The sequence below is a fragment of the Catenulispora rubra genome, assembly GCF_015356825.1.
GTDB lineage: Bacteria > Actinomycetota > Actinomycetes > Streptomycetales > Catenulisporaceae > Catenulispora > Catenulispora rubra.
Genome location: NZ_JAACYW010000029.1, coordinates 1 through 57,671, shown reverse-complemented (window position 1 = coordinate 57,671; position 57,671 = coordinate 1). Strand labels below are relative to the sequence as shown.

General features: G+C 70.3%; 46 protein-coding genes and 1 pseudogene (1 of these 47 running past the window's edge). 13 read left to right on the top strand and 34 right to left on the bottom strand.

Annotated features, from left to right (window positions below; all coding sequences use genetic code 11):
- Window positions 1-796, bottom strand: the 5' portion of a protein-coding gene (locus GWK61_RS11335) for a molybdopterin-dependent oxidoreductase (RefSeq protein WP_228562121.1). It extends 344 nt beyond the left edge of the window; 796 of the gene's 1,140 nt are visible here — the first part of the coding sequence; it begins with the start codon at window positions 794-796; the stop codon falls past the left edge of the window.
- A gap of 248 nt (window positions 797-1,044) precedes the next feature.
- On the opposite strand from GWK61_RS11335, the gene GWK61_RS11330 reads away from it, so the two are divergent.
- The gene (locus tag GWK61_RS11330; protein ID WP_194908178.1) at window positions 1,045-1,464 is read left to right on the top strand and encodes a hypothetical protein; all 420 of its coding nucleotides are present in this window, start codon (window positions 1,045-1,047) and stop codon (window positions 1,462-1,464) included.
- Window positions 1,465-1,660: 196 nt separating this feature from the next.
- Here the strand turns inward: GWK61_RS11330 and GWK61_RS11325 are convergent, their stop codons facing one another.
- Window positions 1,661-2,305 (bottom strand): hypothetical protein, encoded by a 645-nt coding sequence (locus GWK61_RS11325; RefSeq protein WP_194908176.1) that lies wholly within the window; start codon window positions 2,303-2,305, stop codon window positions 1,661-1,663.
- 152 nt (window positions 2,306-2,457) lie between these two features.
- Window positions 2,458-4,122, bottom strand: a complete 1,665-nt coding sequence (locus GWK61_RS11320) for a hypothetical protein (protein ID WP_194908175.1) — start codon at window positions 4,120-4,122, stop codon at window positions 2,458-2,460.
- A 193-nt stretch (window positions 4,123-4,315) separates the two neighbouring features.
- On the opposite strand from GWK61_RS11320, the gene GWK61_RS11315 reads away from it, so the two are divergent.
- Window positions 4,316-4,972, top strand: a complete 657-nt coding sequence (locus GWK61_RS11315; protein ID WP_194908173.1) for a hypothetical protein — start codon at window positions 4,316-4,318, stop codon at window positions 4,970-4,972.
- A 37-nt stretch (window positions 4,973-5,009) separates the two neighbouring features.
- On the opposite strand, the gene GWK61_RS11310 is transcribed toward GWK61_RS11315, so the two are convergent.
- The 3 genes from GWK61_RS11310 to GWK61_RS11300 are packed head-to-tail and all read right to left on the bottom strand — an operon-like array spanning window position 5,010 to window position 11,235.
- Window positions 5,010-6,023, bottom strand: coding sequence for a sugar phosphate isomerase/epimerase family protein (locus GWK61_RS11310; RefSeq protein ID WP_194908170.1), 1,014 nt, complete (start codon window positions 6,021-6,023; stop codon window positions 5,010-5,012).
- On the bottom strand, window positions 6,020-7,216 hold the full coding sequence (locus GWK61_RS11305) for a Gfo/Idh/MocA family protein (protein ID WP_194908202.1): 1,197 nt from the start codon (window positions 7,214-7,216) through the stop codon (window positions 6,020-6,022). The genes GWK61_RS11310 and GWK61_RS11305 overlap by 4 nt, the downstream gene beginning before the upstream one ends.
- Complete coding sequence (locus GWK61_RS11300; protein ID WP_194908169.1) at window positions 7,210-11,235, bottom strand: glycoside hydrolase family 3 C-terminal domain-containing protein; 4,026 nt, start codon at window positions 11,233-11,235, stop codon at window positions 7,210-7,212. Before GWK61_RS11300 ends, GWK61_RS11305 begins: the two co-directional genes overlap by 7 nt.
- Window positions 11,236-11,479: 244 nt before the next feature.
- On the opposite strand from GWK61_RS11300, the gene GWK61_RS11295 reads away from it, so the two are divergent.
- Window positions 11,480-12,214 carry an alpha/beta fold hydrolase gene (locus GWK61_RS11295; RefSeq protein ID WP_194908167.1) on the top strand — a complete coding sequence of 245 codons (735 nt, stop codon included), beginning with the start codon at window positions 11,480-11,482 and terminating at the stop codon, window positions 12,212-12,214.
- On the top strand, window positions 12,214-13,056 hold the full coding sequence (locus tag GWK61_RS11290; protein ID WP_194908165.1) for a M55 family metallopeptidase: 843 nt from the start codon (window positions 12,214-12,216) through the stop codon (window positions 13,054-13,056). The genes GWK61_RS11295 and GWK61_RS11290 overlap by 1 nt, the downstream gene beginning before the upstream one ends.
- Window positions 13,057-13,132: 76 nt before the next feature.
- Here the strand turns inward: GWK61_RS11290 and GWK61_RS11285 are convergent, their stop codons facing one another.
- Entirely contained in the window at window positions 13,133-14,167 is a 1,035-nt protein-coding gene (locus GWK61_RS11285; protein ID WP_194908162.1) for a LacI family DNA-binding transcriptional regulator, read from the bottom strand.
- Window positions 14,168-14,367: 200 nt separating this feature from the next.
- Here GWK61_RS11285 and GWK61_RS11280 point away from each other — a divergent pair, with 200 nt between their 5' ends.
- The 5 genes from GWK61_RS11280 (at window position 14,368) to GWK61_RS11260 (ending at window position 21,992) form a co-directional block, all read left to right on the top strand.
- Entirely contained in the window at window positions 14,368-15,645 is a 1,278-nt protein-coding gene (locus GWK61_RS11280) for an ABC transporter substrate-binding protein (protein ID WP_194908160.1), read from the top strand.
- 43 nt (window positions 15,646-15,688) lie between these two features.
- The gene (locus tag GWK61_RS11275) at window positions 15,689-16,645 is read left to right on the top strand and encodes a carbohydrate ABC transporter permease (RefSeq protein ID WP_194908158.1); all 957 of its coding nucleotides are present in this window, start codon (window positions 15,689-15,691) and stop codon (window positions 16,643-16,645) included.
- Window positions 16,635-17,525, top strand: coding sequence for a carbohydrate ABC transporter permease (locus tag GWK61_RS11270; protein ID WP_194908156.1), 891 nt, complete (start codon window positions 16,635-16,637; stop codon window positions 17,523-17,525). The genes GWK61_RS11275 and GWK61_RS11270 overlap by 11 nt, the downstream gene beginning before the upstream one ends.
- A 14-nt stretch (window positions 17,526-17,539) precedes the next feature.
- Entirely contained in the window at window positions 17,540-19,054 is a 1,515-nt protein-coding gene (arfA, locus tag GWK61_RS11265) for an arabinosylfuranosidase ArfA (RefSeq protein WP_228562119.1), read from the top strand.
- Window positions 19,055-19,280: 226 nt separating this feature from the next.
- Complete coding sequence (locus GWK61_RS11260) at window positions 19,281-21,992, top strand: arabinofuranosidase catalytic domain-containing protein (RefSeq protein ID WP_228562118.1); 2,712 nt, start codon at window positions 19,281-19,283, stop codon at window positions 21,990-21,992.
- Between the two features lie 115 nt (window positions 21,993-22,107).
- On the opposite strand, the gene GWK61_RS11255 is transcribed toward GWK61_RS11260, so the two are convergent.
- Entirely contained in the window at window positions 22,108-22,476 is a 369-nt protein-coding gene (locus tag GWK61_RS11255) for a 4Fe-4S dicluster domain-containing protein (RefSeq protein WP_323747508.1), read from the bottom strand.
- A gap of 165 nt (window positions 22,477-22,641) precedes the next feature.
- On the opposite strand from GWK61_RS11255, the gene GWK61_RS11250 reads away from it, so the two are divergent.
- On the top strand, window positions 22,642-23,313 hold the full coding sequence (locus GWK61_RS11250; protein ID WP_194908150.1) for a TetR/AcrR family transcriptional regulator: 672 nt from the start codon (window positions 22,642-22,644) through the stop codon (window positions 23,311-23,313).
- A gap of 249 nt (window positions 23,314-23,562) precedes the next feature.
- Here the strand turns inward: GWK61_RS11250 and dxs are convergent, their stop codons facing one another.
- From dxs to GWK61_RS11175, 15 genes and pseudogenes are all read right to left on the bottom strand, one after another.
- A complete protein-coding gene (dxs, locus tag GWK61_RS11245; RefSeq protein ID WP_194908148.1) occupies window positions 23,563-25,467 on the bottom strand; it encodes a 1-deoxy-D-xylulose-5-phosphate synthase in 1,905 nt (634 codons plus the stop codon).
- A complete protein-coding gene (locus tag GWK61_RS11240) occupies window positions 25,464-27,623 on the bottom strand; it encodes an MMPL family transporter (RefSeq protein WP_194908145.1) in 2,160 nt (719 codons plus the stop codon). The genes dxs and GWK61_RS11240 overlap by 4 nt, the downstream gene beginning before the upstream one ends.
- A gap of 61 nt (window positions 27,624-27,684) precedes the next feature.
- Window positions 27,685-28,743 (bottom strand): polyprenyl synthetase family protein, encoded by a 1,059-nt coding sequence (locus tag GWK61_RS11235; protein ID WP_194908143.1) that lies wholly within the window; start codon window positions 28,741-28,743, stop codon window positions 27,685-27,687.
- Window positions 28,740-30,149: an alkaline phosphatase family protein gene (locus GWK61_RS11230; RefSeq protein WP_194908142.1), complete on the bottom strand. Its 1,410-nt coding sequence runs from the start codon at window positions 30,147-30,149 to the stop codon at window positions 28,740-28,742. Before GWK61_RS11230 ends, GWK61_RS11235 begins: the two co-directional genes overlap by 4 nt.
- Window positions 30,146-31,312 (bottom strand): metabolite traffic protein EboE, encoded by a 1,167-nt coding sequence (eboE, locus tag GWK61_RS11225; protein ID WP_194908140.1) that lies wholly within the window; start codon window positions 31,310-31,312, stop codon window positions 30,146-30,148. The genes GWK61_RS11230 and eboE overlap by 4 nt, the downstream gene beginning before the upstream one ends.
- Before the next feature lie 5 nt (window positions 31,313-31,317).
- Window positions 31,318-32,178 carry a TatD family hydrolase gene (locus GWK61_RS11220; RefSeq protein WP_194908139.1) on the bottom strand — a complete coding sequence of 287 codons (861 nt, stop codon included), beginning with the start codon at window positions 32,176-32,178 and terminating at the stop codon, window positions 31,318-31,320.
- A gap of 13 nt (window positions 32,179-32,191) precedes the next feature.
- The gene (locus GWK61_RS11215) at window positions 32,192-33,838 is read right to left on the bottom strand and encodes a TIM barrel protein (RefSeq protein ID WP_194908138.1); all 1,647 of its coding nucleotides are present in this window, start codon (window positions 33,836-33,838) and stop codon (window positions 32,192-32,194) included.
- On the bottom strand, window positions 33,835-34,728 hold the full coding sequence (locus tag GWK61_RS11210) for an SCO3242 family prenyltransferase (protein ID WP_323747507.1): 894 nt from the start codon (window positions 34,726-34,728) through the stop codon (window positions 33,835-33,837). The genes GWK61_RS11215 and GWK61_RS11210 overlap by 4 nt, the downstream gene beginning before the upstream one ends.
- Entirely contained in the window at window positions 34,725-35,909 is a 1,185-nt protein-coding gene (locus GWK61_RS11205) for an inositol-3-phosphate synthase (protein WP_194908136.1), read from the bottom strand. The genes GWK61_RS11210 and GWK61_RS11205 overlap by 4 nt, the downstream gene beginning before the upstream one ends.
- A gap of 291 nt (window positions 35,910-36,200) precedes the next feature.
- Window positions 36,201-36,695: a hypothetical protein gene (locus GWK61_RS11200; RefSeq protein ID WP_194908135.1), complete on the bottom strand. Its 495-nt coding sequence runs from the start codon at window positions 36,693-36,695 to the stop codon at window positions 36,201-36,203.
- Between the two features lie 287 nt (window positions 36,696-36,982).
- Window positions 36,983-37,915, bottom strand: a pseudogene (locus tag GWK61_RS11195) (4-hydroxy-3-methylbut-2-enyl diphosphate reductase); the annotation flags it as partial.
- Window positions 37,908-39,071 carry a flavodoxin-dependent (E)-4-hydroxy-3-methylbut-2-enyl-diphosphate synthase gene (ispG, locus tag GWK61_RS11190; RefSeq protein ID WP_228562116.1) on the bottom strand — a complete coding sequence of 388 codons (1,164 nt, stop codon included), beginning with the start codon at window positions 39,069-39,071 and terminating at the stop codon, window positions 37,908-37,910. The gene ispG and the pseudogene GWK61_RS11195, both read right to left, overlap by 8 nt.
- Window positions 39,072-39,077: 6 nt before the next feature.
- Complete coding sequence (locus GWK61_RS11185; RefSeq protein WP_194908134.1) at window positions 39,078-39,503, bottom strand: cupin domain-containing protein; 426 nt, start codon at window positions 39,501-39,503, stop codon at window positions 39,078-39,080.
- Window positions 39,500-39,883 carry a tautomerase family protein gene (locus GWK61_RS11180; protein WP_194908133.1) on the bottom strand — a complete coding sequence of 128 codons (384 nt, stop codon included), beginning with the start codon at window positions 39,881-39,883 and terminating at the stop codon, window positions 39,500-39,502. The genes GWK61_RS11185 and GWK61_RS11180 overlap by 4 nt, the downstream gene beginning before the upstream one ends.
- Before the next feature lie 9 nt (window positions 39,884-39,892).
- Window positions 39,893-40,705 carry an SAM-dependent methyltransferase gene (locus tag GWK61_RS11175; RefSeq protein WP_194908132.1) on the bottom strand — a complete coding sequence of 271 codons (813 nt, stop codon included), beginning with the start codon at window positions 40,703-40,705 and terminating at the stop codon, window positions 39,893-39,895.
- A gap of 123 nt (window positions 40,706-40,828) precedes the next feature.
- Here GWK61_RS11175 and dxr point away from each other — a divergent pair, with 123 nt between their 5' ends.
- Together dxr and GWK61_RS11165 are read left to right on the top strand one after the other, a co-directional pair.
- Window positions 40,829-42,109: a 1-deoxy-D-xylulose-5-phosphate reductoisomerase gene (gene dxr / locus GWK61_RS11170; RefSeq protein WP_194908131.1), complete on the top strand. Its 1,281-nt coding sequence runs from the start codon at window positions 40,829-40,831 to the stop codon at window positions 42,107-42,109.
- Between the two features lie 126 nt (window positions 42,110-42,235).
- Entirely contained in the window at window positions 42,236-43,108 is an 873-nt protein-coding gene (locus GWK61_RS11165; protein ID WP_323747505.1) for an alpha/beta fold hydrolase, read from the top strand.
- Window positions 43,109-43,218: 110 nt separating this feature from the next.
- On the opposite strand, the gene GWK61_RS11160 is transcribed toward GWK61_RS11165, so the two are convergent.
- From GWK61_RS11160 to GWK61_RS11150, 3 genes are all read right to left on the bottom strand, one after another.
- The gene (locus GWK61_RS11160; RefSeq protein WP_194908129.1) at window positions 43,219-45,624 is read right to left on the bottom strand and encodes a ricin-type beta-trefoil lectin domain protein; all 2,406 of its coding nucleotides are present in this window, start codon (window positions 45,622-45,624) and stop codon (window positions 43,219-43,221) included.
- Between the two features lie 14 nt (window positions 45,625-45,638).
- Window positions 45,639-47,009: a cellulose binding domain-containing protein gene (locus GWK61_RS59425; protein ID WP_194908127.1), complete on the bottom strand. Its 1,371-nt coding sequence runs from the start codon at window positions 47,007-47,009 to the stop codon at window positions 45,639-45,641.
- A 1,035-nt stretch (window positions 47,010-48,044) separates the two neighbouring features.
- Window positions 48,045-49,208, bottom strand: coding sequence for an epoxide hydrolase family protein (locus GWK61_RS11150; RefSeq protein WP_194908125.1), 1,164 nt, complete (start codon window positions 49,206-49,208; stop codon window positions 48,045-48,047).
- A gap of 147 nt (window positions 49,209-49,355) precedes the next feature.
- Between GWK61_RS11150 and GWK61_RS11145 the strand changes: the two genes are divergently transcribed.
- Window positions 49,356-49,955, top strand: a complete 600-nt coding sequence (locus GWK61_RS11145; protein ID WP_194908123.1) for a TetR/AcrR family transcriptional regulator — start codon at window positions 49,356-49,358, stop codon at window positions 49,953-49,955.
- Between the two features lie 81 nt (window positions 49,956-50,036).
- On the opposite strand, the gene GWK61_RS11140 is transcribed toward GWK61_RS11145, so the two are convergent.
- From GWK61_RS11140 to GWK61_RS11105, 8 genes are all read right to left on the bottom strand, one after another.
- Window positions 50,037-50,813: an urease accessory protein UreD gene (locus GWK61_RS11140; RefSeq protein ID WP_194908122.1), complete on the bottom strand. Its 777-nt coding sequence runs from the start codon at window positions 50,811-50,813 to the stop codon at window positions 50,037-50,039.
- On the bottom strand, window positions 50,810-51,547 hold the full coding sequence (ureG, locus tag GWK61_RS11135) for an urease accessory protein UreG (protein ID WP_438939762.1): 738 nt from the start codon (window positions 51,545-51,547) through the stop codon (window positions 50,810-50,812). The genes GWK61_RS11140 and ureG overlap by 4 nt, the downstream gene beginning before the upstream one ends.
- Window positions 51,537-52,232 carry an urease accessory protein UreF gene (locus GWK61_RS11130; protein ID WP_323747504.1) on the bottom strand — a complete coding sequence of 232 codons (696 nt, stop codon included), beginning with the start codon at window positions 52,230-52,232 and terminating at the stop codon, window positions 51,537-51,539. The genes ureG and GWK61_RS11130 overlap by 11 nt, the downstream gene beginning before the upstream one ends.
- A 12-nt stretch (window positions 52,233-52,244) precedes the next feature.
- The gene (locus tag GWK61_RS11125; protein ID WP_194908120.1) at window positions 52,245-53,990 is read right to left on the bottom strand and encodes an urease subunit alpha; all 1,746 of its coding nucleotides are present in this window, start codon (window positions 53,988-53,990) and stop codon (window positions 52,245-52,247) included.
- Window positions 53,983-54,348 (bottom strand): urease subunit beta, encoded by a 366-nt coding sequence (locus GWK61_RS11120; RefSeq protein WP_194908119.1) that lies wholly within the window; start codon window positions 54,346-54,348, stop codon window positions 53,983-53,985. Before GWK61_RS11120 ends, GWK61_RS11125 begins: the two co-directional genes overlap by 8 nt.
- Window positions 54,345-54,647 (bottom strand): urease subunit gamma, encoded by a 303-nt coding sequence (locus GWK61_RS11115; protein ID WP_194908115.1) that lies wholly within the window; start codon window positions 54,645-54,647, stop codon window positions 54,345-54,347. The genes GWK61_RS11120 and GWK61_RS11115 overlap by 4 nt, the downstream gene beginning before the upstream one ends.
- Before the next feature lie 22 nt (window positions 54,648-54,669).
- Window positions 54,670-56,433, bottom strand: a complete 1,764-nt coding sequence (locus tag GWK61_RS11110; RefSeq protein ID WP_194908113.1) for a purine-cytosine permease family protein — start codon at window positions 56,431-56,433, stop codon at window positions 54,670-54,672.
- 99 nt (window positions 56,434-56,532) lie between these two features.
- Entirely contained in the window at window positions 56,533-57,594 is a 1,062-nt protein-coding gene (locus GWK61_RS11105; protein WP_228562114.1) for a substrate-binding domain-containing protein, read from the bottom strand.
- Window positions 57,595-57,671 lie beyond the last annotated feature (77 nt).

Sequence of the window (57,671 nt, the reverse complement as noted above, 5' to 3'; positions counted from 1 at the left end):
CGAGGTCGTCGAGGCTGAGCCGGACGCTCCCGGTCGGACCGGTCACCTCCAGCCGCCAGGCGGGATCGGCAGCCGCGGTCCGCACGCCGGCGGCCTGCGCGGAGGCGTTCACCGGCAGCCCCTGCGGCCCGACCCGCGGATCGCGGTCGGCGAGCACCGACACCCCGGCCAGCGGCCGCACCGTCTCCCCCACCGTCGCCACCGTCACCGCCGCCGAGGTCGCGGCGATGGTGCCGAGCAGGCCGCGCCGGGTCAGGCCGGTCGGCGGCTGGCGCAGCGGCCGGATCGGCGCCGACAGCGCGCGCCGGATCACCGGCAGCTTCACGCCGACGTGGACCAGCAGCGCGCCGAGGGCGATCCAGGCGGTCCAGTAGTGCAGGACGGTGAAGAAGAAGCCCATCGCGGCGTACCAGCGTGCGATGTTCAGGACGCCGGAGATCACCTGCACGAGGGCGGCGGCCACCAGCACCAGGACGCTGACCCGCTCGATCAGCTGGGCCCAGTCCTTGACCTGGGTCCACTTCTTGACCGTCGGCAGGTTGAGCAGCCGCGGGAACACCGCCCAGAGCTTGGCGGCCAGCAGCGGGATCGAGGCCAGGCCGGTCGCGACGTGCACGCCCTGGGTCACGCGGTAGAGCCAGACCGGCCGGGCCGGCCACCAGAACCAGGACGCCGGGTGCTGGATCTCGTGGCTGATGAAGCCGGTGACGAAGCAGACCCCGAACATGGCGCCCAGCCACAACCCGAGCTGGCTGGTCAGTCTCGGGCTACGGAGTTTGGAGGGGAACGCCTTCATGACTGTCAGGCTAGGGAGCGGGCCCGGTCCCGGCGCGCCGAAATCGGTCATTCCGGCCTTACGGAAGAGTGACGGCTGGTCGCCCGACACGCAGCCCGACACCCGGCCCGACACGCCGACCGGCTCGGACGGCCGCCTCCGAGGCCGCGCGAACGCTAGCATCGACGCTGCAAGCGAGCCTTTTCCGGGGTGTCCGGCAGTCCGGCAGGCTCCGCGGATCCAGCATGGTCGGCGAGGGGAGTTTCGAGATGTCCGGGGCCCAGATCGTCGGCCTGGTCTTCGCCGTCTTCGTGGTGGTCGGCGCCTGCTTCCTGGCCCTGGTGCTGGTGCGCGTCACCGAGCTGCTGCTCACCATCAAGGGCACGCTGACCACCCTGACCACCACCGCGCTGCCCCTGCTCGAACAGGCGGAGCAGGCCGCCAAGACCGGCAACGCCGGCATGGTGAAGGTCGCGGCCATCACCGAGAACGTCCAGACCGTGACGGACAACGTCGCGGCGGTGAGCGCCGCCGCGGGCGCGGTCGCGGGCGGCCCGCTGGTGAAGACCGCCTCGTTCAGTTACGGCGTCCGCCGGATCATCACCTCGCGCCGCAGCCCAGACCGCGCGAAGCAGGTCAAGAAGGAGCTCGCGGCCGAGCGGCGGGGGCGACGCGGCGAAGCCCGATAGCCTCCGGGTTCTCGATCGTGGAGCGGCTGCCGTCTCTGGCGTTCGTATGGTGCGGCCCGGCGATTCGCCACTCCGACACTGCCACGCATCCGCCCCTGTCCCTTGAGCTGTCACCCTGTCCCAGGCCTGATCATCTCACCAGCGGGTCCGAAGCTGCTTCGCGCTGTCGAGCGTCAGGTTGACGACCAGCAGCCGGTCACAGCCCACGCCGTATGCGCGGCAGCCAGTCCGAGATGGCCATGGGTGCCGCGCCGACCAAGAGCAGGACTGTGCACGCCACAGTCCCCGCCCCCACGGTCTTGAGGACGAATCTCGCCACGCCGGTGTCAGCGAAGTCGCCGGTGGCCGGGTCCAGCGCGACCGTCAGGACGTGACCGTCCGGGTAGACCTCATGGGCATTGTGCTCCTCTTCCCGGGAACGCCCCTGGTACGACCAGTGGTAGACGCAGCTGTCGGTCGGCGTGTAGTCGCCGGAGATCTCGCGGCACCCGTCGACGGACGCGGCGACCGACACGGTCGGTCTGTGGGTGGCCTGCCACTCGTGTATCGCATCCCGGGCGATCAGCAGGCAGGCCGCCAAGGTGAAGACGAACAGCAAGGCGAAGGATGCCGCCTGGCGCCCCTCGTCGCCGTCTCTGCCTCGGAAGGATCCGCGGTCCAGGACGTGGGCCAGGCCCCAGACCGCGCCGACGACAGCGAGATACGCCGACGCCTCCGCCCACCCGATACCGGGTCCTCCCCAAGGCCACAACCGGATGCCGACCGCGCACGCCAGCCCCAGCGGCACCACCACCAAGCCGGCCCATGCCAGAGCCCGGACCTTGACTCCCCCACTGTTCACGATGTCCCCCCCTTTCTTCTCCCGCCGGCATCACATCGATCGCTGACGCCACGGGCTTCAACGATCAGGCGGCGAAGCACGCCGGCTCCGCCTCGGCAGCCGGTCGGCCTCGGTGGCTGGGCTGTCCGCTCGCGCACCGCCTCAGCTTCCTGTCACCGCCGCCGGCCCGGGGTCCGTCGTCGCCGTCCCGCCTCCTCCTCGGTGGGACTGTGCACCTCCCGCCAGGTCATCACCTCATCGGCGATGGCCAGCGCCCCACCGGGAGCAATCTCCTCCAGCTCTTCCAGGACCAGTGCCCAGCCGCCAAGGAACACGGCCCGGGCGGCCAGCCTGCGGGCGCCGGCGGGATCCGACACCCCCACCAATTCGGCAAGCGCGCGGGCCCGCGTCTGGCTCAGGAGGATCGTGTGGGCGAGATTCTCGGCCCTCTCCTGCTCACCCTGCCGGGCCAGGGCGACGACGACGTCGATCAGCGCCTCCCCCCGCCCCCAGCGGTCGGGGATGGCGGGGATGAGGGCTTCGGCCCGGGCCGTGTCGCCCTGCCGGGCCAGCTCGCCGACGACGGCCATCAATGCCCGACTCCGCGCCCAGCGGTCTGCGAAGCCCCGGGCCAGGACCTCGGCCTGGTCCGGGTACCCGGACCAGGCCAGCGCCTCGACGATCTCGGCCTGACGCGCCGCGCGCAGGTACGGCTCGACGATCCAGTCGACCAAGGCCATGGCCCGTTCGACCTGCCCGTGCCGGGTCAGCAGAAAGATCAGCGCCTGCCGCAGCTGGAGACTGTCGAAGGCGGCGTCGGAGCGGAGCAGTTCCTCGCCCCGGTCGGCCAAGGCGAGGGCGACCTTTCGGTCGACGGTCTCGGTGACCGCCTCCAGCAGGTCGGCCACGATCGCCGGGTCGAAGAGCGGGCGGGGGCGGGCCAGGATCCTGAGACACAGCACATCTGGGTCGTCGTCAGCCTCCTGCAACCCCGCCGCCTCAGCCTCGGCTGCCTCGGCTGCCTCAGCCTCAGCTGCCTCAGCTGCGGCGGCACGGGCCAGGCTGCGCAGCACGGCGTCAAACCGCTCCAAGTCCCCGTTTCGGGCCTCGAACTCCAGCACCGCGACGAGAAGCGCGCGCTGTCCGTTGCCGTTCAGGCTCTCGCGCCGGACCAGATCCTCCACACGATCGGCGAACGTGCCGGCCAGAACGTGGTCGCCGGCGGCATGCGCGATCTCCATGGACGTAAGGAGCACCCGCCCCAACCCCGCACCGCCACCGGCGCACTCGGCGGCCCTGGCGGCGTACCCGAGCGCGGCGGGGAAGTCGCCGCAGTCCGCCACCGCCTCCGCCAGCCCGGCCCAGGCCCGCGGCCAGTTGTGCGGGTAGCGCACCGTCTCCGCCAGGGCGGCGGCGCGCTCGCGTGCACCGGCCCGAGCCATCGCCGGGACGAGGCCGACCAGGGCGTTGTCCCGCAACGAGCGGTCGGTCAGCGACTCGGCGAGCGCCTGCGCACCGTCCAGGTCTCCGGCCGCACCGGCCATCTGCACCAGGCGGACGAGGTCCTCTTCCAGCTTGGACCGGCCCGGCTCCGACCCAAGCAGCTCGACCGCCCGGGTGAGATGGCCGGCACGCACGAGCACTGACGCCAGGTCCATGCCGGCGCTCTTGTCCTCCTTGTGGTGCACCGCCAGCCGCAGGACCGTCAGCAGGCAAGGGATGAAGCCGCTGTGCAGCAGGCCGTCGTCCCCGCTGCACAGCGGAGCCAGGCCGACGCGCTGGTCCCGCAGTCTCCTCACATAGAGCCAGTGGCCCATCTGAGCCAGCCCCTTTGGCATACACAACCCCCTCGCCGACGGCCGAGCCCTCGCGCCGCGCGAGGCGACCGCCACGTGAACCGACACGATAGCCCGATGGCCGCCACACAGCTGACCGAAATTCGCGCGAGGCACTCCGTTGATCTTTCAGCCGCCTGCCTTTCGCGCGGCCAGGGTATCTTTGGTGGCCCAAGTGCGAATAAGGAGCCTGATCATGCCGAGTGCGCGTCGGCGGTCGAGGAAGCTGATCGGTGCGGTCGCGGCGTTCGCGGTAGCCGTCCTGGCAACCGCGTGCGGCAATGGCAACAGCCCGAGCCCGGTGTCGACTCCCACGGACGCGACCACGGCACAGGAGCCGTCCGCATCCCCATCGTCGCCGGACACCGCTGCGATCGGTGCGCCACAGGCCACCTTCTACAACCTGCTGGACGCGTGTTCCGGCAAGGCTGTCCCGGGTGCGGCGGCGTATACGGGTTCCGGGCCGCACCCCGTGGCGTTCTACGACCTGCCGATCCGAAGCGACCAGCCCCAGGACGGCACGATCCTCGGCGAACCCGACACATGGAGCGGCGGCCAACCGTACGACGTCCAGTTGGTCGCCTGCGTCGCCGCCGCCTCCGGCCCGGTCGCGAAGACCTGTGATTACGGCTCCGTCGTACCGGAGGCCATGACCATGCACTGGGGCGAATACACGATCACGCTCTACCGTGCGACGACGGCTGCGAAAGTCGCGGTGGTGAAGATTCAGGGCGCCGACGACAGCTGCCCCGCCTCGATCACGGCCCCCACGGGCGACAACGGCCCCGCGCCCGAAACCTCCACCGTCACGGCCGACCAGCTCACCAAAGCTTTGGGCGGCTACATCAACTGATGACGCAGCCGCCCTTTCCAGCACCCCGACCGCTCAGTCAGCCCGCCGACCCCTGACTGAACGCCGCGTCGAACGACGCCCGGGGCGGCTCGATCGCCGCCAGCCCCCGCACGAATGCCAGCGCCTCCGGCGCGCCGACCAGGCGGTCCATCCCGGCGTCCTCCCACTCGACGCTGATCGGGCCGTCGTAACCGATCGAGTTCAGCATCCGGAAGACCTGCTCCCACGGCACGTCGCCGTGCCCGGTGGAGACGAAGTCCCACCCGCGCCGGGGGTCGCCCCACGGCAGGTGCGAGCCGAGCCGTCCGTTGCGGCCGTTGAGCCGGCGCACCGCGTCCTTGCAGTCCACGTGGTAGATCCGGTCCCGGAAGTCGTACAGGAACCCGGCGGCGTCCAGGTCCTGCCAGACGAAGTGGCTCGGGTCGAAGTTGAGCCCGAAGGCCGGCCGGTGGCCGACCGCCTCCAGCGCGCGCACCGTAGACCAGTAGTCGTAGGCGATCTCGCTCGGGTGCACCTCGTGGGCGAAGCGCACCCCGACCGAGTCGAACACGTCCAGGATCGGAGTGAAGCGCTCGGCGAACTCGGCGTATCCGGCCTCGACGACATCGGCGGACACCGGCGGGAACATCGCCAGCAGGTGCCAGATCGGCGAGCCGGTGAAGCCGATGACGGTCCGCACCCCGAGCTCGGCCGCGGCCCGCGCGGTGTCGGCGAGTTCGGCCGCGGCGCGCGTCCGGACGCCCTCGGCCTCGCCGTCGCCCCAGATCCGGGGCGGGAGGATGTCCCGGTGCCGGCCGTCGATGATCGCGTCGCACACCGCCTGGCCGACCAGGTGCGTGGAGATGGCGTGCACCTGGAGCCCGTGCTTGGCCAGCAGGGCCTTGCGACCGGCGACGTAGCCGGGCTCGTTCAGCGCCCGGTCCACCTCGAAGTGGTCACCCCAGCAGGCGATCTCCAAGCCGTCGTAGCCCCACTCCGAGGCCAGCCGGCAGACCTCCTCGAAGGGCAGGTCGGCCCACTGGCCGGTGAACAGGGTAATGGGCCGCGTCATCGTTCCTCCTCCACAGCTGTCCACGCCGATCTGTTCCGGGCACTGTCCTCCACCGCCGCCAGCACGCCCTGCACGTACAGCCCGTCGGCGAACGACGGCACCGGCGGCTTCCCGGCCGCGATCGCCTCGACCAGGTCGCGCTTCTGGTTGACGAACGTGTGGTCGTAGCCCAGGCCGTGGCCCGGCGGCCACCACGCGTCCAGATAAGGATGCTGCGGTTCGGTGGCCAAGATGCGGCTGAACCCGGCCCCCGCGGCTTCGGCGGTCGCGTCATAGAACTGCAATTCGTTCATCGCCTCGAAGTCGAACGCGACGCTGCCGTCCGAGCCGTTCACCTCGATCCGCATCGCGTTCTTCCGCCCCGGCGCGAACCGCGTGGCCTCGAACGTCGCCAGCGCCCCGCCCTCGCAGTCGGCGAAGAACACCGCCGCGTCGTCGACCGTCACCCGGCCCCGCTCGCTCCCGGCCGCCCCGCTCAGGCCCGACGCCGAGGTCGCCAGCGGCCGCTCCTCGACGAACGTGCGGGTCAGGGCACTGAGACCGGTGATGCGCCGACCGGTCAGGAAGTACGCGAGATCGACCAGGTGCGCGCCGAGGTCGCCGAGCGCCCCGGATCCCGCCTCCTCCTTGCGGAGCCGCCACACCAGCGGGAACTCCGGGTCGTTGATCCAGTCCTGCAGGTAGACGGCCCGGATGTGCCGGACGTCGCCGACCCTCCCCTGCGCCACCAGATCCCGCGCCAGTGCGAGCGCCGGGGTCCGCCGGTAGTTGAACCCGACCATCGACAGGACCCCGCGCGCCGCCGCGTCCTCCGCCACCGCCGTCATCTCCCGCGCCTCGTCCAGCGTGTTCGCCAGCGGCTTCTCGCACAGCACGTGCTTGCCCGCGGCCAGCGCCGCCAGCGCGATCTCGGCGTGCAGCGCGCCGGGGGTGGTGATGTCGATGACGTCGATGTCGTCCCGCTCGACCAGCGTCCGCCAGTCGTCAGTCCAGGACTGCCAGCCCCAGGCGCGCGCCGCCTGCTCGACGGCCCCGGCGTTGCGGCCGGCGATCGCGGTCAGCTCGGGCACCAGCGGCAGCTCGACGGCGCGGCCGACGCTCTGCCAGGCCAGCGAGTGCATCCGGCCCATGAAGCCGTGGCCGACCAGGCCGACGCGCAGCGTAGAAGGCACGGTGTTCTCCGCGCTCACGATCCGGCCGCCGGCATCAGCTGCGCCATGTTGAACTCGGCGACGTTCTTGTTGTCCCCGATGCCGCCGCCCCACTGCAGGTAGCCGTTGCGCACGCCGGTGTCGACGTTGTTGAACATCGCCGAGATGGAGAACACCGAGTTCGCGGTCGGCTGCAACGAGGTGAGGTCGGTCCACGGGATCGCGATCTCGTACAACGTGGTGTGGTTCGCGTCGTCCCGGGTCACGGTGACCGAGGCGTCGGTGACCAACCCAGAGCCCTGCGACGGGCTGAACCAGCGGTACAGCTGCGAGCCCGCGGGAGTGAGCGCGGCCCCGTACTCGTAGTGGCCCTCCAACGAATCGTTGCTGGTGGCGACCGACGATCCCGGCACCCCTGAGGTCGCCGACACCTGCAGGCTGTCGCCCTTCCAGATGTCACCGCCGGTGTTCGTCTGGGAGAACGCGGCCTCGGTCATGTCCGCGGTGATGTAGAGGTTCTTGGCGTCCCAGTTGAACCACATCTTGCCCGACAGGTAGGACGCGCCGCCGTACGGCAACGAGCCGACCAGCGAGCCCCACGTCCCATCAGCGGTGGTCGCCATGTCCACGTACGGGCCGTCCTGCACCTGCGCCAGCGTCCAGGAACTGCCCAGGCTCTTGTTGACCACCGGCAGGAAGGTGATGTGTCCGCCCAGGTTCTCCGAGGACAGGCCGCCGGAGATGACGCTGGACACCGTGAGCGGATAGATGGTCGCGAAGCTGATGCCGGTCACCGGGACCGTGACAGTGGTCGACGATCCGGCCGGGATCGTGGCGCTCACCGGCGCGGTGCCCGACAGGCTGCCGAGCTGCCACTTGACCCCGGTGACCGTCGTGGCGGTATCGGAGGGGTTGTTCAGCACGACCTGGAGCGATCCGGCGGCCGGGCCGGTGCCGGTGATGACCGGCGTGGCCTGCTCGGGGGTGGCGCCGGAGGTCACCGTCACCGGGCCGACCGTGGTCTGGGTGTCGGGCCCGGCGCCGCCGGTGAAGGAGGTGACGGCGTCCAGCTCGGTCTGCGTACCGGGGCTCGCGCTCGCTGGGATCGCGACGCTCCAGCTCGCCGTCACCTTCTGGCCGGGAGCCAGGCTGGGCACGGAGACCGGCGTGGTGGCGGTCGCGGTCCAGCCCGTCGGCGTGGTCAGGCCGAGCATCAGGGCGCGCACGGTCTTGGTGCTGGTGTTGGTGAACGTCTCGGTCGCGGTGACGCTGGTCGCCGGCTTCACGATGCCCGGGGCCGCGAGGGTGAACGGGTCCTGCACGACGATCGGGGCGGTGCCGGTCACGCCGTTCACCGTCACCTTGATCGACGCCGCACCCGGCGCGCGCATGGTCACCACGCCGGAGTCGCTGACCGTGGCGACGCGCGGGTCGCTGGTGCTGTAGCGGACGTGGGAGTGCGCGAGGTCGGCGAAGGACTGGTCGTCGTTGACGGCCTCAACGATGTTGGCCGCCGGGGCGTGGTTCTGCTCCAGCGTGGCGTTGGTGTCCGGGGCGATCCAGGGGTTGGCGGCGGTGAGGTCCAGCGTCTGGCCGGCGTTGAAGACCACCTGGTCGGGCTGGACGGCGACGGACTGCACGTGCGGGGTCGTCGTGCCGTGCACGGTCACGGTGCCGGAACCGGCTGCGGTGGCCGAGTCCGGGCCGACCCGGAACTGGTAGGCGCCGTCGGCGACGACCTGCTTCAGGGTGCTCTCGTCCCAGCGGCTGAGGCTGGAGAGCTTCACCGACAGGGAGATGTGCTGGGACTGGCCGGGCTGGAGCGTCTTGGTCTTCTGGAATCCGGCGAGCTGTTCGCGGGCGGTGTCAGCGGTGCCGGCGCCGGGAGGTGCGGCGTAGAGCTGCGCGACGGTGGTGCCGGCGACGGTTCCGGTGTTGGTGACGTCGAAGCCGACGCGCACGGTCCCGTCCGCCGACGTGTTCTGCGGGCCGACCTGGATGTGGGAGTACGCGAAGTCGGTGTAGGACTGGCCGTAGCCGAAGGGGTAGGTCGGGGTCCCGGTGAAGTACTGGTAGGTCCGGCCGAGGCCGGCGGTCTGCGAGGGGGTCAGTCCGTAGTTGTCCATCGGCGCGAGCTGCGCGTCGCCGGCGTACCAGGTGAAGTTCAGGTGCCCGGCAGGGTTCTGCTGGCCGAAGAGGACCTGCGCCAGCGCGGCGCCCTGGCTCTGGCCGTTGTAGCCGCTGAAGACGATCGCCGGGAAGTCCTTCTGGGCGTCCTGGATGTCGTAGGGGCCGTCGGCCTGCATCACCAGCGCGGTGCGCGGGTTGCCGAGCGCCGCGACCTGGGTGATCAGCGAGTCGTAGTTGCCCGGCAGGGCCAGGGTGCTGCGGTCGTTGGCTTCGTCGGCCACGGTCGTGTCGGAGCCGGCGACCACCAGGACCACGCTCGCGGTCTTGATCGAGGCCTGCGTCGCGGCCGAGCACGCGGCCGGCGTGGTGGCCTTGGTGGAGGTGCCGCAGGCGTCGAAGGTGACGGTGGCCGAGGGGTTCGCGGCCTTGACCGCCGCAGTGATGCCCTGCACGGAGTTCACCTGGTACGTGGGCTCACCGGAGTAGCCGCCGAGGGTCACCTTGTTCGCCAGGTCGCCGACGATGACGATGTTGCTTGTCTTCGCGGGGTCGACCGGCAGCAGCTTCGAAGACGTGCCGGCCACGGTGCCGTTCTGCAGCAGCACGATGTCGTTGGCGGCGACCTTCTCGGCCAGCGCCTGGTGCGCCGGGGACTCGATCTGGGTCTTGGTGATCTTCGTGTAGGCGACCTTACTCGCCGGGTCGAACTCGCCGGTCTCCATCCGCACCGTGAACAGCCGGGTCAGGGTGGCGTCGACGACGCCGGTCGAGAGCAAGCCGAGGTCGACGGCCGCGGTGACGTTCGCCGTGGTCATCTCCCCGCCGGCGCAGTTGAGCTGGGTGCCGGCGCGGATCGCGAAGGCCTGGCCGCCGGCCGCCGCCGGGATCTGCTTGCCGGTGGCGTTGTTCGTCCAGCTGGTGCCGTTGCTGGTCCAGCCGGGCGGGGCCCAGCCGTGCGAGGCGGCGCCGTAGACGTCGCCGATCGCGCCGCAGTCGGAGGTGGTGTAGCCGGCGAAGCCGTAGGTGGCTTGCAGGAGTTCGTCGACGGTGTAGGTGTCGGCCGGGGCGGGCGTGCCGTTGACCGCGTTGTAGGAGGTCATGATGCCCGAGACGTGGGCGTTCTCCACCAGGCTGGCGAACTGCTTGGTGTAGTAGTCGCGGATGTTGGCGTCGGTGGTGTTGGAGGTGCCGGTATGGCGGCTGTCCTCGACGTTGTTGAGCGCGTAGTGCTTGGCCGTGGCGGCGACCTTGAGATAAGGGGTCTGCTGCTTGCCGTTGATGGTCTCGCCCTGGTAGCCGTCGACGAACGCGCCAGCCATCGCGGAGGTGAGGTAGGGGTCCTCGCCGAAGGACTCGTTGGTGCGGCCCCAGAGCGGATCGCGGTCCATGTTGACGTTCGGCGCCCAGAACGTCAGCGCGCCGTAGTCGCTCGCGGAAGGGCCCAGGTTGTTCTGCCCGGTCCCCCACAACGACTTGTCCAGTTCGCCGCGCACCTCGTCGGAGATGGCGGTGGTCTCCTGGTAGGTGAGTTGCGGATCCCAGCTCATCGTCGAGGCGAAGTTCACCGGGAAGCTGGTCGCGTGCACCCCGCCGGTGACGCCGCCGCGGTTGGAGTCGGCACCCAGCGTGTTGATCCCGTGCTGCCCCTCACTCCAGTACGTGTACTCCTGCACCCCCAACCGCGGAATCGCCGGCGCACTGTTGGTCTGCAACTGCGCGACCTTCTCCGGCAACGTCATCCGCGACACCAGATCCGCCGCCCGCTCGGCGAACGTGTAGTGCGTGTTCAGATAGATCGGCTGCGCAGCCGCGGCGGCCTGCGCATCAGAGGCGGAGGCCGCCTGCGGACTCGCGTACGCGGCGGCCGGCACGAGGGCCAGGGCGAGGGCGGTACATAGGAGCGTGCGAACTGGGCGCATCATGGGATGCATATAAAACCCACGCTGTTATCGGGGGCAAGGTTGCCGGGGAATCTTTCGCGCTCAGGGCGCTGATCTGGGATAACGCCACTTCATTCACCGCTGGATAACGCGTCGGGTGGCATGGTTTGTCAATTAAGTGGGTTACCCTCGGCGGAGCGGGGGGTTTGGCGTGCGGACACCGTAACCTGTCAGTGCCGCCAGCTATCGTCGTATCAAACGCCACCGACCACCAGCGGCGAAAGGTGTGTGGACCATGACCACATTCGTACTTGTTCCCGGCTTCTGGCTCGGCTCCTGGGCCTGGGACTCGGTCGCCGGGCGGCTGCGCGCCGACGGGCACGAGGTCCACGCGCTCAGCATGCCGGGGATCGCCGAGCGCGTCGGTGAGGCGACGCCGGAGACCGGGGTGGCGGCCGAGGTCGCCGACATCGTCGAGTACTTGCGGGGCCATGAGCTGCGCGATGTCGTGCTGGTCGGGCACAGTGGCGGCAACATGCCGATCACCGGTGTGGCCGACGTCGTGCCGGAGCTCATCGCCCGGCTGGTCTACGTGGACACCGGCCCCATGCCGTCGGGGCTCGGCGTCATCGACTTCGGGCCGCCGGAGGCCCAGGAGGCGCAGCGGAAGCTGGTCGCCGAGCAGGGGGAGGGCTGGCTGCTGCCGCCTCCGGCGTTCGACACGGCCGAGGATCCGGTGAACCTGGGCGGCATCAGCGAGGCGGGCCTGGAGCGCATGCGGGCGCTGGCCACACCGCAGCCGTTCCGCACCGTCACCGACGCGCTCGACCGGCCCGGGGACGTGCTGCCGGTGCCGGCCTCGGCGATCTGCTGCACGTTCAGCCCCGAACAGGTCGGGCAGCTCGCCGGCGTGAGCCCGATCTTCGGGCTGATGACCAAGCTCGACCTGCACCACCTGCCGACCGGGCACTGGCCGATGTTCTCGCGGCCCGATGATTTGGCGGTGCTGCTGGCGGACATCGGTGGTTGATGAAGGTATTCATCTCCTCCGACATGGAGGGCACGGCCGGGGTCGTCGACTGGGACCAGTGCCGCCCCGGCCAGCACGACTACGAGCACTACCGCACCCTGCTCCAGGCCGAGGTCAACGCGGCGATCCTCGGCGCGAACCTGGCCGACGGCCCGCACGAGTTCCTGGTCAACGACTCGCACGGCCGGATGGCGAACCTGCGCCCGGAGCAGCTGCTCGGTGAGGCCGCGTACCTGTCCGGGCACCACAAGCCGCTGTACATGATGCAGGGCCTCGACGAGTCCTTCGACGCGGTCTTCTTCGTCTCCTACCACGGCTCCGCCTCGGCCGGACCGGCCACGCTGTCGCACACCTACAACCCGGCGGCGATCGCGGAGGTCCGGCTCAACGGCGTGCTCGCCGGCGAGTCCGGCATCAACTCGCTGGTGGCGATCGCCTACGGAGTGCCGGTGGTCCTGGTGACCGGCGACCAGACCACCGCGAGCGAACTCCAGCCGTTCTGGCCGGAGGCGCGCGCCGCGGTGGTCAAGCAGTCGATCTCCCGCTTCGCTGCGGAAAGCCTGCATCCGACGCGTGCCAACCGGCTGATCGCGAACAAGGCGAAAGAAGCGATCGAGACCCTGACCGCGACCAGCAGCAAGCCGAGGGCGACGATCGAGCGGCCTGTCACGCTCACCGTGCGTCTGCGCAACCCGGACATCGCCGAGATGGCGACCTGGCTGGAGCGCGTCGAGCCGGACGAGCACGACCCCACCGTCGTGCGGCTGCGCGACGACGACCTCGTCCGGCTCTACCGCACCTTCATCACGCTCGTCACGCTCACCCGCGGCATCGCCGAGTAAGCCGAGTAAGCCGAGCAGGCCGAGCAGGCCGAGCGAATCGAGCCATCAGACTCGCCAGGCCGTTGACACGCCCAGGTCAGCGCGCCACTCCCGCCGTGCTCTCCCGCACCTTCAGCGCGAACGGGGCGCGCACGTCCTCCGGCTCGGGGACTTTCTCGCCACGCCCGCCGCGTATCGGGTCCACCCGCCGGTCGGCCAGGTCCACCGCCGCCTCGGCGATCGCGGCCTTGTCCGGCGCGATCGTCGTCAGCGACGGCAGGCTGTAGCTCCCCTCGGCGATGTCGTCGAAGCCGGCGATGGCGATCTGGTTCGGAAAGGAGACGCCGCGTTCGGCGCCGGCCCGCATCGCGCCGATGGCCAGCAGGTCGTTGCAGCAGAAGACCGCGTCCGGCGGTTCCGGGAGCTGGAGCAGGTGCGCCATGGCCTCGGCGCCGTCGGCACGCTGGTAGTTCTCGACCGGGACGACCAGCGCCGGGTCGTAGGGGATGCCGGCGGCGTCCAGGGCCTGGCGGTGGCCGGCGGTGCGCAGCGCGGCGGTGCCGCCGTTCTTGCCCGGCTGGTCGCCGATCACCGCGATGCGGCGGCGGCCGATGCCGATCAGGTGCTCCACGACGGTGCGGGCGGCCGCCACGTTGTCGATCGCGACGTGGTCGGCCGGGCCGGGGATGTCGCGTTCGCCCAGAAGGACCAACGGGGTCGCCGGATCCGCGCTGAGCAGGTCGTCGGGCTCCATCGCCAGCGGGCTCAGGATCGCCGCGTCGATGCGCTGCGGCCCCATCGAGGTGATGACCGCCTGCTCGCGCTCGCGCGAGCCCTGCGTCTGCTCGACCAGCACGGTCCACTGCCTCCGGTGCGCGGCCGTGATGACCAGGCCGGTGAGCTCGGCGAAGTACGGGTTGTCCAGCTCCGGCACGGCCAGCACGATGAAGCCGGTCCGGCCCTTGCGCAGGTTGCGCGCGCCGAGGTTGGGGCGGTAGCCGGTCTCGGCGATCGCGCGCTGGACCCGCTCGCGGGTGGCATCCGTGATGAAGGCGTAGCCGTTGACGACGTTCGAGACCGTCTTGATCGAGACGCCGGCCCGTTCGGCCACGTCCTTCAGTGTTGCGGGCACCTGTCGGGACCGCCCTTCCCGTGAGTTCCGATCGGCTCAGCCTACGCCTTTACAACGTTGTAGACAACGATGTAGAACTGACCCCACCCCGATTTCCCCCACGTGACGGGGGTCACACGGCCGAAACATATCGGCCGGTGTCAGACAAGTCGTAGACAAGATCACTAGAGATTCGAATCCCTCACAGATCTCGAGGAGCCATGAAGACGCACGTGAAAGTCGCCGCAGCGGCGGTCGCCGCCGCCGGCTTGCTCGCCGCCGCGGGCTGTAGCTCCAGCTCGTCCAGCGGCTCCGGATCCGGATCCGGTGGCAGCGGCGGCGTGGTGAAGCTGTCCGTGCTGACCGGGTTCACCGGCCCGGACGGACCCTCCTACCAGGCGCTGGTCTCCCAGTTCAACGCCTCGCACCCGAACATCAAGGTCACCATGGACATCCAGCCGTGGGACGCGATCGGCCAGAAGCTCCCCGCCGAGTGGGCCACCGGCCAGGGCCCGGACCTGGCCACGCCGAACTTCGACCCCGGCGTGATCTTCAACTACATCAAGACCAACTCGGTGCTGCCGCTGGACGCCTCGGTCGGCACCGGTGACACGCAGATCAACGCCAGCGCGTTCCCGTCCTCGGTGACCAAGGCGTTCACCGTCAACGGGCACCTGTACGCGGTCCCGGCGAACCTGGCGACCGTCGCGCTCTACTACAACAAGGCGATGTTCACCGACGCCGGCATCACCAGTCCGCCGAAGACCTCCGACGAGTTCGTCGCGGACGTCAAGAAGCTGACGCTCGGCGGGGCCAGCCCCACGCAGTACGGCATCTCGCTGGCCGACCACCAGACCATCCAGATGTGGCCGATCCTGCAGTGGATGAACGGCGGCGACATCGTCGGCCCCGACGGCTGCGCCACGATCAACTCAGCGGCCAGCGTGCAGGCGCTGTCGACGTGGGCCGGACTGGTCCAGAACAACCACGTCAGCCCGGTCGGCCAGACCGGCGCGGACGCCGACACGCTGTTCTCGGCGAAGAAGGCCGCGATGGAGCTCAACGGTCCGTGGGCCGCCGACGGCTTCCGCAAGGCCGGGATCGACGTGGGCATCGCGCCGGTGCCGGTGGGCTCGGCAGGTCCCGTCACCGTCGCCTCGACCGTGCCGATGATGGTCGCCAAGAACACCAAGCACAAGACCGAGGCACTGGAGTTCCTGAGCTGGTGGACCGGTAAGACCGCGCAGGCGGCGTTCTCCAAGGGCTCCGGCTTCCCGCCCTCGCGCACCGACGTCACGGTCGACGACCCGAACGTCGCGGTGTTCGCCCAGGCCCTGCCCACCGCGCGGCTGTACCTGGCCGGCCTGCCGGCCTCCTCGCAGATCGACACCGACGTCTACACGCCGCTGCTGGGCCAGCTGACCCGGGGCGCTGACGTGCAGAAGTCGGCCGACGCCGCAGCCAAGTCGATCAACCAGCTGACCGGCTGCAAGAGCTGACGGCGCCGGCGGCCGCGAAGAAGGATGAAGAAGAAGGCAATCGATGGCACATCTCGCTGAACCAGCGGCCGAGGCAGCGAACCGGTCCGCGCCGCGCGGACCGGAGCGCCGGGGACGGAGCCGGAACCGAAGCCTGCGGTCCCGGCTCAACCCCGCGTACCTGTTCGTCGCGCCCGCGCTCCTGTTGGCCGCCGTCTTCATCGTGTGGCCGATCATCCAGTCCGGCTGGATGAGCCTGCACGACTGGACGATCGGCGACGACTCGCACAAGTGGCTCGGCTTCGGCAACTACACCGAGCTCTTCCACGACTCACGCTTCTGGAACTCCCTGAAGGTGACGCTCGTGTACGCGGTGTTCGTCGTCGTCGGCCAGGTGACGATCGGCCTGGCCCTGGCGCAGTGGCTGCGCCGCACCACCTGGTACACGATGCTGCTGCGCTCGGCGTTCTTCTTCCCGACGATCGCCTCGCTGGCCGTCACCGGCATCGTCTGGAAGTTCCTGCTCGACCCCCAGGTCGGGCTGGTCGACGGCTGGCTCGGCAAGCTCGGCTTCCACGCGCAGGCCTGGCTGCAGGACACGCATCTGGCGCTGCCGGCGCTGATCGCGGTCGGGATCTGGAAGAACTTCGGGTTCTCGATGATCGTCCTGCTGGCCGGCGTGCAGGGGGTCAGCAAGGAGCTGCTGGAGGCCGCGACGCTGGACGGCGCCGGCGCGGTCGCGCGGTTCCGGCACGTGACCCTGCCCGCGCTGCGCCCGGCGATCCTGTTCTGCGTCGTGATCGGCACGGTCAACGCCCTCCAGCTGTTCGACCTGACGTACGTGATGACCGACGGCGGCCCGTTGTTCCACACCGAGTCCATCGTCATGTACCTGTACCAGCGCGGATTCGTCGACTTCCGGCTCGGCTACGCCAGTGCCATCGCCTGGGTGCTGTTCCTGATCATCATCGCCGTGTCCGTCGTGCAACTCCGAATGCTGAGGTACCGCGATGACGACTGAGATGCCGACCGGCACCTCCTCGCTCCCGGCCGCACCGTCCTGGGCCGCGCCGATGCTGCGCGCGGCCAGGACCACCGCCAGGGTCCTGGCCTGGACGGTGCTCTCGATCGCGGCGCTGGCCACGGTCGTGCCGTTCCTGTGGATGCTCGGGGTGGCCTTCCGCACCCCGGCTGACCTGTACGCGGACCCGGCCCGGCTGTGGCCGGACCACTGGTCGGTCTCCGGCTTCCACGCGGTGTTCACCCAGCTGCCGTTCCTGCGGCTGGCGCTGAACAGCATCGTGTTCGCCGGCGGCACCACGGTGCTGCTGCTGCTCATCGACTCGCTGTGCGCCTACGCGCTGGCCCGGCTGCGGTTCCGCGGGCAGAACCTGGTGTTCTGGACCATCCTGGTCACGCTGATGGTGCCGTTCCAGGTGATGCTCATCCCGCTGTTCCTGACCGTGTTCCACCTCGGCTGGCTGAACACCTTCCAGGGCCTGATCATCCCGCGCTCGGTGAGCGCGCTGGGGATCTTCATGCTCCGGCAGTTCTTCGTGAAGATCCCGCGGCAGCTGGACGAGGCCGCGCGGGTCGACGGGGCCGGGCCGCTGCGCATCTACTGGCGCATCATCCTGCCGCTGGCGCGGCCGGCGCTCGCCTCGCTGTTCGTCATCCAGTTCATGGCGCTGTGGAACGACTTCCTGTGGCCGCTGGTCATCTCCAGCAGCACCGACATGCGGACCCTGCCCTCGGCGCTGACGCTGTTCTCCAGCACGTCCGGCGTGGACCACGCCGCGCTCATGGCCGGCGCCGCCATCTCCCTGGCCCCCCTGGCCATCGCCTTCCTGCTCGCCCAGCGGTTCTTCACCGAGGGCATCGCCGCAACAGGTATCAAGTAAAAAGGACCATCCCCTTGCTGACAGCACATGCCACCCTCGACCCGGCCTTCCGGATCGCCCCGGTCGACCGCCGCCTGTTCGGCTCCTTCGTGGAGCACATGGGCCGCTGCGTCTACGGCGGGATCTACGAGCCTGGACACCCCGAGTCCGACCCCGACGGCAACCGCCTGGACGTCCTGGAACTCACCCGCGACCTGGGGATCAGCGTCATCCGCTATCCCGGCGGGAACTTCGTGTCCGGATACCGCTGGGAGGACGGCGTGGGCGCGGTCTCCGAGCGGCCGCGCCGCCTGGACCAGGCCTGGCGCTCCATCGAGACCAACGAGTTCGGCCTGAACGAGTTCATGACCTGGACGAAGCTGGCGAACGTCGAGCCGATGATGGCGGTCAACCTGGGGACGAGGGGGCTCCAGGAGGCCTGCGACCTGCTGGAGTACGCCAACCACCCGGGCGGCACGCACTTCTCCGACCTGCGCCGCAAGCACGGCGTCGAGCAGCCGCACGACATCAGGCTGTGGTGCCTGGGCAACGAGATGGACGGCCCCTGGCAGACCGGCCACAAGAGCGCCGAGGAGTACGGCCGGCTGGCCGCCGAGACCGGCAAGGCCATGCGCCAGGTCGATCCCAGCATCGAGCTGGTCGCCTGCGGCAGCTCCAACGCGATGATGCCGACGTTCGGCTCGTGGGAGTCCACGGTCCTGGACCACACCTTCGACTACGTGGACTACATCTCCCTGCACGCCTACTACGAGCAGCACGGCGAGGACCGCGCCAGCTTCCTGGGCGCGGCGGTCGGGATGGACCGCTTCATCGACGGCGTGGTGGCCACCGCGGACCACGTCGCGGCGAAGAAGAAGTCCCGCAAGCGGCTCAACCTCTCCTTCGACGAGTGGAACCTGTGGCAGGAGAGCCGCTTCGCCGGGCACACGAACCTGAACTGGGAGCAGGCGCCGCGGCTGATCGAGGACACCTACACCGTGCAGGACGCGGTGGTGTTCGGCAGCCTGCTGATGTCGCTGCTGCGGCACGCCGACCGGGTCGCCATTGCGTGCCTGGCGCAGCTGGTGAACGTGATCGGCCCGATCCGCGCCGAGCCGGACCGCCCGGCCTGGGCGCAGACCATCTACTTCCCCTTCGCGCTCACCGCCCGGCACGCGCTCGGCGAGGTGCTGCGCGTCGAGACGGCGACCGACGTCTACGACACCGCCGAGCACGGCGACGTCCCGCTGGTGGACGTGGTGGCCACACACGACCCGGACAGCGGGCAGGTCACGGTGTTCGCGATGAACCGCGCCACCGACGGCCCGGCCCGCCTGGAGATCGACCTGCGGGCGTTCGGCGACCTGGTGGTGGCCGAGCACGTGCACCTCGGCGGCGCGCAGGACCTGGACGCTGTGAACTCGGCCGAGGCGCCGCAGGCGGTCGCGCCGGCCGGCGTCGAGGGCACGACCACCGAGGGACGCAAGCTGGCGGCCTCGCTGCCGCCGGTGTCCTGGAACATGATCCGGCTCGTTCCCGCCAGTCGGTGACGCAGCCGCCCCAGTCTCCCCGGCCAGTGACCTGCCGATCGCTGGCCGGGTGAGCCACATCTGGCGTAACCGGCGGACCCTCTTCCCTCCCGCCGGTGAACTTTGCCCGGGCGCATCCGTCCCACTCCATCGAGCAAGTGATTGGAACCCTATGTTCAATCGCTCCGCCTCGGCGTCGCCACGCCGATTGCTCTCTGTTCTGGGCGCGCTGCTCACAGTCGCGTTCATGCTGATCCTCAGTCCATCGTCGCAGGCTTCTGCGGCTCCGAAGCCGGCAGCGGCGGCCGCCTCGACCTCCCTGCCCTGTGACGCCTTCAGCAACGGCGGCACTCCGTGCGTCGCCGCGTACAGCTCCGTGCGCGCGATGTACGCGACCTACAACGGCCCGCTCTACCAGGTGACGCGCGCCTCCGACGGCGCGGCGTCCGACATCGGCCTGCTGGCGGCCGGCGACTACGCCAACGCCGCCGCGCAGGACGCGTTCTGCGCCGGCACGGTCTGCACCATCACGAAGGTCTACGACCAGTCGGCCAATCACAACGACCTGACCATCGCCCCGGTCGGCGACGCCGGGTCCAGCGACGTGGGCGCCCGCGCCGACGCGCTGCCGATCACGGTCGGCGGCCACAAGGCCTACGGCATCGCCACGTTCCCGCGCACCGGCTACCGGCGCTCCGTCGGCACCGGCGTGGCGACCGGGAGCCAGCCGGAGTCGATCTACGAGGTCGCCAGCGGCACCAACGCGACCAACGGGTGCTGCTCGGACTTCGGCAACGTGGAGAACCAGTCGAAGGACACCGGCGCGGCACATATGGACGCGCTGATCATCTCCACGTACTGTTCGGCGTCACCGTGTACGGGCCCGGGCCCGTGGATCCAGGCCGACCTGGAGAACGGCGTGTTCATGGGCGGCGGTTCCAGCAACCCGTCCAACACGAGCCTGCACAGCCCCTTCGTCACGGCGGTGCTGCGGAACGACGGGACGGCGAACTTCGCCCTGGACGGAGGTGATGCGACGCAGCCGAATGTGCCATCGCTGTACAGCGGCGCCCTGCCATCGGGCTACGCGCCGATGAAGAAGGAGGGCGGCATCGCCCTGGGCACCGGCGGCGACAACAGCAACGCCGCCCCGGGCGCCTTCTTCGAGGGCGCGATGACCACCGGCTACGCCTCGAACGCCACCGTCGCCTCGCTCCAGACCAACATCTCCTCCGCGGCCTACACCGGCACCTCCGGCGGCGGGCCCGGCGTCGGGATCACCGGCCCCGGCGGCAAGTGCCTGGACGTCTACGGGGACGACAACGGGGCCAACGGCACCAACGTCGATCTGTGGGACTGCAAGCACGACGCGGTCGACCAGCACTGGGAGTACATGCGGAACGTGCCGCTGGTCTACATCACCGGCGGGACCCCCGAGTACCAGAACGACCTGAAGACGCTGGGCCGCTGCCTGGACATCAAGGGGAACGGCACCGCCTCCGGGACCCAGGTCGAGCTGTGGGACTGCAACGGCGTCGGCGGGCAGCAGTGGGTGCCGCAGGCCAACGGCACGCTGCTGAACCCGCAGTCAGGGCTCTGCCTCACCAGCCCCGGCGGCAGCACCGCCAACGGCACGGTCCTGGACATCGAGGCCTGCACCGGCAGCGCCGGCCAGCGGTTCGTCATCTCCCCCGGCCCGGTGTTCCAGAGCACGCCGATCAACGCCCCGGCCGGCAAGTGCGTCGACAACGCCAACGGCATCTCCGGCGCCGACGGCGCGAACGTCGTGCTCAACGCCTGCGCCCGCGAGGCCAACGGCCAGGCCTGGTGGAAGAACTCTGACGGCTCGATCACCGCACTCGGGCTGTGCCTGGACATCAAGGGCAACGTCACCACCCCCGGCACGCAGGTCGAGCTGTGGGATTGCAACCAGGTCGGCGGCCAGAAGTGGGTGCAACAGGCCGACGGCTCCCTCCTGAACCCCCCATCAGGCCTCTGCCTGACAGCACCCGGCGGCAACACCAGCAACGGCACCGTCCTGGACATCGAGGCCTGCACGGGCAACGCCTCACAGAAGTTCCTCGTGTCCGGCGGCGCACCCGTCAACGCCCCAGGCGGCAAGTGCATGGACGTCACAGGCGACGACCGCTACGGCGGCTTCGGCTTCCCGGTGCAGCTGTGGGACTGCCAGCAGACCGCGGTGGACCAGCACTGGGTGCACACCGCGGCCAACACGCTGGAGACCCTGACGCGCTGCCTGGACATCGACGGCAACTCGACCGCCGTCGGCGCCAAGGTGGAGCTGTGGAACTGCAACGGCATCGGCGGCCAGCAATGGGTACAGCAGGCCGACGGCACACTGCTGAACCCGCAGTCGGGCCTGTGCCTGACCGACCCCGGCGCCAACACCGCAAACGGCACGGTGCTGGACATCGAAGCCTGTACCGGCGCGACGAGCCAGGTGTTCACCTACCAGAGCACCTCAGCACTGACCCCCGGCACAGAGGTCTCCTTCCGCGCCACAACACCGTGCTGCACCTCGGACTACATCCGCCACCAGAACGGAGTGGCAAAGATCTCGGCCATCAACGGCGGCAACCCCACCCTGGACAAGCAGGACGCCACGTGGATCGTGCACCAGGGGCTGAGCAACAGCGCATGCCTGTCCTTCGAGTCCAAGGACTTCCCCAACGGCTACCTCCGCCAGAACGCGGGCGCCGTGTACCAGCAGCAGAACGACGGCACCCCGCAGTTCGCCTCCGACGCAACGTTCTGCCCCGCTCCTGGGCACAACGGGCAAGGCGTGTCGCTGGCGTCGGCGGCAAACGCCGCGCTGTTCCTGCGGCACTACAACGGGCAGGTGTACATCGCCAGCAACGGCGGCCCGGACCCATGGGACAACGCGACGTCGTGGACGGACGACACGAGTTTCATCCCGACGCCGGCTTGGGCTCCGTGACGCGGGGCTGACTGGACGTTGGGCGCCGGCCCCCGGAACTTTGGGTTCTCGGGGCCGGCACCTTTTGTGCCCGGGCCGACCACGTGGTTCGCCCAACGAAAAACAGTGCCCTAAATCACACCTTCCGCAGCGTGATCGCATTCTCCGGACAAGCCTTCACACACAGCCCGCAAGCATGGCAGTCCTGCGGCCGCACGACGAACGCCTGCTTGTACCCGTGAAAGAACGACTTGACCGTCCCGACCAGCGACAGCTCCTGCCGCTCCTCGCCGGTCAACGTCCTGACCTCGAAGACGTCGTACGGGCACACGTCCACGCAGTCGCGGGCGCCCTCGCAGCGGTTCCGGTCCACGATCGGCAGGACCGAGCCTGGTTCGGCCTTGGAGCGGCAGACGACTTCGGCGGCGTTCCCGGAGTTCCCGGCGTTCTCAGCGTTCCCCGAGCTCTCGTTCTCCGAGTTCTCGGTGTGTTTCGAAGGGGACACGGGAGATGCCTCTCGGGGTCTGTAGGATATAGAATGCGAAGACATGAGTGACTGACCGTTAGTCAGTAAGCCAAGTGTCGCAGTCCGCCGTGGTGGGAGTCAACAGTCCCGGATCCGAGCTCTCCACCCCCTGACGCCACGGCCGCCGAAAGGAGTAACCGCCTCATGAACGATGGCGCCAGCGCCGCCGTCGCCCCCCACGACGCCGAGGGGACGCGCTCACCTGGGCAGGGCGAGGGTCCCGCGGCGGCCGCGCGCGGTCCGCGGCGGGCCCCGGAAAGCCGGCCCGACCAGATCCTCGACGCTGCGACCGAGATCCTGCTGGCCAAGGGCATGAGCGCTCTGACCATGGACGAGATCGCCGGGACCGCCGGGCTGGCCAAGGGCACGACGTACCTGTACTTCAAGTCCAAGGCCCAGGTGCTGGCCGCGTTAAGGATCCGTCACGTGCAGCGCATGCTCGCGACCTGTCACGCGGCCGCCGCCGACGGCCAGTCGGCCACCGTGATCGACCGGGTCGAGCGGTTCGTGGAGACCATATTCGAGTTCACGAAGGTCAACGCGCAGCTGCTCTTCCTGCTCTTCCACGAGGCCGTGGGCGACGACGGCACCGAGGTCCAGATGGCCCGCGACGGGCTCATGATGCACGTCCGCGAGGGCATCGCCTCCGGGGAGTTCGACATCGACGATCCCGAGGACGTCGTGGGCTTCCTGGTCCACGGCATGCACGGAGTCTTCGCCGACAGCATGCACCGCGAAGAGACCGACCAGAAGAAGGCCCTGCAGACGGTCAAGGACGTCTTCCGGAAGCAGCTCCTCGCCGGCCGGGACGGCTGACCCGGGGCACAAAAAGCCAGGCCAGGCCACATCGGGCACCATCAGGCCGCTCCCAGCAGCTTCAGGCCGGTCGACAGCCGGCCAGAGCCGCCAGAGCCCCAAAACCGCCTCGCCGACGTGGCCGCCACCGAACCGGGAATGCTCCGGCGCCGTCACACATCGGCGCCGGAGCATTCTGCATTCCGGCATTGGTTCGGACTCCGGTGCCCTCAGGACAGCCCCGCCGCCCTCAGGCCGACAACACCGCCGTCAAGACCGCCGAGCAGCCGCAACCACAGCCGCCGCAATCCCCTCAGCATCCAACCCGATCCCGGCCAGCACCGCGTCAGGCTTCCCATGCGCCAGATACCGGTTGGGCACGCCCAACACCGTCGGCGCCGCCGAACCAGGACTCCGCGCGGCCAACGCGGCAGCAATCGCCGAACCAGCGCCGCCCACCGCGAACCCGTCCTCAACGGTCACCACAGCCCGGTAACCCGCCGCAGCCTCCAGCATGCGCTCATCCAGCGGCTTCACACACCGCACGTCCCACACCGCGACATCCGCGCCCGACGCCGCAGCGAGCTCGGCCGCACCCAGCGCCGCCGCGCACATCCGCCCGACCGCCAGGACCGCGACGGCCCGCCCCGGCTCAACCGCCGCCCGCAGCAGCCGCGCGGAACCGCCCGCGCCCGGCGCCCCGGGGACCTCCGCCGGCGTGCCCTTCGGCCAGCGGATCGCCGCGGGCCCCGGCAGGGTCAGCGCGTAGCGGAGCATGCCCGAGAGCTCCTCGGGCGTGGACGGCGCCAGCACCGTCATCCCCGGCACCAGCGAGCACAGCGCCAGGTCCGCGACGCCGTGGTGGCTCGGGCCGTCGTCGCCGGTGATCCCGGCGCGGTCCAGGGCGAACACCACCGGCTGGCCGTGCAGGCCGACGTCCATCATCAGCTGGTCGAAGGCGCGCGACAGGAACGTGGAGTACACCGCGACCACCGGCCGCAGACCGCCCATCGCCAGCGCGCCCGCCATGGCCACCGCGTGCTGCTCGGCGATCCCCACGTCGTGGAACCGGTCCGGGAAGCGGGCCTGGAAGGCCAGCAGGCCGGTGGGCCCGGGCATCGCCGCGGTGAGGGCGTGGATCCGCTCGTCCTGCTCGGCCAGCTCTATCAGGGTCCTGGCAAACGCGCCGGTATAGCCGGCCGGGACGGAGGCCGCGGGTCCGGCCACCGGATCGAACACCGAGACGTCGTGCAGGCACTTCTCCTCGTCGTCCTCGGCGAACGAATAGCCGCGTCCCTTGCGCGTCACCACGTGCACCACGACCGGCCCGGCGACCGCCTCGGCCTCCCGCAGCGCCCGCTCCACCTCCGGCACCGAGTGCCCGTCGACCGGGCCGATGTAGGCCAGGCCGAGCGAGTGGAAGAAGGACTCCGGGCGCGGCGCCCCGCCCAGCGCCAGATACATCGCGTGCAGCTCCGCGCCGGCCGGCCCGGTGCCGTCCCGGCCGAGCAGTGCCGCCATCTGCCGCGCCTCCAGGTCGTGCAGCTTCGAGCTCACACTCCCCCGCAGCCGCTCCTGGAGCCGCGAGGCGGTCGGGGCGTAGGAGCGGCCGTTGTCGTTGAGCACGACGACGGCGTGCAGCCCGCTGCGCCCGAGGTTGTTGAGCCCTTCGAAGGCCATGCCGCCGGTCAGCGAGCCGTCGCCGACGACCGCCACGACCCGGCGCCGCTCGCCGCGTGAGGCGAAGGCCTGGGCCAGGCCGTGCGCGTAGGCGGTCGCGGTCGAGGCGTGGCTGTTCTCGATCCAGTCGTGCGGCGACTCGGCCCGGTTCGGGTAGCCGGACAGGCCGCCGGCCTGCCGCAGCGTGCTGAACCGCGGGCCGCGCCCGGTGACGAGTTTGTGGACGTAGGCCTGGTGGCCGGTGTCCCACAGCACCGCGTCCCGCGGCGAGTCGTAGACCCGGTGCAGCGCGAGCGTCAGCTCCACCGCGCCGAGGTTGGAGCCCAGGTGCCCGCCGGTGGCGGACACCGTCTCGACCAGGAAGCGCCGGATCTCCCGGGCCGCCTCGGTCAGCTCCTCGTAGGACAGCTCTCTGAGATCGGCCGGGCTGTCGAAGAACGCCCGCGTGCCCGGTGCCGTGCCCGGTGCCGTGTCCGGTGTCGTAACAGTGGTCATTGATAAGCCCCCTCGGGTTCGTGATCGCTCTCCGGCCGCGTGCTCGGCGGCGTCCGGCGCAGCCAGCCCGGAGCCCACCACGCGCGGGCCCCCGCCAGGTGCAGGAGCGCCGGGACCAGCATCGTCCGGATCACGAAGGCGTCGAGCAGCACGGTCGCGCCGAGCCCGATGCCGAACAGCGTCTCCAGCCGGTTGCCGGTGGCGAAGGACAGGAACACCAGCACCATGACCCCGGCCGCGGCGGTGATCACCCGGCCGGTCTCGGTCTGTCCGGCCACCACCGCCTCGCGCGCCCGCCCGGTACGGTGCCAGCCGTCGTGGATCCGGCCGATGAGGAACACCTGGTAGTCCATCGACAGGCCGAACAGGATGGAGAACAGGAACACCGGCAGGAACGCGTCGATGGGCCCCGGCCGACCCAGGCCCAGCAGGCTGCCGAACCAGCCCCAGTTGAAGATCGCGGTGATGATGCCGAAGCAGACGCCGACCGCGAGCAGGTTCATCACCGCGGTGAGCCCGGCGAGGAACAGGCTGCGGAAGGCCACGGTGACCAGCACCGCGCCGAACAGCGCGACGATGACGATGAAGATCGGCAGCTTCGTGCCGACCGCGTGCGTGAAGTCGATCTGGGTCGCGGTGAAGCCGCCGACGTAGACCGCGGCGCCGGTCCCGGCCACGGCGTGCGGCAGCACGCTGGCGCGCAGCTTGCCGACCAGGTCGACCGTGGCCTGGGACTGCGGGGCGGCGGTCGGGAACGCCTCGATCAGCCCCACCTGCCCGGACGGAGCCAGCTGCGGCGGCCGGACCGAGGTGACGCCCGGCGTCGCCGCCACGGCCGAGGCGACGGCCGTGGCCGCCGACGGGGCCGAGGCGCCCTGCACGACGATGAACAAGGGCCCGTTGAACCCGGGTCCGAATCCGGCGGCCAGGTCGTCGTAGGCCCGCCGGGTGGTGCTGGAGGTCGGGTCGTTGCCCTGGTCGCTGGCCCCGAGCCGGATCGAGAACACCGGCAGCGCCAGCACCACGATGATCAGCGCGGACAACGCCGCGAAGGCCGCGGGCCGGCCGTCGACCACCCGCGACCAGCGCGCCCAGCCGGGGCTGGTGACGTCCTGCGGCTGGATGCCCTGCGCCATCCGGTGCCGCTCCCGCCGGCTGAAGACCTTCTCGCCGAAGAAGCCGAGCAGCGCCGGCGTCAGGGTCAGCGCGGCCAGCGCGGTGAACGCGATGCCGATCGCGGCCGCGGCACCCATGCCGGACAGGTAGCCGATCCCCATGCCCATCAGGCTCAGCAGCGCCAGGCACACCACCAGCCCGGCGTACAGGACCGAACGGCCGGCGGTCCGCATGGTGCTGACGATCGCGTCCTCGTGCGTCTGGCCCTCCAACAGCCCCCTGCGTTGTCGGGTGACCAGGAAGAGCGCGTAGTCGATGCCGACCCCCAGGTTCAACAGGATCGTGAGACTGGAGGCGAAGCTCGGCACCACCAGCGCCCGCGAGACCATGCCGATCAGCGCGATCGAGGGCAGCAGCGAGACCAGCGCCGAGATCAGCGGCAGCGTGGCGGACACCAGGGAGCGGAAGGCGAACAGCAGGATCAGCATCGCCGCCAGCACGCCGACGATCTCGCTGACCGTGGTGTCGACCGTCATCGTGGCCTGCGACACCGCGTTGCCGCCGGCGTTGACGTGGACCCGCGCGTCGCCGGCCGCGGTCGCGGTGTCGACCACCTTCTTCACCGCCGAGGTCGGCAGGGTGTCGACCGGCTGGTCGAAGGTGACGTTCGCGTAGGCCACACGGCCGTTCGTGCTGACGTCCGCCGCGCCGTCGGGCGTGTACGGGCTCTGCACGTCGCGCACATGCGGCAGCGCCGCGACCCGGGCGAGCATCGCCGTCATCGGCGCCTGCACGTCGGGGTCGCGGACGGTGCCGGAGGCCACCGAGATCACGATGACGTCCTCGTCGCCGGCCTGCGCCGGGAACCCGGACGCCAGCACGTCGGCGGCCTGTCGAGAGCCCGTCCCCGGCAGCAGGTCCCCGGCCCGGTAGTGCGGTTTCACCGCCTGTCCCAGTCCGAATACCGCGAGGATGCCCACGAGCCAGAAGACGAGGACGAGGCGGCGGTGCTGGTGGCACCACCGGGCGAGAAGATCCATGGGTCAGCTCCGTACTTTGGTGTGTTCGGTGTTCGGTGTTCAGTGATTCAGCGGGTGGTGCTCAATAGGCGCGCCAGACCGAGAAGGCCGCTATGCCGTGCAGCAGTTCGCGCGGACGTCCCACGACGCCGGCCCGGTCCAGGGCGGCCACGGCCACCCCGAACTGCTCGCGGGCGTGCTCCTCGGTCCAGCCGCGGGCGCCGCAGGCGTCCAGCAGCGCGGTCGCCCGCCGCACGTACCAGGGTTCGAGGTCGCTGGCCGCGTTCATCAGGGCCCGTAGTTCCTCGGCGTGCTCGCCCTCGGCCGCCAGCGCGGCGGCCAGCGGCAGGGTGAGCTTGCGGCGGCGCAGGTCGCTGCCCACGTCCTTGCCGGTCACCAGCGGGTCGCCCCAGGTGCCCAGCACGTCGTCGACGGCCTGGAACGCCACGCCCAGCCGGGTCCCGAACTCGCGCATCGCCTCCCAGACCGGCCGGTCGGCGCCGGCCAGCACCGCGCCGATCGCCGCCGCGCAGCCGAGCAGCGCCCCGGTCTTCTTCTCCGACATCGCGCCCACCTCGCCGGTGGTCACGTCCCGCCGGACCTGGTAGCTCAGGTCCAGGGCCTGGCCGTCGATCATCGACGCGGTGGCCGACAGCAGCACCGACGCGGCCTCGGCCGCGGTCGGCGAGGGTGCCTCCAGCACCGTCTGCACCGCCAGGGCCAGCAGCGCGTCGCCGGCCACGATCGTCGGCCCGACGCCGAACACGGTCCAGGCGGTCGGCCGGTGCCGGCGCTCCCGGTCCAGGTCGATGATGTCGTCGTGGAGCAGGGAGAAGTTGTGCACCAGCTCCACCGCGACCGCGCCGGGCAGCCCGGCCTCCGGCGCGGCGCCGAAGGCCTCGGCGCCGAGCAGGGCCATGCTGCCGCGCAGGAGCTTGCCGGAGTCGGCAGCCGCCGGCCGGCCGTCGGAGTCGGTCCAGCCCAGGTGGTAGGACACGATCGCCCGGACGTCGGCGCCGAGCCGGGCGACCGCGTCGTGCAGGCCGCGCCGCAGCAGCGCGCGCCGTTCGGCCAGATCGGTCTGGATGGTGGCCGCCTGGTCCGGGCTCAGCGTGGCGGTCTGCCCCGAGACGGTGCTCACAGCGCCTCCAGGCCGGCCGTGCGCAGGATCAGGGACTTGACGTCGGTGGCGTGGAACGACTTCGCCTCCAGGGCGGGCTCGCTGCACAGCACCATCGGGCCGTCCTCGGCGCGGTCGGGCAGCCGGCCGTGGCTGCCCCGCACGCAGGACGGGTCCAGCGGGACGACGTTGAAGCCGGAGCGCATCCCCAGCTTCATCCGCGCCAGCTGGTACGCCGCGCGCACCTTCACGAACCGGTCGTCGGGGTCGAAGAACAGCTCCGCCGGGTCGTAGCCGGGCTTCTTGAAGAAGTCCATGCAGCGGGCGAAGTCCGGGGCCCGGTCGTCGTCGAGCCAGTAGTAGTACGTGAACCAGGAGGTCGGGTCGGCGATCGCGACCAGCTCGCCGGCCCGGGAGTGCCCGATGCGGTACTTGCCCTGCTGTTCGCGGTCCAGGACCTGGTCGACGCCGGGCAGTTCGGCGATCAGGCCGCGCACGGTCTCCTGGTGCGCGGCCGGGTCCTTGATGTAGACGTGCGCGGCCTGGTGGTCGGAGACCGCGAACGCCGCGGAGGTCCACGGGTCCAGGTACTCCATGCCGTGCTGGCTGTAGACGTTCAGCAGTCCGGCGCGCCGCAGGGCGCGGTTGATGTCGATCGGCCGGTCCACGGTGGTCAGGCCGTACTCGCTGACGATCAGGGTCCGGTACCCGCGGTCGTCCAGGTCCTTCAGCAGCGGGGCCAGGACGGTGTCGAGCTCCTTGGCGGCCTGCACGGCTTCGGGCCCGTCGGCGCCGTAGCGCTGGAGGTCGTAGTCCAGGTGCGGGATGTACAGCAGGTCCAGGTCGTGCGGCGCCTCGTCCAGCTGGTGCCGGGCGGCGGAGACCAGCCACTTGCTCGGCTTGATGTTGGACAGCGGGCTCCAGAACTCGGCCAGCGGGAAGGTGCCGAACCGGCGCTGCAGGTCGGCGCGCAGCCCGTCGGGCCGGGTGTACAGGTCCGGCTCGATCGAGCCGTCGTAGTGGAAGACCGGCCGCGGCGTGAGGACCGAGTCGATCTCCATGCCCATCGCGTACCACCAGCACATGTTGCCGACGGTGAACTCCGGGTCGGCCTTGCGGGCGGCGTGCCAGACCTTCTCGCCGGACACCAGGGCGTTGTGCTGCTTCCAGAAGTGGACCTCGCCGAGGTCGCGGAAGAACCAGCCGTTGCCGACGATGCCGTGCTCGTCCGGGTAGCGGCCGGTCAGCATGCTGGACTGCACCGGCGTGGTGACCGCCGGGAACACCGGGTCCAGGTTCGCCGCGAAGCCGCTCTCGGCGACCTTGCGCAGCGCCGGCATGAACTGCAGCAGCCGCGGCGTGAGCCCGACGACCAGGATCGTGTAGACCCGGCCGCGGCTCAGGGTGTTGCTCTTTCCCGCGCTCATGTCTGTGTCTCCCCCTTCAATCCGAGTGAGGTCAGCCGGCCCGCCGTCCAGGACAGCTCGCCGGCGATGCCCGCGACGAGGTCCGCCTCGCCGCCGGCCCCGGGCAGCACGTCCCAGGTGTAGGTCTCGACCTCCAGGTGCCGGGTGGCCGGGTGCGGCCCGCCGAACAGGCCGGCGAGCGCGTCGGCGAGTTCGGGCTGGGTGGTGCGCAGCGCGCCGACGTGCGTGCGGTGCACGGGGGCGTGGAAGTGGACGCGCCAGGGTTCGTCGGCGGCCAGCGTGCGGGCCGCGTCCGGGAGGTCGTCGACGCCGTCCAGGCCGCCGTCCGGGCGCCGCCGCCGCACCTGGTGCAGATAGCGGGGCTCGGCCAGGGAGCGCAGGGCCTCATGGGCCGGGCCGTCGGCGGGCCGATCGGCCTCCAGCGCGCACGCCGCCTGCACTTTCACGACGCTGAGCCCGGCCTCGGCGGCCGCTTTCAGGAACCGGCCGGCGTCGCTGAAGCCCACGGCCAGGTGGCAGGTGTCCAGGCACAGGCCGACGTGGTCGCCGATCTCCGCCGGCAGCCCGGCCCGGATCAGGTCGTCGCAGGTCTCGATGACGCAGCCGGGTTCGGGCTCCAGGCCGACCCTTATGTTGCGGCCGGTCTGCCGCCGCAGGTGGCGCAGCTCGCGCGCCAGGTCGGACAGGTGGCCGAGGGCCACGGTGTGGTGCTCTTCGCTCCAGCCCTCGCGCCAGCCCAGGGGCAGGGTGCTGATGGTCCCCTCGGTGACGTCCCCGGGCAGCAGCGCCGCGAGGATCCGGGCCAGGTCCAGGGTGTAGGCCAGCCGTCGCGGATCGGACCAGTCGGGCCGGTACACCAGCTTCTTGACCCGCTCGCCGTGGAAGTCGCCGTACGGGAAGCCGTTGACGGTGACGACGAACAGGTCGCGCGTACTCAGTTCCCTGCCGAAGGCGGCCAGGGCGACGGGGTCGGCGGCCAGCACCGCCGCGGCCGAGGCCGGCAGCCACAGGCCCAGGCCCAGGCGGGGCCAGCCGAGGCGGCGGCGGATCGGGGCCGCGTAGCGGTCCAGCTGGGCCACCACCCCGGCCACGTCCTGCGCGGGGTGGACGTTGGTGCAGTAGCTGAGCAGCACGTCCGCACCGTCGGGATGGGAGAAGTGCACGCCCCTCACTTCTCCCCTCGGGCCACGGTGTTGCCGCCGAAGTCCTGGTCGCGCGCGTCGGCCAGGGCCGCGTCGTCGAAGACCAGGCGGCCGCTCTGCCCGTAGAAGGCCACCGGGTTGTCCCAGAAGGTGCGGGCGATCTCAGCGTCGTCGAAGCCGGCGCCGGCCAGGGCCGCGGCGGTGGCCACGGTCGACAGCGGGTCGCTGACGCCCCAGTCGGCCGCGGAGTTGATCAGCACCTTGTCCAGGCCGTGGTCGGCGGCGATCAGCGCCATCCGGGCCGGGTCCATCTTCGTGTTCGGGTAGATGGTGAAGCCGCACCAGCTGCCGCTGTCCTTCACCATGGCCACGGTCATCTCGTTGAGGTGGTCGATCACCACGTGCTCCGGCGGCAGGCCGGAGGCGGCGACCAGCTCCACGATCCGCCGGGTCCCGGCCGCCTTGTCCCGGTGCGGGGTGTGGACCACGACCGGCAGGCCGTGCTCGGCGGCCAGGTGCAGCTGGGCCAGCAGCACCTTCTCCTCGTCGGCCGTGCCGCTGTCCAGGCCGACCTCGCCGACCGCGACCACCCGGTCCTTCTCCAGGTAGCGCGGCAGCAGGTCCAGGACGGCCCGGCAGCGGGGGTCGTTGGCCTCCTTGGGGTTCAGGGCGATGGCGCAGAAGTGCGTGATGCCGAACTGCGCGGCCCGGTAGGGCTCCCAGCCCAGCAGGCTGTCGAAGTAGTCGAGGAAGGTCTCCGCCGAGGTCCGGGGCTGGCCGAGCCAGAACGCGGGCTCGACGATCGCGGCCACCCCGGCGTCGGCCATCACCTGGTAGTCGGAGGTGGTGCGGGAGGTCATGTGGATGTGTGGATCGAAGACGCGCATGGTTCGTCTCCTTCTAGGAAGTCCCGGCGCCGGCCGCGAGGCGGTCGGCGGCGCGCCGGGCCGCCTCGGACCGGAAGCGGGCCCGCTCGTCGGGCTCGCGGACCAGGTCGGCCAGCTGCGTGGACAGGTCCGTGCGGGCCCGGCTGGGCTGTGCGGCGATCAGGTCGAGGATCTGGTCGTCGACGTCGCGGCCGGCCAGGACGCGCTCGCGGGCGTAGTCGGACAGCAGCGCGGCCAGCTCCGCGTCGGCCAGGGCGATCACCTCGGGCACCGCGCTGAACGGCACCGACAGGAAGGCGCACTTGAGCACCGCCTGGCGCAGCGCGTCCGGCTCCAGGTGCGCGGCGGCGTACGGACCGAGCGCCGCCGTGATCAGGGTCGCGTCGTTGGTGCGCAGCGCGTCCTCGACCAGCGCCCGGCCGCTGCCCACGGCCAGGCCGGGGAGCAGGGGCAGGGCTTTGAGGGCGGCGCGGCGCTCGGCCGGGTCGCCGCGGGTGTAGACGTCCCACAGGACTTCGGCGCGGCGCTCGGCGGGCACCGCGTAGAGCAGCAGAGCCCTGACCGCCTCGTCGACGCTCCAGCGCGCGGTCAGCGGCGCGCGGCCGCAGCGCCGGGCGGCGCCCGCGCTGTGCACGGCGCAGCGGTCCGCGTCGGCGGCGATCTCGGCCACCGCCGAGTCGAGCCAGGCCGCGGCCCGGGAGTCCAGGTGTGCTTCGAGCTCGTGGCGCAGAGCCTCGGCGGACGTCGTCTGGATCGTCGGCGTCGGCGGGGCCTGCGATGTCTGTGATGTCTGTGACGCCGGCGTCGCCGCGCGCAGGAACTCCAGCGAGCGGCGCGCGACCTCCGGGGCGGCGTGGCTGTGCCGGGGCAGCTCGACGCCGACCAGCCCGGAGTATCCGGAGTCGATCAGCGCGGCGATCACCGGCGGGAAGTCGATCTCGCCGGCGCCGAACTCCAGGTGCTCGTGCACGCCGCGCACCATGTCGTCGATCTGCACGTTGACCAGCCGGGGCGCGGCCCGCAGGACGCATTCGGGCACCGGCTGCTCCTCGACCGCGCGGCAGTGGCCGACGTCCAGCGTCAGCCCCAGCCGCTGCGGGCAGCCCAGGTCCAGCAGCAGCGCCTCGTAGTCGTCCAGGGTCTGCACGACCATGCCCGGCTCGGGTTCCAGGCCGAGTGTCACCCCGTAGGTGTCGGCGTAGCCCACGACCCGCGCGGTGTTCTCGCGCAGCCGGTCCCAGGCCTCGTCCGGATCGTCGTCGTGGTCGACGCCGCTCCAGAACGAGACGGCCTGCGCGTTCAGGTCGCCGGCGATGGCGCAGGCGCGGTCCATCAGGCGCAGTCGGCGCTCGGCCTCGGGCGAGACGAGCGACGGCTGGTGCTTGCGGCGCGGATCGAGCAGGTAGCGCGCGCCGGTTTCGATCACGACGGCCAGTTCCAGGCGGTCCAGAAGGGCCGCCACCTGGCCGACCTTGGCGGACGCGTCGGGGGCGAACGGGTCGAGGTGATGGCTGTCCAGGGTCAGGGCCACGCCCCGGTATCCGAGGTCGGCGATGATCCGCAGGGCCTCTTCGAGGCGGTGGTTCCCGAAGCCGTTGGTGCCGTAGCCCCACAGCACCCCGTCGGGCACCGCCGGGCCTGGTCCGCTGCCGTCGCTCATGTCGTGGCCACCTTCCGGCCGAGCATCCGGCCCACCGGCAGCGCGGCCAGCAGCGGCCCCATCGGCTTGAGCGCCCCGGCCTTGCCGGACAGCGCCGACTGGAGCGGGATCAGGCTCATGATCCCGGCGCCGACCGCCTTCTGGAGGTTCTTGGCGGTGGGCTTGCGCACCGCCTTGGCCTGCGCCCGGCCGAAGATCGCGACGTACCCGGCGGCCGCGGCGGCGGCCGCCGCCTTGTCCCGGCGGCGCGTCGAGCGGCCCGGCAGCAGCGCGGCCGCCGTACCCACGGCGGAGGTCGCCGCGAGCGTGACGGCCGGCAGCGCCGGGTCGGAGCCGTCGACCTCCTTGGCCGACAGCGCCATCAGGGTCATGGTGTGCGCGGCCACGACCCCGGCGGGCACCGCGGCCTTGCGCACGCCGCCGATCCCGGCCCCCGCCAGCACGTTCAGTCCCCGGGCCAGTGCCATCGACGCGGCCCCGGCCGGGGTGCCCTTGAAGACGGTGTCGTAGGCCCAGACGCCGGCGGCCAGCGGAACCGAGACGCCGAGCCCGCGGCGGCCCGCAGCCAAAGCCGAGACCGCCAGGCCGCCGGCGGTCAGCGACTGGGCCACGCGCAGCGCGGTCTGCGGGCTGATCCGCCCGGACGGGATCGGCCGGTTCGGGCGTTCCTTGGCGTCGATCTCCCGGTCGGCGTAGTCGTTGAGCGCCATGCCGGCCCAGTAGAGGAGCACGGACGACGCGGCAACCCCGGCGGTGCGGGTCCGGCCCAGCGGCCAGCCGGCGGCCGCCGCCCCGGCGATCACGTCGCCGGGGACGGACAGCGCGGCGGGGGCGCGGATCAGTTCCGTCAGCGCCCGCAGATCGTCGCGGCGGGTACCCAGGCGGCTCACGACGCGGTCCCGGCCGGGGCCGGCGCGCCCGCGACCCATGCCTTGAGCCGGTCGTACTGGCCCGACAGCCGGCTGTCGTCGCCGTCGCCGACCGGGTCCTTGAAGAAGAAGCCGAACTCCGACAGCGGACCCGATTCGCCGCGCTGCTGGGCGAAGGCGGCGAGCCGGACCAGGTCCAGGATGAGCGGGGCGGCCAGGGCCGAGTCGCAGCCCTGCCAGGTGAACTGGAGCTTCATCTGCACGCCGAGGAAGCCCTGGAAGGCGACGTGGTTCCAGGCCGTCTTCCAGTCGCCCATGTCGGCGACGTAGTCGATCCGCACGGTGCTCTCCGGGGCGTAGCCCAGCAGTTTGGACAGCGAGGAGGCCTTGGAGCGGATCTTGGTGTCGCAGGCCTCGGAGTCGGACAGGGTGGCGCCGTCGCCGCCGCCGAGGATGTTGGCGCTGTACCAGGAGCGGACGTCCAGGCCCCGGTAGGCGAACATCGGCGCGAGCACCGACTTCACCAGGGTTTCGCCGGTCTTGCCGTCATTGCCCGCATAGGGCAGGTTCGCTTGGCGGGCCAACTCGTCCAGGGCCGGCAGGCGGGCGCCGACCGAGGGCGTGAAGTCGACGAACGGGTGTCCGCTGCGGAAGGCGGCGTAGGCCGCCAGGGAGCTCGGCGGGAGGACGTCGGGACGGGTGTCCAGGGCCGTTTCCAGGGCCTCCAGGCTCTGGTAGGCCGGATCGGAATCGGGGGTGGGTTCGGTGGAGGCGACGTTCACCACGACCACCTGCTCGCAGCCGGTGCGGGCCTGGAAGTCGGCCAGGGCCTTGATCAAGCAGTCCGCGCGGACCCGCTGCGGGACGCCGGTCCCGGGGCCCGCGATCGTGATCATCTCGCTCTCGGCGCGGTCCAGGGCCTCCCCGACCGCGGCGCCGATGTGCGCCGGGATCACCCCGGCGGAGGCCAGCTGCTCAGCACGTTTGCGCAGCGGCGTGGTGACCACGTCGCAGCCGCCGAACACCAGCCGGTCCACCGGGACCAGCCCGGCGGAGGCGAAATCGGCCAGTTCGGTGACGCAGCCGACGGCGCCGGCGGTGCCGGCCGCGATGGCGGCCGCGCCGGAGACCACGGTCGTGGCGATCGAGCCTCGCGAGCCCACGAGCCACGCGCCGATCGGCGACTTGTCGTTTCGAGTCATCGTCTTTGCCCCTCATGTCGGATGAAACGTGTGGCGGTACGACGGATGGAGCCGTGGGGGGTGGGCGGTGCACCAATGACCTGCGGGCGCCCGGGCTGGGCGCTTACTGACACCTATTGACTGACCGTCAGTCAGGATGACTCACTATATCCCGGCGCCGTCAGGGGGGTCAACGCGTACCCGTGGGTAGTGAATAAGAGCTCTGAGAACGCTCGTTCGGACGTCGCACGACACATGACAACCTGTCGAACCATGGGATGACAGAAGGTTCCTCCGGCCCGGTCCGCCGGCTCACCCCCAGCAACGCCCCGCAGGCTGCGGCCGGTGTGACACCTCCCAGGCCACACCGGCCGGCCGCGCCGCGAGCAGCACCAGCGGCGGCAGCGGGCAGCCGCCGCAGGCGATCAGGAACGCCACCCCGTGCGCCGCGGCCAGGTCGTGCAGCCGGGGACCGCACTGCGCGACCAGCGCCTCGGAGGCCGTGACCACGCTGGCCGCGGCCCGCAGCGCCTGCTCGGCGACCGCGGCGGCCGGACCCGGCTGCCCCAGCGCCTCGACCACGACGATCGGGTGGCTGCGCGCGATCAGATCGCACACCGCGCCGACCACCATCGGATCCAGCGGCCCGCTCGGCGCGTGGACGCCGGAGAGCCGCACCGGCCGGCCGGCGACCGCGGCCAGGTGTTCGGCGCGGGCATGCAGGTCCTGGACGAGCGCCGCACCGAGGCGGCCGCGGGTCACGGTCAGGATGGTGACGACCGGAGAGGTCACCGACCTGCCGGTCACGGCGTGTCGTTCCCGGGCGGCCGGGGGTCGGCCGGGGCGGAGTTGGTGGCGATGGGTTCGGTCCGGACAGTTTCGGCCGGGACAGCGTCGGTCCGGTCAGTGCTGGTCCGGACAGCATCGGTCCGGACAGCGTCGGCCGGGACAGCGTCGGCCGGCGCCGAAACGCCAGTAGTGGGTTCGGTCAGGGCGGGCTCGACTGGCACGAAGTCGGTCGGCTGCCCTTCGTCGGGGACTGAGTCGGCCGGGGCGGGATCAGCCAGTACCGGAGCAGCCCCGCCGGGCCGCGGCCGCCCCAACTCGTGCGGCAGCGCGAAGACGGTGTGCTCCTCGGCCGCCTCGACCTGGCTGACGTCGCCGTAGCCGCGCTCGGCCAGATAGTCCAGCACCTGCGCGACCAGCTCCTCCGGAGCCGAGGCGCCGCTGGTCAGCCCGACGGTCCGGACCCCGTCGAACCAGCCCTCGTCGATACCGCCCGGATCGTCCACGAGGTGCGCGGCCCGGGCGCCGGCGTCGAGCGCGACCTCGACCAGCCGCAGCGAGTTCGAGGAGTTCGCCGACCCGACCACGAGCAGCAGATCGCACTCGCCGGCGACCCGGCGGACCGCGGTCTGGCGGTTCTGCGTGGCGTAGCAGATGTCCTCGCTCGGCGGATCCTGCAGCAGCGGGAACCGTTCCCGCAGCTGCTGCGCCGTCGCTGCGGTCTCGTCCACCGACAGCGTGGTCTGCGACAGCCACGCCACCCGCGCCGGATCGCGCACCTTCACATCCGCCACGTCCTCAGGCCCGTCCACCAGGTGGATCCGCTCCGGCGCGTGGCCGAGCGTGCCCACCACCTCCTCGTGGCCGGCGTGCCCGATCAGGAGGATGTCGTAGTCCTCGCGCGCGAACCGCTCCGCCTCCCGGTGCACCTTCGTCACCAGCGGACAGGTCGCGTCGATCGGGTGCAGGTCGCGCGTGGCTGCCGCCGACCGCACCTCCGGCGCGATGCCGTGGGCCGAATAGATGACCACGGCCCCGGAGGGCACTTCGTCGACTTCTTCCACGAACACCGCGCCCCGCTGTTCGAGGGCTTCCACCACGTGCTTGTTGTGGACGATCTGGTGCCGCACGTAGACCGGCGGCCCGTAGAGGTCCAGCGCCTTCTCGACGGTCTGGACCGCCCGCTCGACCCCCGCGCAGAAGCCGCGCGGGGAGGCCAGCAGGACTCTGCGATCACTCATGGCCACGCACCTCGCCGGTGTCGGTGTCGATCTCCAGGCCCATGACGGAGGCGAGCTTGAGAGCCTCCTCGATGAGCGTCTCCACGATCTGCGACTCCGGCACGGTCTTGATGACCTCGCCGCGCACGAAGATCTGGCCCTTGCCGTTGCCGGAGGCCACACCCAAGTCCGCCTCGCGCGCCTCGCCCGGGCCGTTCACGACGCAACCCATGACCGCGACCCGCAGCGGTACTTTCATGCCGTCGAGCGCGGCGGTCACCTGGTCGGCGAGCTTGTACACGTCCACCTGCGCCCGACCGCACGAGGGGCAGGAGACGATCTCCAGGCCACGCTTGCGCAGACCCAGGGATTCCAGGATCTGCTGCCCGACCTTGACTTCCTCCACCGGCGGCGCCGACAGCGAGACCCGGATGGTGTCACCGATACCCTCGGCCAGCAGCGCACCGAACGCCACCGCGGACTTGATGGTGCCCTGGAACGCCGGACCGGCCTCGGTGACACCCAGGTGCAACGGATAGTCGCAGGCCTCGGCCAACTGCCGATATGCGTTGATCATCACGACCGGGTCGTTGTGCTTGACCGAAATCTTGATGTCCCGGAAGTCGTGCTCCTCGAACAACGAGCACTCCCACAACGCGGACTCCACCAACGCCTCAGCAGTGGCCTTGCCGTACTTCTCGTACAACCGCTTGTCCAACGAGCCGGCGTTCACACCGATCCGGATCGGAATACCAGCAGCCTTGGCGGCCTTGGCGATCTCCCCGACCTTGTCGTCGAAAGCCTTGATGTTGCCGGGGTTCACGCGCACCGCGGCACAGCCGGCGTCGATCGCGGCGAACACGTACTTCGGCTGGAAGTGAATGTCGGCGATAACAGGGATCTGCGACTTCTTCGCGATAGCCGCCAGCGCATCAGCGTCGTCCTGCGAAGGCACCGCCACCCGCACGATCTGGCACCCCGTCGCCGTCAGCTCCGCGATCTGCTGGAGCGTGGAGTTCACGTCGGCGGTGAGCGTCGTGGTCATCGACTGCACCGAGATGGGGGCGTCCCCGCCCACCGGCACGCTCCCCACCATGACCTGGCGCGAGCGACGCCGCCCGGCCAGCGGTTTCGGCGGCACCGCCGGATCGGGGAGCATGACGTGCGTGGCCGGCATCGCACCTCACCCCTCTTCCCCGACGAAGCGGATGTCCAGGCCCGCCAGGTGTTTGGCGAGTTCCTCAGGGCTCGGACGCTCGTCGAACGCGCGCCCCAGCGTCTCGAACATCTCGAGCGCGTCCGCGCCCGGGAAGTGCACGGCGAGCAGGCGCGCCGGTCCCTCGTGGGCGACGAGGCTGTGCGGCGTGCCGGGCTGCACCGGGACGAACGTCCCGGCCTCGACGACCTCCGTCTCGGTGCCCACCCGAGCCAGGACCCGGCCTTCCAGGACGTAGTCGGCCTCGAATATCCGGTCGTGGACGTGCCGCGGCGACGGTGCGCCGCCGGGCACGAGGGAGAACTCGATGATGTTGAACGGCGCGTCGGGGTCGGTGCGGACCCAGCCGCTGACATCCCCGACGCGGATGCGTCCCCCCGCGGTGACAGTCATGGTCCCGCCCTTCCAGAGCTCGGTTCGAAGACGTCCACGCCGGGTATCCCGCCGCGGATCCCCCAGTTCTCCAGTGCCGGCTCGCGCACGGTGATGCTCACCGCGTCGCCGCCGATCCCGGCCTCGGCGCAGGCGTCCACCAGCGCCCGGTACAGGGTGCGCTTCCATTCCAGGGTGCGGCCCGGGAACAGCGCGACGCCGATCCAGGCCGCCGGCTGGGTCGAGCCGCCGGGCCGCGACGCGACGCAGGGCCGGGCCCGGCAGCTGCACGCCGCCGCGACGTCGGGCAGCGCGGCGACGACGCCGCGGCGCACGGTCTCGGCCAGGGACAGCGCACGGCCGGCCGGCAGGCCCGAGAAGTCCACTTCGATGCTCGGCATGCCGGGCCCCTACGGCTTCCGGCCGACGCCGCACAGCAGCATGTCCGACTGGTCCGCCGCGAACACGCCGCCGTCCTCTTCCAGATGCCACTGCGACACCCAGGTGATCCCGGGGTCGAGGACCTCCAGGCCGTCGAAGAACCGGGTGATCTCCGAGCGGCTGCGCATGCGCAGCGCGGTCGGGCTCTGCTTGGACAGCTCCTCCATCTTGGCCGCCTCCTCCGGGCGGCGCTCGAACGTGGAGTGCGAGACCACCAGGTAGCTGCCCGGCGCCAGCCGGTCCATGAGCCGGTTCACGATGTCGTACGGGTCGTCGGCGTCGGACATGGCGTGCAGGATCGCCAGCAGCAGGACCGCGACCGGCCGGTCGAGGTCGATCAGGCTCCTGGTCTCGGGGCTGTCCAGAATCGCGTCCGCCTTGCGCAGGTCCCCGTGGATGATGGAGCTCTGCGGGACGTCGGCGAGGATCTGCTCGCTGTGCGCGACGGCCACCGGGTCGATGTCCACGTACATCACGCGGGTGTCCGGCTCGACCGCCAGCGCGACCTCGTGCACGTTGCCGCTGGCCGGGATGCCCGAGCCCAGGTCGAGGAACTGGCGCACCCCCTGGCGCAGCAGGTGGCGGGTGCAGCGCTGTAGGAACGCCCGGTTGGCCCGGGCGTGCTGGGCCAGGTCCGGGGTGGCCTCGGTCAGGCGGCGGGCCAGCTCGCGGTCCACCTCGAAGTTGTGCGTGCCGCCCAGGACGTAGTCGTAGGCGCGGGCGGCGGCGGGCCGCTCGATGTCGACGCCCTCGGGCGCCCAGGCGGGTCTGGTGGTCGTCACGGATGTCTTCCCCTCGCCGTGTCGGTCGGCCGGCGGACCCGTGGCAGAGTCCTGATTCCGGTCGGGTACGCCGCCGATCCTAAGTGACTGACCGACGGTCAGTAAAGGTGTAGTCTCAACGGCGTGGACCGTCCTCGACAGATCGTGATCCTCGGCTCGACCGGATCGATCGGCACCCAGGCCCTGGACGTGGCCCGGCGCGCGCCGGACCGGCTGGAGGTGGTGGGCCTGGCCGCCGGCGGCGGCGACCCGGCGCTGCTGGCCCGGCAGGCGCTCGACTGCGGGGCCAGGGTGGTCGGCGTGGCCGATCCCGGCGCCGTGCCCGACCTGCGGCTCGCGCTGCGCGCCGAGGCCGCCTCGCGCCGGGCGTCGCCTTCGCGCGCTGTGTCGTTTTCCCGTACCGCGTCGCCTTCCCGCATGGCCTCGGCTTCCCACGTGATGCCGCCTTCCCGCACCGCGTCGGCGCGGACCGACGTCCTCCCCGAGATCGTGGCCGGACCGCAGGCGGTGACCGAACTGGCGGCCATGCCGTGCCACACCGTCCTCAACGCGATCGCCGGCGCGGCGGGGCTGCCGGCCACCCTCGCCGCGCTGCGCGCCGGACACGTCCTGGCGCTGGCGAACAAGGAGTCGCTGATCATCGGCGGCGACCTGGTGACCGGGGCCGCGCAGCCCGGGCAGATCGTCCCCGTCGACTCCGAGCACTCGGCGCTGGCCCAGTGCCTGCGCGGCGGCGCGGAGCACGAGGTGGAGCGGCTGATCCTCACTGCCAGCGGCGGCCCGTTCCGCGGCCGACGGCGCGAGGAGTTGGCCCACGTCACCCCCGACCAGGCGCTCGCGCACCCGACGTGGTCGATGGGGCCGCTGGTCACCGTCAACTCGGCGACGCTGGTGAACAAGGGCCTTGAGGTGATCGAGGCGCACCTGCTGTTCGGCGTGCCGCTGGACCGCATCGCGGTGGTGGTCCACCCGCAGTCGATCGTGCACTCGATGGTCGAGTACCGGGACGGATCCACCATCGCCCAGGCCGGCCCGCCGGACATGCGGCTGCCGATAGCGCTGGCCCTGGGCTGGCCGCACCGCATCCCCGACGCGGCCCCGCCCCTGGACTGGTCCACCGCGGCGCGCTGGGAGTTCTTCCCGCTGGACGCCGAGGCGTTCCCGGCCGTCCGGCTCGCCAAGCAGGCCGCCGCAGCCGGCGGCACCGCCCCGGCGGCGTTCAACGGGGCGAACGAGCAGTGCGTCGCGGCGTTCCTGGTCGGACAGATCCCGTTCCCGGCGATCGTGGACACCGTGGAGCGCGTGCTCGCCGAGCACGACTCCGCGCCGGGCGAGCTGACGGTGGACGCGGTGCTCGACGCCGACCACCGGGCGCGGGTGCGGGCACGGGAGCTGACGGCTTAGCGACGCCTCTTGCAGCTCCGGCGCCTCGGGATCCATCAAACGGAACACGCTCCGGTTGTGCTAGCCTCGCTCTCTGATTCCGGCGCTGATCTCGGCCCCCGGCGTGCAGCCTTGTAGGGTTCTGCGGTGACCTTGACGGAGACACAGGGCCTCACACGGATGACCGACGAGGCACACATCCGCTGGATCGCGGCGGGGGACACAACACGCAGACTTCCCGTGGTCATGCTCCACGGCGGCCCGGGCCTGCCGGACTATCTGGGCGATGTCGCCACCATGATCGCGGACCTCGCGCCGGTGTACCGCTACGACCAGCGCGGCACAGGCCGATCCGAGTGGCAGGGCCCTCATTCCCTCGCCCGCCATGTCGAGGATCTCGCCGAACTGCTGGATGCCTGGGGCGCGCCGAAGGCAGTGCTGATCGGGCACTCCTACGGCACCGATCTGGCGAGCAGGTTCTGCCTGACGCACCCCGATCGGGTGGCTGCGCTGCTGTTGCTGTGCGGACCGTTCGTCGGTGACTGGCGCACCGCATACCGATCTGAACGCAACCGCCGCATGACCGCGGCGCAGCAGGAGCGGCTTCGCGAGCTGGAGGCGTCGGCGCAGCGCACGGATGAGGAGGAAGCCGAACTGCTCACTCTGGCCTGGTTCACCGACCACGCCGATGTCCAACGCGGCTGGCGTTGGGCCGCGGACGGTGCCCGCAGGCGCCGCCCCGTCAACTGGGCCATGAACAGCGAACTGGGCAAAGAAGGCCGCGCGGATCCGATCGAGCAGCACCTCGACGAACTGCGAGCGTGCCTGCCGGCGCACACCGAACTACTCGGCGGGGTCGACGATCCCCGGCCCCTGTCTGCACTGGAGTCACTCGCACTCCGGCTCGAAGTCCCGTTGACCCGGATCGACGGCGGCGGGCACGAACCCTGGTTGGAGCAGCCCGAGCCTGTTCGTCGACACCTGCGGCGATTCGTGCGACGGGCTGTGTATCCGAGCTGACCGCTCGCAGGCTGTGGGCACAGCGATCGGAGCCGGGGTTCGCAGCACCCTGACTGGGGAGCCGCCGCGTCAGCGGCTCCCCGGTCCCCGCACCTTCATATGGCTTCCGACTACGCGTGACTCCACTTCTGGTTACTGCCGCCGTTGCACGTCCACAGCTCCAGCAGCGTGCCGTTCCCCGTCCCCGCTCCCGTGGCGTCGAGGCACAAGCTGGACTGCGCGCCGGTGATCGTCCCGTCGGCGTTCAGCGTCCACTTCTGGTTGCTGCCGCCGGTGCAAGGCCAGATGTCGACCTTGGTACCCGCGCTGGTGCCCTGCCCGGAGGCGTCCAGACAGTCGCTGCCGTAGACCCGCAGTTCGCCGGCGGCGGTGGCGGTCCACTGCTGGTTCGTGCCGCCGTTGCAGTCCCACAGCTCGACCTGCGTGCCCTGCGTCTGCGACGCGTTCGGCACGTCGACGCACCGGCCGGAAGCCGTGCCGATGATCTCGCCGCTGCTGCCTCCGCCGCCGCCGGAGCCGGGCGTGATCGACAGGTTGTCGAACTGCGCGGTCTCGCCCTGGCTGGTGGCGTAGCCGATCTGGCCGGCGCCCCAGGTGTTGTCGTTCGCGCTGCCAACCTTGGTGCCGTCGATGCTCGCGGTGATGGCGCTGCCAGCGAAAGCCAGAGACAGGGTATGCCAGCGGCCCGTTCCCAACGCCGCGACGCTGCCGCTTGCCAGAGTGCTGACATTGTTACCGGTGTTCGAGCTCAGGATCGACCACGCCCCGGTATCGCTGACGCGCAGATGGTACGCGTTCAGGCCGCCGGCACCGCCGTAGGACTGGGTGTTGGCCCGTCCCATCAGCTCGGCGTAGCCCGACTTCTCCAGCAGCACGTCCGAGGTGACCGTGTAGTTGCTCCAGCTCACATCACCGAGCAGCGCATGGGGATCGGAGAGCGTGTCCCACGTGATCGGCGCCTGCGGACTCATCTGCCGCACGCACTGCCCGCTGCGACCGCCGCCACAAGCCGCGACCTCGAAGGACCCCTGCCAATCCATCAAGTACTTCGCTTCGCTGCCAGTCGCGTCGCTGTCGAAGTTGTCGCTATACGGCAGGCTCATGGCCGCCGAGCCGGGACCCGCCGCCGTGCCCTTGCCCTGCCCGGTCGTCGTTGTCAGGGAGTAGACATAGCCGGGCTGCACGGTCAGGCTGAAGCTCCCGCCCGACGGCGTGACGTCAGTAGTGTGCACGAAGTAGTTGGCCGGATTGTTGGAGCTGACATTCGTGGCCCACACGTGCACCTGGCCCGTGGACAGTCCCCCGGCGACATTGAAGTTCAGCGTCTGAGCGCCACCGGCGTCGATCGTCTCGATGATGGTCGAGTAGTCGCTGTTGTTCGGCGCCTTGAGCGTCACGTAGCTGCCATTGCCGCGATTGCCGCCGATGTAACCGCTGGACGAGTCAAGGTACTGCCATCCGGGCGCGGTGAACTGTGTGGTCTGCGCCATCACCCACGCGTTCTTGCCCACCGAGTAGGAACCGGACCACGGCTGCGGCGCGGACACCAGCCCCATGGTGGGGTACGGCAGGTTTGGCGTGATCGCGGCGACGATCGGCCAGTTGAGGTACGCGGTCATCCGGCCGTCGACGTAGCCGCGGTTGATGCCGCGCGCCATCGCCTGCGCGCCGCCGTTGTAGTCGTCCGAGCCGTTCTCGCTCGCCCACAGCTGCTTCCCGGACGAGCTCGCGGCCGCCGGCACGCTACAACTGGACTGCGCCGAGCGGTAGCCGCACGGATAGTGCGCCCCGAGGATGCCGACCGCCGAGGCGAACGCAGAATTGGAGTCGACGTCATTGGCGATCGACCAATCCGAGTCGGCCCCGACGATCTCGACGCCGGCGTATCCGTTGGCGTTGAGCGCGTTGCGCAGCTGCTCGTACCAGGCGACGTTGTACCCGCGCTCGTTCCAGCCGCCGAGGTAGTCGATGGTCAGGCCGTGCGACTTCGCGCAGCCCAGCCAGGAGACCAGGTAGTTCACCATGTCGGTGGACCAGAAGTTCCCACCGCCGATCCAGCCGGGCGCGCCCCACGCCAAGCCATACAGCTTGACGTTCGGATTGCGTGCCCTGGCCTGCTCAGCGAGCCAGAACTCGTAGCCGACGGCGCAGTTCACCACGCCGCGGCTGTGTTCGATGCTGGGCTCGGCACCCGACGTGGAGTTGGTGTCCCCGCCGATCTCGATCTTGAGGATCTGCGCCGCCGCACCGTAGTCCGGCTTGAACATGTAGTCCAGGATCTGGCTGCGCTGGGGCTCCGGATAGTCGATCAGCAGCCTGCTGTTGCCGCCTCCGCCGCTGATCGCCCCGACGCCGTCGAAGGTGCGCCCGCCGGACGCGCCGTTGAGGGTGATGGACGTCGCGGCGTGGGCCGGCGTGGCCACGACGGCGACCACGCCGCTCGCGGCCAGCGCGAGGCCCGCGAGCGCCGCCGTGGAGGATCGCAGACGTCTGAGGATTCGGCTGAGTCGTGACACGATCGCCTTCCTTTTCAGCTCGTGCTGCAGGTCAGTGTCGGCGAGCTGTTAGTACCCGAGTAGCCGGCCTGGAAGCCGAACGATGTGTTGCCACCCGGGGCTATCGAGCCGTTGTAGCTCGCGTTCGTCACGCTCACGCCCGACCCGCTGCTGCTCACGACGCCGTTCCAGAGGCTCTGGATCTGCTGGTTGCCGCCCCAGCTCCAGGCCACCTTCCAGCCGTTGGTGGGCGCGGTCCCGGTGTTCGCCACGGTCACGTTGGCCGTGAACCCGCTGTTCCACTGGTTGGTCAGCGAGTAGGTCGCCGTACATCCGCTGCCTCCTCCTCCCCCGTTCGAGGTAGTCGTCGCGGTCACGCCGCCGGACTGCGCCGAGACGTTCCCGGCCGCGTCATAGGCGGCGACCGTGTACGTGTAGCGCGTCGAAGCGGACAGGCCGGTGTCGGTGAACGTGGTCCCGGCGCTCGTCCCGACCTGCGCGCCATTGCGGTACACCCGGTATCCGGCCACGCCGACGTTGTCCGTGGACGCCGACCACGACAGCGCGGCCGACGAAGCCGTGGTCCCGGGGACCGCGAGGTTCGCCGGCACCGACGGCGGCGTGGTGTCGCCGCCAGAACCGGTGCTGGCCGCGACCGAGAAGCTGTTGGTGCCCAGGCCCTGGCCGCCCTGCCAGATTTCGAAGCCGGCCTCGACGTCGAGCAGGTAGTTCGAGGGGTTGATCGAGCCGCGGGCCACCGCGTCCTGGAACAGGGCCTTGAGGTCGAGGTTCGAGACCGAGGTGGCGCCAGGGTTCAGGACGTAGGAGATGATCTTCCACGAAGTCTGCTGCCCGGTCCACACATTCCAGTTCATGCCGTCGACATTCGTGTTACCGGTCTGCGACCCGAAGGGCTGCACTCCACCCCGACTGTTGATCCAGATCATCACCTCAGTACCGTCCGGCTGCCCAGTGGTAGTCGGCGTGGAGTTGAACCAGATGTCGTAAGCGACGTCATACGTCCCGGACGAGGGTTGCGTGGTGTTCCACGAACTGACCGCGCTCCCAAGCTTGCTCATCTGGATCGGAAACTCACTGTTCCCAGTACACAGACCCCAGTGGCAGCCCTTGAAAATCGACGGATAGGTCGCCGGCGCACCCCCACTGAGGTTGAAGTTCGCAGTACTCACCGTCCACGCAGTCCCACCGCTGTACGTGACGCACTGCGGCGCGGTGGAGTTCCACTCATTCGCCTGGATCATGTAGTCCCCGGCCGGAATCGTGCCGGTACCCGAGCACGTGGTCGTAGCGGCCTGCGCGGCCGGCAGCGCAACCACAGAGAGCGCCGCCGTGAAGGCGATCGCAAGAGCGGCCGCAAGAGCACGCGCCCTGAGAAGACGAGCCATCTGGTCCTCATCCTTTCGAACATCCACCGACATACACCGCGTCGCCGTGAAGGTGCCAAGAAGGCACCCCAACCGCAAGCAGCCATCGAACCGATTCGCTGCACCGATGTCAGGCACATGTCGGACACCGCAGGTCACGCATCATCGAGCAGGCCGGTGGCCCGGTGCGCGCGCGGTGCAGCGCAGAGAAACTTTCAGCTACCCCTGACACACATGTGAGCTGGTTGCCAGCACCTACAGGGGCTCAGTCGGGTAGCAACAGAAGCACAGCAGCCAAGCCGGCACGGCGCCAGGCCGCCACCGATCTCTCCGAGATCCGCTGCGTTGGCGGTCTCGGCTGGCGACCGGCCAGATCGGCCGGCCACGTGGTGAGGGGGTCCGAAGGACCATGTGGGGTGTTGGTTCTGGGTCCCTCGCCGCGTCAGCGGGCGCAGCCAACCTGCCCGGTTTGGCGGTGTCAAGCCGAACGAAGCCGGACCACAGCAGCAGCGATGCGGCTTGATTCCGCCAAACCGGGCTGGTTCCGTTTACGGCGATGACGCGGCGAGGGACCCAGAACCCGGCGACCACAAGCAACACCGCCACCGCACAACGCAGCGCAGGCAACAGCGGATAGAAAACCGAACAGTCGCGGGCCGCCGCCAAACTGCCGGACGCGCGGGTCGCCCCCTCGTCGAGGAGGCCCGCCAGAGGCCTCAACACACCCACCAAACGCGGCCGCCAGCCGCCCACATGACGTGTGCGCAGTGACTCGGACCGCCGCGCGGTCTTGCACGCAAAAACCGCCACCCGCCAACGCACCATGCACAGACTTGAACCAGTGCGCGGTCATGTCCGCGAATACCGGCGGCCGCCAGCGCGACATGCCGGGCTCAACCGAACTGCGTCCCCCCGCGAGGCCATCCAACCATTAGCGAAGCCGTAAAGATCGCCTGTAAACCACACCCCAACCGCACCCCGGGCACCCCACCCGACACCAGCACCCACACCACACATAAAGCAGGAGCGCCAAACTTTCAGGACTCCAGATTCGCTTCACGAACGAAGGCTCCTGAGCCCCGCCCGAATTTCGCCAACCAGAATCTCAGGCTGTTCGAGCGCCGCGAAATGCCCACCCTTCTCAGCCTCACCATAGTGAATCAAGTCAGCGTACGTGTCCTCAATCCAGCTCCGCGGCAGGCGCGGGATGTCGCGGGGGAACACGGTCACCGCCACCGGCAGTGTGAGCTTCGGGCCGGCGAAGCTGCCCGACTTGTTCTCCCAGTAGATGCGGCCGGATGATGCGGCGCTGTTGGTGAACCAGTAAAGCGAGATCGCGTCCAGCATGTCGTCGGTGCTGAGAGCGTCCTCGGCGAGCCCGCGGTTGTCCGTCTTGGACTGGAACTTCTCGTAAATCCACGCCGCCTGGCCGGCCGGCGAGTCGGCCAGCGCGAATCCGACGGTCTCCGGCTTCGTGGCCTGCAGGTGGCTCGACCCGCCGAGATCACCGTTGTAGAGCGCGAGGGAGTCGACGGCGTAGCGCTCCTCGGGCGACAGCTTTTCGGGGATCTGTGCGGGAAAAGCGAATTGGCTGTTCAAGTGAATGCCGAGAAGACCCTCAGGCCGCATGACCCCGAGTGCGGTGGTGACGACGCCACCCCAATCACCGCCCTGAGCAGCCCAGTTCTCATACCCAAGACGCGCCATGAGCTCCACCCACGCCGCCGCGATACGGGAAGCAGTCCACCCCGCCTCGGTCGGCTTCTGGGAGAACCCGAACCCGGGCAGCGACGGGATGACCACGTCAAAGGAGTCCTCGACGTCTCCCCCGAACGCCACCGGATCAGTCAGCGGCCCGATCAGTTTCAGGAACTCGACGATCGAACCCGGCCATCCGTGCGTCAAGATAAGAGGCATCGCGTTCGGGTTCTGGGACTTGACATGAATGAAGTGAATATCAAGCCCGTCAATCGTGGTCAGGAATTGCGGAAACCGGTTGATCTCCGCCTCGAACCGACGCCATTCGTACTCCCGCTCCCAGTAGTCAATAAGCGATTTGGCATTCTCCAGCCGAACACCCTGCGACCAGTCCGGAACGGTCTCCGGATCCGGCCACCGCGTTCCGGCCAGCCGCCGCTTCAGGTCTTCGATCTCCGAGTCGGGGATCGCGACGGTGAACGGACGGACGAGGGTTGAGGACACGGACGTCCATGCAGCCATTGGCTCGCTCTCCTGAACTCTTGCTTGGCGGTGCGACCACCACACGGCACGGCCACCACACGGCGCGGCGACCCACTGCACACCGATGTGCAATGCACACTGCTGTGCAATCTACCTCGTTGCACACCACTGTGCAATGATGGAACCGTGCCGACCGAACCCGCCCGAGCCCGCTCCCTCAACGACACCCGGAATCTCATCCTCGACGTCGCCCTCGATGTCCTGGGCCAGAACCCCAACGCCGGCATGGCCGACGTCGCCTCCGCCGCAGGCGTGGTCCGCCGCACCGTCTACGGCCACTTCCCCACCCGCACCGACCTCGTCCGAAGCCTCACGCAACGAGCGGTGGACGAGATGGTCGCCGTGCTCACCGAGGTCAACGCGTCCGACGGACAACCCGAGACGGCATGGGTCGACTTCGTCGCCCACGTCTGGCCCCTGGCGCGACGCTACCGAGTGCTTATCGCACTTCGCCGCGGCGAATACGGCGAGGAGATCCACGCCCTACTAGGCCCCGTCGACCAGATCCTCGCCGACCTCGTGCAACGAGGCCAGGACACCGGAGCGTTCGGACGCCACCTGCCAGCAGAAACCCTCAGCCAGGTCGCCTACGCCACCGTGTTCTCCATCGCAGACAACCACCGCAGCGACAAAGCCCTCGACGCCCGCGCGGCAAAGATCACCAGCCTGCTCATCCTGGGAGTTCCCGAGCCACGCGCACAAGCTCTCGCCGACGGAAAGCCATGACGCGCAGCGTCCTTGTGGCCGGGCGCTTCGACAGAACCCGGGCTCTTCGGCAGGATCAGGACTCTGTGAAAGGCGCACCGATCAGAGAAGCGCAACACCACGGCGCACCCACCGGTGCACCCGCTCCAGCCCCAACCCGTCCCCACTCAGAGCACTGATAACGACAGCCGGCCCATCGAGCGGAAACACCGCCACAGCGCACTGCGCATCATCACGGGGTTCCAGCACGAGCCGGTCAGCAGGCGGCACCTCCTCCCAGGCCGGGTCGACAATCACCGTCGTAGAACCAGCCCGCTCGGCCCCGATGACGGCAGGGCCGAGCGAGCCAGGATGGTGGGGCCCGACCGCCACGGTGTGATCCAGCAACGGACGCCCCGCGCGACGGACGCACAGCCGCGTGGCCACCGACCCGGGCTCCTCGCCGTGCCGACCGAGCAGCGTCTGTTCATGCCAGGTCAGGCGGGCATCATCGGCCAGCTCGACCCGCACCGTCGTGCGATGCCTCGCGCCCCGCGCCGCGATGAACGGCTCGGGATCCCAGACCAGCTCAGCACCGCTCTCGACGCACACACTGACGTCCAGCGTCGACTCACCAGACCGAAGCCCGGGCAGGGCCAACGTGGCCGCGACGCTGCGAACCCGCACCCGGGCCCCGGGCCCGACGTGCACCCCGAAGTGAAGCTCATCGCCACCAACAGGCCCGGCCGCCCCGGCCACCAGGTAGACCTGAGCGACGCCCGGAGCCCCGCCATCCGCGAGCGTCTGCCGCAGCAGCAGCGGAGCCTGGCCGGCGAGGGTGGTCAACCGGGTCGTGCCGTCAGGCCGGGCCTCGGCGACCAGGCGCGCTTTCGCCTTCATACCGGAGTCGCGGCGACGGTCTTAGCGGCAGCAGCCTCCGCGAAGCCGCGGCGCTCGGCAATCAGCTCCCTGATCCACGCCGCAACGTCCCCGGCCAGCGGGTCGGCGTCCAGCGACATGAACACGGTAGGCCGCTCGATCCCGTGCGCATCAGTCCGCTGCCGCCTGGCATCCCGCCGCATCACGTCCAGATCCGCGTGAACCAGTTCCGCCAGATCCGTCTTGTTGATCGCCAGCAGATCCGAGGAGATGATCCCCGGACCGCCCTTGCGCGGCACCTTGTCCCCGCCGGCCACGTCGATCACGAATATCTGCCGGTCAATCAGACCCTTGCTGAACGTCGCCGTAAGGTTGTCGCCACCGCTCTCGACCAACACCAGATCCAGCGGTGCGAACCGACGCTCCAGGTCTTCGACCGCTTCGAGATTCGCCGAGATGTCGTCCCGGATCGCAGTGTGCGGACAGCAGCCGGTCTCGACAGCGGAAATCCGTTCGGGGTCGAGAACACCCTGGCGCAACAGGATCTCGGCGTCTTCGCGCGTGTAGATGTCATTGGTCACCACGGCCAGCGCGTACTCCTCCCGCAGCGCACGGCACAGCGCCGCGACCAGCGCGGTCTTGCCCGATCCGACAGGACCGCCGATGCCTACGCGCAACGGCCCCTCCGAGCCGGTGTCGCTTCGGCCGAAACTCATGCCAGTTCCGGTGGCTTCCTCAGGATATTTACGATGCAAAGAGACGCACCTCCCATGTGCTGTGATGTTCTGCCGAGATGTCCAGGCGGGGTGCGCTGAACGACGGCAACTCGCTGATCGGACCGAGCGCCGCCTTCACAGCGCTGTCGGCGATGTCCTGGATGACGGGTTCGAGCGCGGCGAGAACCGCGGTGACCGCGTCGGGGTCGATGCCGAGCAGCCGCGTGGCAGCGTTCGCCGGTCCACTGACGGAGCCGAGCGCGGAGCCGACAGCAACGTCGTACGCGCTCAGCCCAGCAGCCGCGCCCGCCGCACCAAAGGCGATCGGCTGATGCGGGCCCTCCGGATGCACGGCGGCAGCTGCGACAAGCGCCGGTCCCGGCCAGCCCGCCCGAACCGCCCGCAACAACTGCCGCCCCAGCTTTCGGGAAGCGCGACGTTGCGCCGGCGAAGGCGTGCGTGCCTCGTACTCGGCGTCGAGTTCGGCAAACAGCGCCTCGTCCGGCCCACCCACCGTTTCGACCACCGCAGCTTCAAGCGCCGCAGCAGCAAACGCAGCCCCCGTCAGGCCAGCGGTAGTGAGCCTGCCGAGCAGAAACGAGTAAAGGTCGGCCGCATCACCGACCCGCCCAGCAGCGACAGCAGCCTCCAGCCCGCCCGAGTGCGCATGCGTGCCCGCCGGCAGACGGCTGTCGGTCAGCATGAGCAACGAGGTCAGATTCACGGATACCAGGCCTCAGAACAGGAAGTAGCGCTGCGTCAACGGCAGAGTCCGAGCCGGCGCAGGCTCCACAACCTCGCCGTCAATGCGCACGGTGAAAGTGTCCGGCTCGACCTCGATCCGCGGCAGTGCCGTGTTCTCCGGCAGATCCGCCTTCGTCAGCCCTCGTACATCCTTCTGCGCGACCAGTTCCCGCCGCACCCCGAGCCGCTCGCCCAGCCGCTCGGCGAGCCCGTCCTCAAGCGCGGCCGGCGCGACGAACGCCACGCTGGTCGCCGGAGCCGCGGCGCCGTACGCCCCGAACATCGGCCGCGGCAGCACCGGCTGCGGCGTCGGGATGGAGGCGTTGGCGTCCCCCATCGCGGCCCAGGCGATCGCGCCGCCCTTGATCACCAGGTGCGGCCTGACCGCGAAGAAGCGCGGGTCCCAGAGCACGAGGTCGGCGAGCTTGCCCGGTTCGACGGACCCGAGCTCGGCGTCCATGCCGTGCGCGACGGCCGGGCCGATCGTGTACTTGGCGACGTACCGCCGGGCCCGGTGGTTGTCGGCCGCGCCGTCGCCGGGCAGCGCGCCGCGCCGTTCCTTCATCGCGTGCGCGGTCTGCCAGGTGCGGATGACCGTCTCGCCGATCCGGCCCATGGCCTGGGAGTCCGAGCCGATCATCGAGATCGCGCCGAGGTCGTGCAGGATGTCCTCGGCCGCGATCGTCGTCGGCCGGATCCGCGACTCGGCGAAGGCCAGGTCCTCCGGGATGGCCGGGGACAGGTGGTGGCAGACCATCAGCATGTCCAGGTGCTCGTCGATGGTGTTGACGGTGTGCGGCCGGGTCGGGTTGGTCGAGGCCGGAAGGAAGTTCGGCAGTCCGGCCACGGTGATGATGTCCGGCGCGTGCCCGCCGCCGGCACCCTCCACGTGGTAGGCCTCGATGGTGCGTCCGGCGATCGCGGCGACGGTGCCCTCGACGAACCCGGCCTCGTTGAGCGTGTCGGTGTGGATGGACACCTGGGCCCCGGAGGCGTCGGCGACCCGCAGGCAGACGTCGATCGCGGCGGGCGTCGCACCCCAGTCCTCGTGGATCTTGAATCCGGCCGCGCCGGCGCGCAGCTGCTCCCACAACGCGTCCTCGTTGGTCGTGTTCCCCTTGCCGAGCAGCGCGAAGTTGACCGGCCAGGGGTCCAAGGCCTCGAACATCCGGGCCAGATGCCAGGCGCCGGGGGTGACCGTCGTCGCCTTGCTGCCCTCGGCCGGTCCCGTGCCGCCACCGATCAGGGTCGTGATACCGGACGCCAGCGCCTCGGTGACGGACTGCGGGCAGATGAAATGCACGTGCCCGTCGATGCCGCCGGCGGTGAGGATCTTGCCGTTGCCGGCGACGACCTCCGTGGACGGGCCGATGACCAGCGCCGGGTGCACGCCGTCCATGGTGTCGGGGTTGCCGGCCTTGCCGAGCGCGACGATCCGGCCGTCCCGGATGCCGACGTCGGCCTTCACGATGCCCCAGTGGTCGAGCACGATCGCGCCGGTGATCACGGTGTCCGGGCTGCCGGGCAGGTCGCCGCGTGCGGTGCGGGTGACGTGCCCCATGCCCATGGACTCGCGGATCACCTTCCCGCCGCCGAACACCGCCTCCTCGCCGTATCCGGCCGCCGTGCACAGGTCCTGCTCGACCTCGATGAACAGGTTCGTGTCGGCGAGCCGGACGCTGTCGCCGACGGTCGGGCCGTACAGCGCCGCGTAGCGCGCGCGAGATATCTCAGCCATCGAGCCTGCCCTCCTGCCGCGCGCCGCTGATCCCGCGCAGTCCGGTCACGACCCGCCGACCGGCGATCGGGACCAGCGCGACCTCGCGAGCCAGTCCCGGCTCGAACCGCACGGCGGTGCCCGCCGGGATGTCCAGCCGCAGGCCCCAGGCGGCGTCGCGATCGAAGTCCAGGGCCGGGTTGGCCTCGGCCAGGTGGTAGTGCGAGCCGACCTGGACCGGCCGGTCGCCGGTGTTGAGCACGGTGAGCGTCGTGCGCGGTGCGCCGGCGTTGAGTTCGATCGGCTCAGCGGCAAGCCGGACCTCGCCGGGGATCGGTCCGGGAAGCGGTTGCTGTGTGTCGTCCACGTCGGCCCTCATCCGATCGGCCGGTGCACGGTGACCAGCTTCGTGCCGTCCGGGAAGGTCGCCTCGATCTGCACGTCGTCGATCATCTCCGGCACCCCCTCCTGCACGTCCTCGCGCGTCAACACGTGACGTCCGGCGTCCATCAGCTCACTGACACTCTGGCCGTCCCGGGCGCGTTCGAGCAGGTACGAGGTGAGCACGGCGATCGCCTCCGGGTAGTTCAGCCGCAGCCCGCGGGCCCGCCGTTCCCGGGCCAGGCCGGCGGCGACGTGGATGAGCAGGCGTTCCTGCTCGTGGGGGGAAAGAAGCATGATTGCGCGTGCCTTTCGTCGATTAGGCCGTGGTCGCGGTGAGCGGCATGCCCAGGTCGACCGGCCCGGAAACCGCCTTCTTGCACACGTCGTGGCACGCGGCCTCCAGGCTGCAGCACAGCGAGCAGATCGGGCCGTCGTGGAACGGGCAGGAGGCCATGTCGGGCCGCTCGAAGGCGTCCGCGCACACCGTGCAGGTGAGCTCGACGGCCGCCAACTGGCCGTCCACGATCAGCGGCTCGTCGAGGTCGTCCACGCGGGCGATGTAGTACTTGCCCTTCGTCGCGTAGGCCAGGATCGGCGGCAGGACCAGGCCGATGCCGAGGGCGATCAGCGGGGAGAAGGCCTTGGCGTAGGCGCCGAAGGCGTTGAAGTAGGCGATGATCGAGACCGTGGAGGCGACCAGCATCGAGCCGAAGCCGACCGGGTTGAAGTTGTACAGGTGCGCGCGCTTGAACTCGATGTAGGACGGGCTGAGCTTGAGCGGCTTGTTGATGACCAGGTCGGCGGTGACCGCGCCGATCCAGGCGATGGCGACGTTGGAGTAGAAGCCGAGGACGTTGTTCAGGAACCCGAAGACCCCGAACTCCATCAGGGCCAGCGAGATGCCGACGTTCAGGAAGATCCAGACGACGCGGCCGGGGTGCTTGTGCAGGACCCGGGAGAAGAAGTTGGACCAGGACAGCGAGCCGGAGTAGGCGTTCGTCGAATTGATCTTGATCTGCGACAGGACCACGAAGAAGGTGGCCACGCCCAGCGCGACCGGCGCGGCGAAGGTCTTCAGGCCCAGCAGGTACTGCTGGATCGGCTCATCGGCGACGGCCTTGCCGATCTTCTCGGTGACGTAGAACGCCAGGAACGCGCCGCCGAGCTGCTTGAGCGCGCCGAGGACGACCCAGCCCGGACCGGCCGAGAGCACCGCGCCCCACCACTGCTTCTTGTTCTTCTCCGTCTTGTCCGGCATGAAGCGCAGGTAGTCGACCTGCTCGCCGATCTGCGCGATGAGCGACAGCGCGACCCCGGCGCCCGCGCCGGCGCTGAGGAAGCTGAACCCGGCGCCGGTCGGCGAGTCGCCGCCGAAGTGCGTGAAGCGGCCGAACTGGCCCGGGTCCTTGATCGCGATGGCGATGAACGGCGCGACCATCAGGATCAGCCAGATCGGCTGGGTCCACACCTGCATCTTCGACAGCGCGGTCATGCCGTAGATCACCAGCGGGATGACCAGCAGGGAGGCGATCAGATAGCTGACGGCCAGCGGGATGTGCAGGCCGAGTTGGAAGGCCTGCGCCATGATCGAGCCTTCGAGGGCGAAGAAGATGAAGGTGAAGCTGGCGTAGATGATCGAGGTCAGCGTCGAGCCGAGGTAGCCGAAGCCCGCGCCGCGGGTGAGCAGGTCCATGTCGACGGAGTACTTCGCCGAGTAGTAGGCGATCGGGATGCCGGTGACGAAGATGACGAACGCGGCGATGCCGATCGCGACGGCGGCGCTGGTGAAGCCGTAGGAGATGGCGATCGAGCCGCCGATGGCGAAGTCGGCGAGGTAGGCGATGCCGCCGAGCGCGGTCGTGGCGACGACGTAGGGGCTCCAGCGGCGGAAGGACTTGGGCGCGTAGCGGAGCGAGTAGTCCTCCAGCGTGTCGTTCTTGGCCCAGCGGTGGTACGCGCGGTGGGCCTGCCCGGTGCTGGCGGCCTCGCCGGCAGGGCTGGCCGGACTGGCTACGTCGACCGGGCTGGCCGCGTCCGCGGTGTCGGCCGGGCTGTCGGTGCCGGTGTGGGTGTCGGTCATGCCGGTTGAGCCTGGTGCGCGGGTGTTGACGCCGTGTTACGCAGTGTTACTTCACAGAGAAATTATTTCTGCGACGGGGTATTCCGGCCCTGCGCCGGTCTAGAGTTGCGCGACGATGTCGAAGTCGAAGGCGTCGGCCCTCGCCAGATAGATGGGTTGCTCCACATGGTTGCCGTGCAGCCGGACCGTGCCACGCGGGCCTTCGTACACCGCGGCCCGCCCCGCGTGAAGCAGGGTGCGGACGTCCAGGCTCTGGGCCCGTGCGGCCAGGGCCGCCAGCAGCCGGACGCCCTCGTAGCAGGACTCCCCCAGGCTGCTGAGCACCGGCGCCTGCGTGCCGAAGCGCGCCGCGTAGCGTCCGCTGAAGTCCAGGCTCTCGGCGGTGGCGAGCGTTTCGAAGTAGCCGGCCGCCGCCCACAGGTTCTCGGTGGCCTCGGCGCCGGTGGCCAGCAGCATGTTCTCGTCCATGTGGGTGCTCAGTCGCAGGGCACGCTGATGCAGGCCGTAGGACGCGTAGGCCCGGTTGAAGTGCACCGCGTCCGCACCGATCAGCAGCATCAGGACGCCGTCCGCCGCGCTGCGCTCGATCGCGCGGACCACGCCGCTGTAGTCCTCGGTGCCGAGTGCGACGAACTCCTGACCGCAGACGCTTCCTCCGCAGGCGTGCGCATATCGCAACGCGGCGCGCGCCGTCGCACGCGGCCACACGTAGTCGTTGCCGACCACGAACCAGCGGCGGACACCGTGCGACCCGGCCAGCAGCCGCATCGCCGGGAGAAGCTGACGCGCCGGGGTCTCGCCGGTGACGAAGACGCCGGGGGTCCGCTCGCCGCCTTCGTACTGCGCGGTGTAGATGTACGGCACGCGACCGGCGATGCGCGGCGCGAGTACCTTGCGCACGGCCGAGATGTGCCAGCCCACGACCGCGTCCACGGCGCCGATGGCGACCAGGGCCTCGACCTCGGCCGCCACGCGCTCCGGCGGTCCGCCGCCGTCCACCGGCAGCAGGCGGAGCCGTCGGCCGAGGACGCCGCCGGTGTCGTTGAGTTCGCTGACCGCCAGGCGCGCCGACAGTTCGCAGGAGGGGCCGAAGACGCCTGCGGGTCCGGACAGCGGGATCACGAGGGCGACTGTCAGCTCTTCGCGCGATATGCGGGACAAGCGACCACCTCGGTGACGGATGCGGAAATGCGAGGATGTGGACCATGGTGAGGGTGCGGCGGCGGACGGGGCTGGGG

Coding starts and splice junctions, on each gene's coding strand:
- GWK61_RS11330 (WP_194908178.1), top strand. CDS start 1,045: ATGTCCGGGGCCCAGATCGTCGGCCTGGTCTTCGCCGTCTTCGTGGTG.
- GWK61_RS11320 (WP_194908175.1), bottom strand. CDS start 4,122: ATGCCAAAGGGGCTGGCTCAGATGGGCCACTGGCTCTATGTGAGGAGA.
- GWK61_RS11315 (WP_194908173.1), top strand. CDS start 4,316: ATGCCGAGTGCGCGTCGGCGGTCGAGGAAGCTGATCGGTGCGGTCGCG.
- GWK61_RS11310 (WP_194908170.1), bottom strand. CDS start 6,023: ATGACGCGGCCCATTACCCTGTTCACCGGCCAGTGGGCCGACCTGCCC.
- GWK61_RS11300 (WP_194908169.1), bottom strand. CDS start 11,235: ATGCATCCCATGATGCGCCCAGTTCGCACGCTCCTATGTACCGCCCTC.
- GWK61_RS11295 (WP_194908167.1), top strand. CDS start 11,480: ATGACCACATTCGTACTTGTTCCCGGCTTCTGGCTCGGCTCCTGGGCC.
- GWK61_RS11290 (WP_194908165.1), top strand. CDS start 12,214: ATGAAGGTATTCATCTCCTCCGACATGGAGGGCACGGCCGGGGTCGTC.
- GWK61_RS11280 (WP_194908160.1), top strand. CDS start 14,368: ATGAAGACGCACGTGAAAGTCGCCGCAGCGGCGGTCGCCGCCGCCGGC.
- GWK61_RS11275 (WP_194908158.1), top strand. CDS start 15,689: ATGGCACATCTCGCTGAACCAGCGGCCGAGGCAGCGAACCGGTCCGCG.
- GWK61_RS11270 (WP_194908156.1), top strand. CDS start 16,635: ATGACGACTGAGATGCCGACCGGCACCTCCTCGCTCCCGGCCGCACCG.
- GWK61_RS11260 (WP_228562118.1), top strand. CDS start 19,281: ATGCTGATCCTCAGTCCATCGTCGCAGGCTTCTGCGGCTCCGAAGCCG.
- GWK61_RS11250 (WP_194908150.1), top strand. CDS start 22,642: ATGAACGATGGCGCCAGCGCCGCCGTCGCCCCCCACGACGCCGAGGGG.
- dxs (WP_194908148.1), bottom strand. CDS start 25,467: ATGACCACTGTTACGACACCGGACACGGCACCGGGCACGGCACCGGGC.
- GWK61_RS11240 (WP_194908145.1), bottom strand. CDS start 27,623: ATGGATCTTCTCGCCCGGTGGTGCCACCAGCACCGCCGCCTCGTCCTC.
- GWK61_RS11230 (WP_194908142.1), bottom strand. CDS start 30,149: ATGAGCGCGGGAAAGAGCAACACCCTGAGCCGCGGCCGGGTCTACACG.
- GWK61_RS11220 (WP_194908139.1), bottom strand. CDS start 32,178: ATGCGCGTCTTCGATCCACACATCCACATGACCTCCCGCACCACCTCC.
- GWK61_RS11215 (WP_194908138.1), bottom strand. CDS start 33,838: ATGAGCGACGGCAGCGGACCAGGCCCGGCGGTGCCCGACGGGGTGCTG.
- GWK61_RS11205 (WP_194908136.1), bottom strand. CDS start 35,909: ATGACTCGAAACGACAAGTCGCCGATCGGCGCGTGGCTCGTGGGCTCG.
- ispG (WP_228562116.1), bottom strand. CDS start 39,071: ATGCCGGCCACGCACGTCATGCTCCCCGATCCGGCGGTGCCGCCGAAA.
- GWK61_RS11185 (WP_194908134.1), bottom strand. CDS start 39,503: ATGACTGTCACCGCGGGGGGACGCATCCGCGTCGGGGATGTCAGCGGC.
- GWK61_RS11180 (WP_194908133.1), bottom strand. CDS start 39,883: ATGCCGAGCATCGAAGTGGACTTCTCGGGCCTGCCGGCCGGCCGTGCG.
- GWK61_RS59425 (WP_194908127.1), bottom strand. CDS start 47,009: ATGGCTCGTCTTCTCAGGGCGCGTGCTCTTGCGGCCGCTCTTGCGATC.
- GWK61_RS11150 (WP_194908125.1), bottom strand. CDS start 49,208: ATGGCTGCATGGACGTCCGTGTCCTCAACCCTCGTCCGTCCGTTCACC.
- GWK61_RS11140 (WP_194908122.1), bottom strand. CDS start 50,813: ATGAAGGCGAAAGCGCGCCTGGTCGCCGAGGCCCGGCCTGACGGCACG.
- GWK61_RS11125 (WP_194908120.1), bottom strand. CDS start 53,990: ATGGCTGAGATATCTCGCGCGCGCTACGCGGCGCTGTACGGCCCGACC.
- GWK61_RS11120 (WP_194908119.1), bottom strand. CDS start 54,348: ATGAGGGCCGACGTGGACGACACACAGCAACCGCTTCCCGGACCGATC.
- GWK61_RS11115 (WP_194908115.1), bottom strand. CDS start 54,647: ATGCTTCTTTCCCCCCACGAGCAGGAACGCCTGCTCATCCACGTCGCC.
- GWK61_RS11110 (WP_194908113.1), bottom strand. CDS start 56,433: ATGACCGACACCCACACCGGCACCGACAGCCCGGCCGACACCGCGGAC.